Origin of the sequence: Variovorax sp. PBL-E5, assembly GCF_901827185.1 — a bacterium.
Taxonomy (GTDB): Bacteria; Pseudomonadota; Gammaproteobacteria; order Burkholderiales; family Burkholderiaceae_C; genus Variovorax.
The window spans coordinates 1-56,351 of sequence record NZ_LR594671.1 but is presented as its reverse complement, the minus strand read 5'-3'; the positions used below and the strand labels follow the sequence as shown (position 1 = coordinate 56,351).

Below are 56,351 nucleotides of genomic sequence, written 5' to 3'. Positions count from 1 at the left end.
TCGGCGGCCGCGCGCGCCATGCGCTCGCTCTTCCAGTAGACATCGTCGCCGCCGTCGACGCGATTGAGCACCCGCGCCAGCACGAACAGCAGATCGCTCAGGCGATTGAGGTACTGGCGCAGTGCATCGTTGAGCGCTTCATCCGCGCCCAGTGCCACGACGGCGCGCTCGGCCCGCCGCGCCACCGTGCGGCATACGTGCGCGAGCGATGCGGCACGCGTGCCGGCCGGCAGGATGAATTCGGCCAGGCGCGGCAGCGCGGCGTTGTGCTCGGCCAGTGCGTTGTCGAGCTGCAGCAGCGCCTCGGCCTTGAACAAGGTGAAGCCCGGCATCGAAAGTTCTCCGCCAAGATTGAAGAGCTGGTGCTGGACGTCGACCAGCAGTTCGCGAACGGTCGGCGGCATCGGCTCGCACAGCAGCACGCCGATGTTCGAGTTGAGTTCGTCCACGTCGCCCATGGCCTGCACGCGCAGGTGATTCTTCGGCACGCGGGTGTTGTCGCCGAGGCCAGTGGTGCCATCGTCGCCGGTGCGCGTGGCGATCTGCGTCAGGCGGTTGCCCATATCGATGTCTTTTGAAAGTGCGGTTCGTAGAATGGTAGCCCCTCCAGGAGACTCGCCGATGAACGCCCCCACCGCCTTGACCCATCTCACGCCCGAGATCGCATTGCGCGACGTGCCCGAAGCCTTCATCGACACGCTCAAGGCGCATTTCAAGGACCGCTGCTCGACCGCCATGGCAGTGCGCACGCAGCATGGGCGCGACGAATCGTCCTTCGATGCGCCGCCCCCCTCGGCGGTGGTTTTCGCCGAGAGCACGCAGGACGTGGCGGATGCAGTGAAGCTCGCGAGCGGGTGCGGCGTGCCAGTGATCGCGTTCGGCGTCGGCTCTTCGCTCGAAGGGCATCTGCTCGCGGTGCAAGGCGGGATCAGCATCGACGTGAGCCGCATGAACCGCGTACTCTCGGTCAATGCCGACGATCTCACGGTGACGGTGCAGCCCGGCGTCACGCGCAAGCAGCTGAACGAGGAGATCAAGAGCACCGGCCTCTTCTTCCCGATCGATCCCGGTGCTGACGCCTCGATCGGCGGCATGACCGCCACCCGCGCCAGCGGCACGAACGCAGTGCGCTACGGCACGATGCGCGAGAACGTGCTGGCGCTCGAGGTGGTGACGGCGAGTGGCGAAGTCATTCGCACCGGCACGCGGGCCAAGAAGTCATCGGCCGGCTACGACCTGACGCGGCTGTTCGTCGGCAGTGAAGGCACGCTCGGCGTGGTCACCGAAATCACCTTGCGCATCTATCCGCTGCCCGAGGCGGTGTCGGCGGCGATCTGTTCGTTCCCGAGCATCGAGGCGGCCGTGCGCACCACCATCGAGATCATCCAGCTCGGTGTGCCGATCGCGCGCGTAGAGCTGATCGACGTGAACACGGTGCGCATGGTGAACGCCTATGCCAAGCTCGGCTTGCGCGAGGAGCCGATGCTGCTGATGGAGTTTCACGGCTCGCCCGCGGGCGTCAAGGAGCAGGCCGAGACAGTGCAGGAGCTGGCGAGCGGTCACGGCGGCAAGGCCTTCGAATGGGCCAGCACGCCCGAAGAACGGACGCGTCTGTGGACCGCGCGCCACAACAGCTACTTCGCGGCCGTTCAGTCGCGCCCGGGCTGCCGCGTGATCTCGACGGACACCTGCGTGCCGATTTCGCGGCTGGCCGATTGCCTGCTCGAATCGGTGGCCGAAGCCGATGCGAGCGGAATCCCCTACTTCCTGGTCGGCCATGTGGGTGACGGCAATTTCCACTTCGGCTATCTGCTCGATCCGAACGCGCCCGAGGAGCGCGTGACCGCCGAGAAGCTGAATCACGCGCTGGTGTCGCGCGCGCTGGCACTCGAGGGCACGTGCACCGGCGAGCACGGCGTCGGCCTGCACAAGATGGATTTTCTGGTGACCGAGGCAGGTGCCGGTGCGGTCGACATGATGCGCACCATCAAGCGCGCGCTCGACCCCAAGAACATCATGAACCCGGGAAAAATATTCAGCCTGTAGCTCGCCCCAGGCTGCGGGCGACGCTCACTGCTTCTTGCGGCGTGCCGGTGCGGGTGCCGAAGTCTGCGAAGGCGCCGCGCCGCCATCGACACCCAAGCGACCGCCGCCGCCGAGGCCTTGGCCCTGGACCGTTTGCGCCTTGTAGTTGCGCAGCGAAACGACCATCTGGTTGAAGGCGTCCATGAAGGCGGCGCTGATCACCTTGCCCTGCGCCGTGTTGGTGTAGCCGCCAAGCCCGCCGGCTCCGCTGCCGCCGAAGATCGAGCCGAAGGCGCCGAAATCGGTCTTGGAAGCGCTGCCTTCGGAGGCGGCGACCTGTACGCCCGAGCGGTTGTCGATGAGCGTCAGGAGGGCACTGGCCTCCTTGGTCTGCATGTTGCCGCCGACCGCGGCAAGCACACCGCCGTAGCGGCCGCCTACCAAGCCACCGAGGGAGCCGCCCACGCCGCCCGCGTTCTGGTTGCTGAACACGATTTCAGGCGACAGGCCGTAGTCGGAGGCGACCATCTGGCCGGCGCCGAAATTGCTGCCCTGGCGCATTTCGCCCGACTGCGAGAGCTGGCGCTCGCGCGACATGGCGTTCATGCCCGCCGCGCTGCGTTCGACCACGACGAAGCAGTTCGATTGCTGCACCAGGAGGCGCAGCAGGTTGGCGGTCGGCGGCAGCTTGTATTCGTTGCGCAGGATGGTGTACCAGCCGGCGGACTGGTTCTCGATCAGAGACACCGTGCCCAGCGGGGAAGCGCATCGTTCGAGTGCGCCGCTGGCGTTGGTGGAAGCCGTGCCGGCCGCGCTGCCGGTGGCCACCGTCTTCGCGCTCTGGCTGCCCATCTGCATGTCGGTGGTTTCGCAGCCGGTCAAGAGTAGGGTCGCCGCCGCAATCGTTGCGAGCGGAAGTGTGGCGAGGCGCATGGTCAATCCCTCCTAAAACTTAAGGTTATCAAAGTTAAAAAATGTAGCCGCCGAGCATATGCGCAACGGTGCGGGCGAATCAATTGCCCGGAAGGGGGGAAATGCGCCGGAAGAAACTAGGCCGTTTGGCGGATGCGCTCGATCAGCCCATTGAGGGCATCGAGCGAGCCGAAATGAATCGCGAGCTCGCCGCTTTCCTCGACCTTGCCGCCGCGCTTGTGGCGCTTCTTGATTCGAACCTCGACTTCGGCTGCCAGCAGATCGGCCAGTTCTTCCTCGACCCGTTCGAGGTCGCGTGACTTCGCACCGGCACTGCGGCGCGGCGAGGGCTTGAGACTGAACTCGGCGGCCAGTTTCTTCACCAGCGCCTCGGCCTCGCGCACCGACAGTTTCTTGGCCGCAATCTGGTTGGCGGCAGTGATCTGGGTGCCCTTGTCCAGCGACAACAAGGCACGGGCATGCCCCATGTCGATGTCGCCAGCCATTAGCATGGCCTGCGCCGGTTCGGCGAGGTTCAACAGGCGCAGCAGATTGCTGGCCGCGCTGCGCGAGCGGCCCACGGCCTGGGCCGCGGTTTCATGAGTGAGCCCAAACTCAGCTACAAGACGTTGCAAGCCCTGAGCTTCTTCCAGCGGATTCAGATCCTCGCGCTGGATATTCTCGATCAGCGACATGGCCGCGGCCGCCTCGTTGGGCACATCGCGCACCAGCACAGGTACGCTGTCGAGGCCGGCCAGGCCAGCTGCGCGGAAGCGGCGTTCGCCGGCGATGATTTCGAATTCGGCGTTCTTGGTCCGCGCCATCTCGGGATCGAGACGCCGAACCAGAATGGGCTGCATGATCCCCTGCGCCTTGATGCTCTCCGCCAGTTCGTAGAGCGCACCCTCGTCCATGCGGGTTCGCGGCTGATACACGCCTGGCACCATCTGGTCGAGATTCAACGTGGTGGGATTCGGAGGCGCGGTATCGCCGGCGTCCGCGGCGTCCGGCCCGTTGAAGGTGGGCCCGAGCAGGGCTTCGAGTCCGCGGCCGAGGCCCTTGGGTTTTTTGGTGGCCATGGAAATCAATTTTCTTTCAGTAGGTCGTTCAGCAGCTTTCGCCCCTCGGGCCAGTCGCCGAGGCCGGATTCGCCGTTGAGGTGGCCGCGCAAACCCGCATCGATGTAGTCCGCACCCCAAGCGCGCGCCATCTCGCGAGAACGTTCGGCTTCGCAGTACGGGTCGTTGCGTGCTGCGACCAGCAACGAGGGAAATGGGAGGGCTTGCCACACGATCGGTGCCCAGCCGGGGATCATCTGTCGAATGTCCTCGCGTTCCAGATCGCCCGGCGCGACCAGCAGCGCGGCGCGCACCTTGTGCGTGTTGCGCGAATGAGCAGCCCAGGCGGCAACGAGGATGCACCCGAGGCTGTGCGCGACGAGCACCACAGGCGCGGGCGCGGCCAGCACTTCTTCCTCGAGGCGCGCCGACCAGTCGCCGCGCAAGGGCCGCATCCAATCGTGCTGATCGACGCGATGATCGCCATGGATCAACTCCCAGCGGCTTTGCCAGTGCGCAGGATTGCTGTTCTGCCAGCCGGGCAGGAGGAGGATTTTCGAGACAGCCATCAGCTTTGAAATCGATCGCCGTCGACGCTTTTTCCTTCGGGCACGTCAGATCCCGTCGGCATCTTGAACGGCCGCCGGCGGCACGTTGACAGGGCTGGCTGCCGCGACCGGAGGTGCAGCGGGCGGGATGGGTGCGAAGGCGCTGGCTGGTGGCATTTTCTTGACCAACTCCTCCGCGAAGGCGACGAATGCCAGGCTGCCCTTGGCGGCAGGGTCGAAGACCACGCCCGGAAGGCCGTAGCTCGGTGCCTCGGCCAACCGCACATTGCGCGGGATCACGGTATCGAAGACCTTGTCGCCGAAGTGCGCCTTGAGCTGCTCGCTGACCTGTTGTTGAAGCGTGACACGCGGATCGAACATGACGCGCAGCAGCCCGATGATCTGCAGATTCTTGTTGAGGTTGGCGTGCACCTGCTTGATGGTGTTGACCAGGTCTGTCAGGCCTTCGAGCGCGAAATACTCGCATTGCATCGGAACGATCACGCCATGCGCTGCGCACAACCCGTTGAGCGTGAGCAGGCTCAAGCTCGGCGGGCAGTCGATCAGAATGAAGTCGTACTCGGCTCCGACGGCTGCCAGCGCCGTGCGCAGCCGCTTTTCGCGCCTGTCCAGCGCCACCATTTCGACCTCGGCACCCGCAAGTTCGCGGTTCGCGCCCAACACGTCGTAGCCGCACCTGTCGGCCTTGACCCGCGCTTCGGCAACCGAAGCCGACTCCAGTAGCACGTCGTAGACCGTGGTTTCCAGTTTGCGCTTGTCGACGCCTGAGCCCATGGTCGCATTGCCTTGAGGATCGAGATCGATCATCAACACACGCTGATCCACCTTGGCCAAACCGGCGGCCAGATTGACCGTGGTGGTCGTCTTGCCGACGCCGCCCTTCTGATTGGCAATACAAAAGATCTTGGCCATGGATCAGGCGCCTCGCCGGGCGGGCAGGAACGGACTCAGGCCAGTCTTGATCATCGAGAGACGGCCAGCTTGACACCGAAGGCGATCAGAAAGACGCCTGCCAGTTTTTCGAAGGTGCGCGAAATGCGCGGATTGGCCCGCAAACGCTCGGCCAGAAAATGCGTGAGCAGCGTGGCCGAAAGACCGTAGACGAAGGTGAGCGCGGCGATGGTGAGGGCCATCACGGCGAAGGTGGTGAGCCCTTGATGGCGAACCGGATCCACGAACAGCGGGAAGAATGCCATATAGAAGACGATGGCCTTGGGATTCATCAGGGTGATCATCAGCGCCAGCCGCAGGTAGTGGCCTGGGCGAATATTGAGGATCGGAGCGGCACCCGGCTTGGCCGCCAGCATCTTGAACCCCAGCCATGCCAGATAGGCCGCGCCAAGCCACTGAACGGCCTTGAAGGCCGTCGGATAGGCGGCCAGCAAGGCCGCGACACCAGCCACGGCCGCCCACATCAAGACCTGGTCACCGGCAATCACGCCCATCGTAGCAGCCAGGCCCGCTCGAATTCCGCCTTTCCCCGTCGAAGTGATCAGCGCCAGATTCCCTGGGCCGGGGATCGCAAGAAAGAGAAGGATGGCCGCGACAAATGCGCCGTAGTCAGCGATACCGAACATGAAATTACCTGGGATGGGAGAGCGTCGAGTCTAAGCGAGGTCCATGCGCCGCACTCATCAAGAGAGGCGTTTTCGTGCCCAGACGATGCATCTCTCGGCGTCCAGCCTGGGAACATTCAGTTGTTCCACGTGAAACACATCGATATCGGGAGGCAACTGCGCAAGCTCGTCGCTCGGCACCCTCCCCTTCATGGCAAGCCAGACGCCTTCTTTGGCCAACAGCTGCCGGGACTGGCGAAAGAAGTCCGGCAGCGACGCGAAGGCGCGCGAACTGACTATGTCGTAATTACCACTCAATACCTCGACGCGCGCGTGCAATCCGCGGAGATTGGCGAGCTCCAACTCAGCGGCCACTTGCTGCACAAATGCCGCCTTCTTCGCCACAGCGTCCAGGCAGGTGACATGAATATCGCTCCTCAGGATGGCGATGACGACGCCTGGCAAGCCGGCCCCTGCACCAACATCCAGCAGTGTCGCGTCACTCGGCCGCTCACGACGAAGAGGCGCCACCACCGCCAAGCTGTCGAGCAAGTGATGGGTCAGCACGGTGGCCGGGTCTTTCAACGCAGTCAGGTTGTAGACCTTGTTCCATTTGAGAATCAGAATGCCGTAGGCCAGCAGTTGCTCGCATTGGCGATCCGTCAATTCGATGCCGAGCGCGGAAGCGCCTCCGCGCAGCAGGCGATCCTGGCTCATTCCGCAATCTGAGGCTCAGCCGCCTCCACTCCAGGCCGCAGCGTGAAGGCACGGTATCCGCCCTTCCGGAGATGGACCATGAGCAGGGAAATCGCCGCCGGCGTCACCCCCGAAATGCGAGAGGCCATGCCCAATGTGTCCGGGCGGTGCTTCGCAAGCTTCTGTCTCACTTCGAAACTCAGTGCCGCAACCTGGTGGTAGTCCAGATCCAAGGGCAGCCTGAGATTCTCGAAATGCGCTGCCCGCTCCACTTCATCGTGCTGACGATCGATGTAGCCCGAATACTTTGCCGCGATTTCGATCTGCTCGATCTCAGCCTCGCCCAGCATCTCGGCGCCCGCGTATTTGCCATCATCGAGCGACATCAAGGCGTCGTAACTCACACTGGGCCTGCGCAATAGATCACCCAGGCTGTATTCATGCTCGATGGCCTTGCCGAGCACGCGCTCGGACTCGCTCGCCGGCAGATTGCGAGGATTGACCCATATCGACGCCAGCCGCTGTGTTTCACGTGAAACAAGATCGCGTTTGCGCGAAAACGCATCCCAGCGCGCATCGTCGACCAAGCCCAGCTTGCGCCCCGCCTCTGTGAGACGCATGTCGGCATTGTCTTCGCGCAGCTGAAGCCGGAACTCGGCCCGGCTGGTGAACATGCGATATGGCTCAGTGACCCCTTTGGTAATCAGGTCATCCACCAGGACGCCGAGGTAGGCCTCGTCGCGACGAGGCAGCCACGGGGCTTCCGCTCGGCATTGCAATGCGGCATTGACGCCAGCAAAGAGCCCTTGGCCGGCCGCTTCTTCGTAGCCAGTCGTCCCGTTGATTTGGCCAGCAAAGAAAAGTCCTTGAATCGCCCGTGTCTCGAAGCTGCTCTTGAGTTCTCGCGGATCGAAGTAGTCGTATTCGATCGCATAGCCGGGCCGGAGAATGTGGGCGTTCTCCAGCCCCGCCATCGAACGGACCAGCCGATATTGAACGTCGAAAGGCAGGCTCGTCGAAATGCCGTTCGGGTAGTACTCGTTGGTCGACAGGCCCTCGGGCTCCAGAAAAATCTGATGGCTTTCCTTGTCCGCAAAGCGGTTGATCTTGTCTTCCACGCTCGGACAATAGCGTGGCCCGATCCCGTCGATCTTGCCGGTGAACATCGGGCTGCGATCGAAGCCGGAGCGAATGATTTCGTGGGTGCGGCTGTTCGTGTGGGTGATCCAGCACGCCATTTGCCGTGGATGCATCTCGGCGCGGCCCATGAAGCTGAAGACTGGCATCGCATCTGCACCGCCCGGCATGCCGTCGCCGGGTTGCTCGGTGCACTTCGAAAAATCGATGCTCCTGCCATCGAGTCGCGGCGGCGTTCCCGTCTTGAGCCGCCCTTGCGGCAGCTTCAGTTCCTTGAGGCGTGCCGACAAGCTGATGGCGGGCGGATCACCGGCGCGGCCAGCCCGATAGTTATCCAGACCCACATGGATGCGACCGTCGAGAAAGGTGCCGGCCGTCAACACCACGGTCCGCGCGCGAAAGCCAATACCCACTTGCGTGATGGCGCCCACCACACGGTCGCCCTCAATCATCAGGTCGTCGACCGCTTGCTGAAACAGCCATAGATTCGGTTGGTTTTCCAGCCGGTGGCGGATCGCTGCCTTGTAGAGCACGCGATCTGCCTGCGCACGCGTCGCCCGAACGGCCGGGCCCTTGCTCGAATTGAGAATTCGAAACTGGATCCCCGCCTCATCGGTCGCGAGGGCCATGGCGCCGCCCAGCGCATCGATTTCCCTGACCAGATGTCCCTTGCCGATGCCGCCGATCGACGGGTTGCAGCTCATCTGTCCCAGCGTCTCGATATTGTGGGTCAACAGCAAGGTGCGCACGCCCATGCGTGCGGCCGCCAACGCAGCCTCGGTGCCGGCATGGCCGCCGCCAACGACGATCACATCAAATTCTTCGGGATACAGCATGAAGTGGAGCGCATCTGCGCGCGGCGCGAAAGGGCGATGATTTTAATCGCCAAGCCCACTTTGTGCGAGTGCAAGGGACAAAGCCCGAGCCGCGTATTCCATTGCCTCGCCTGGATTTGATGCTATCTTTTTTATAGCACCATCGCCATCCTGCCTTCGGGCGGCGACGGACCGCAGCGAGGAATCTAGCGCTTCCCGGCTTTTTGCAGGCCACAGGCGCACGGGCGACGCTTGTTTCCGACCTGCCAGTTCGACTGCGTCACATGCAACACCCGCACGGCGCGATGAGCGGGACTTTGCAGCAGCGCCACCAAAGGCTGCACGCGTGGCCAACGCGGAACAAGCTGCGCCATCAGTCCAACGCCTTCTTCACGGCGCCAACGCCCAGCGCCGCAAGCACCAGGAACACGACGGCCAGGATCAGGAACAGCCCGAACAGAACCTTCGCGATGCCAGCCGCGCCTGCCGCCACACCGCCGAAGCCCAGCGCACCGGCCACCAGCGAGATGACGGCGAATACGATCGCGTACTTCAACATGAGCAATCTCCTTCGTGCGGACATCCGCCGCACCGCGAGGGAGCATAGGAAGCGCCCGGCCTTGTCCCGATAGTCACTCCTCGCAACGCGTCGTAGGACAAAACGCGATCGCCATAAACCGCTAGCATCGGCTCAGTTCGCAAGAACGTTTCCCATCCTTTGGAGTCATCGCATGAAGCTGTACTACTCGCCGGGCGCCTGCTCGCTGTCCCCTCACATCGCGCTGCGCGAAGCCGGACTTGCCTTCGAACCCGTGCTCGCCAGCACCAAGAGCCACAAGCTGCAAGACGGCACCGACTACTACGGCATCAACCCCCTCGGCTATGTGCCGATGCTCGAGCTCGACGACGGCACGCGGCTGCGCGAAGGGCCGGCCATCGTCCAGTACATCGCCGACCTCGCGCCCACCAAGAATCTGGCTCCCGCCAATGGCACGCTGTCGCGCTACCGGCTGCAGGAATGGCTGACCTTCATCGGCACCGAGATCCACAAGGGCTTCTCGCCGATGTTCAACCCCAACATGCCCGAAGAAGCCAAGACCATCGCGAAGAACAAGCTCAAGGCGCGCTACGGATGGTTGAACAGTGAGCTCGAGGGCAAGGACTACCTGATGGGCGAGCACTTCACCGTCGCCGACGGCTATCTCTTCACCGTCACCAACTGGGCCAAGCCCACCGGCTTCGACCTATCGCCCTATCCCAACGTGCAGTCCTGGCATGCGCGCGTCGGCGCGCGTCCTGCCGTGCAGGAAGCACTGAAGGCGGAAGCACCGAGCAAGTAGGAGCCATCGGGTCGCCTGGCGCTCATCGCGGCAGTGGCCGCTGTCGCGATGCAAGCGCGGCCCCCATCCACAGCGTGACCGCCGACGCCACGAGCCCGCGCGCGAGGCCGCCGGCGCCATCGGAGATCCAGCCGGTCACCGTCGGCCCGACGATCTGCCCGAAAGCGAAGACGATCGTAAAGGCGCTGATGCCGGTCGCCCATTGGGTCGGCGGCAGGTTGTGGCGCACGAGCGCCGTGGTCGAGGCGACCACCGACAGAAACACCGCACCGAACAAGAGCCCGGAAACCAGGGTCCAGGGCCACGCATGGCTCAGCACCGGCAGCAGCGTGGCGATGCCCAGAAGGGCGTTGAGTACGGCCTGCGGGCCGCCACCGCGATAGCGGTCCAGCAGGCCGGCCCATAGCCGTGACGACGCAATGCACGCGACGCCCAGCAAGGCATAGAACATCGTGATCTCGCCCGCGCGGGCGCCCTGCTCGCGCAGCAGGGCGATCACGAAAGTCATGTAGCCGATGTAGCCGGCGCCGAACAACGCATAGGCCGCCAACGCCCAACCGAGCCGCCCGACGCGCGCGTGCACCCCATGGGGCCCGGATGCAGCAGACGCTGCGAACGCCCCGCCGTGCATGGCCCGCGTGGCCGCCCACAGCACCGCCGTCGCAGCGCCGCTCGCGAGCGCGAGCGTCCACCAGGCCCAGGCCCAGCCGTGGTCATGCCGCACCGCCGCCTGCAGCACCGGTGGCACCAGCAGCGCCGACAACATGATGCCGAAGCCCGTGCCGCCGTAGTACAGCCCCAACAGAAGCCCCATGCGCCCAGGCTGCATCGCACCGAGCCGCGTCGCCAGCAGGCCGCCCGCGACAAAGACCCATGCGCTCGCCAGACCCGCCAGCAGCCGCTGCAGCAGCAATGCCGGCGCCGAAATGAAAAAGCCGCTCGCCGCCATGAAAAGACTGGCCCACACGGCGCCGCCGACCAGCAGACGGACCGGGCCGAAGCGCCGCAGCAGGGCCGGTGTCATCAGCGCGCCGAGCAGATAGCCGGCGGCGTTCGCCGTGTTCATGCCGCCCGCCAGCGTGTAGCTCCAGCCCAGGTCCGCACGCATCGGCGGCAGCAGCAACGCAAAGGAAAAGCGCGTGATGCCCAGCGACACGGCCGCGCCCAGCGACAACGCGAGTGCGAGCCGAAGCGCATGCGCAGGCGTGAGCGTGGCGGCAGTCGTCGTCATGGGGAGGCCGCCATTCTGCGGCAATTGCCTACCAGCAAACCGACAACCCCGCGGCAGCAGGGCCGCACGGGCTCGTTTACCGTCGGCCTTGTTTTCTTCCACCCTCATCCATCCGATCACGATGTCCTCCCTCTTCGAACCTCTCCAGGCCGGCGATCTGCAGCTCGCCAACCGCGTCGTCATGGCCCCGCTCACGCGCAACCGTTCGCCCGATGCCGTGCCGCGCGACATCGCCGCCACTTACTACGCGCAGCGCGCCAGCGCCGGCCTGCTGATCACCGAAGCCACCGCCATCAGCCACCAGGGACAAGGCTATGCCGACGTGCCGGGCCTCTACGGCACCGAGCAGCTCGATGCATGGAAACGTGTGACCGATGCGGTGCACGCGAAGGACGGCAAGATCGTCGTGCAGCTCTGGCACGTCGGCCGCGTCTCACACACGGAGCTGCAGCCGGAGGGCGGCCAGCCGGTCGCGCCCTCGGCCATCACGGCCAGGACCAAGACCGTGCTCATCAAGGACGGCGTGCCGACCTTCGTCGAAACCTCCGCGCCGCGCGCACTCGACGCCGGCGAGCTGCCCGGCATCGTCCACACCTATGCCGCGGCCGCGCGCAATGCCGTCGAGACGGCCGGCTTCGATGGCGTCGAGGTGCACGGTGCCAACGGCTACCTGCTCGACCAGTTCCTCAAGACCAGCAGCAACCAGCGCACCGACGACTACGGCGGCCGCATCGAGAACCGCGCCCGTCTGCTGCTCGAAGTGACGCGTGCTGTCGTCGACGCGGTCGGCGGCGGGAGAACCGGCATTCGACTGTCGCCGGTCACCCCCTCGAACGACGTGCATGACGATGACCCGCAGCCGCTGTTCGACTACGTCGTCCGGCAACTGGCCCCGCTTGGCCTCGCCTACATCCACATCATCGAAGGCGCCACCGGCGGTCCGCGCGACATCGAGGACCGGCCCTTCGACTACGAGGCGCTCAAGGCCGCATACCGCAAGGCCGGCGGCAAGGGCGCATGGATGGTCAACAACGGCTACGACAAGCCGCTCGCCGAAGAGGCGCTGAGAGAAGGCGACGACCTCGTGGCTTTCGGCAAGCCCTTCATCTCCAACCCGGACCTGGTGCGCCGCCTGCGCGAAGGCGCAGCGCTCAATCCGTGGGACAAGAACACCTTCTACGGCGGCGACGAAAAGGGCTACACCGACTATCCCGCACTGGCCTGAGCGGCCGGACGGCTGCTCAGTCCGGCCCGAAGGCCAGGCTCACGCGCAAGCCGCCCTCGTCCGTCGCCCTGGCGAAGCTGAGTTCGGCGCCGAGCAGCTTCGCGTAGCGCGCCACGATCGCGAGCCCCAGCCCGGCGCCCTGCCCCAGCATGTGGCCGGCCGGCCCCTGCGACCAGCGTTGCGTCAGGTCGCGCTGCAGCTCGGGCGGGATGCCGGGACCGTCGTCGACCACGCCGAGCGTACGGCCGGCCAGCTCGATGGTGATCGTGCGGCCGCCATAGCGCAGCGCGTTGTCGATCAGGTTGTCGAGCACGCCTTCGACCAGCGCAGCATTCGCCTGCACCGTCACCGCATCGTCGAGCCCGCGCGCCCCCAGGTCCACGCCGCGCGCATCGGCACGCGCCAGATGGCGCAGCACGGCCTGCTCCGCCAGCTGATCAAGCCGCAGCGGCTCGCGCGGCAGCCCCGCATGCCCTTCGTCGGCCAGCGCCAGGCCCAGCAGCTGGTCGACCAGGTGGCTGGCGCGCGCCTGGCTCGCGGCGATGCGTTCGAGCTGTTCGCGCCACACCGCGGGCGTCGACTGCGCCAGCCCGTACTCCGCGAGCGCGCGGATGCCGGCCAGCGGCGTGCGCAGTTCGTGCGCCACGTTGCCGGCGAACTCGCGCTGCGCGCGCACGCTGTGGCCGAGCCGTTCGAACAATGCGTTGACGGCATCGCCGAGCCGCTCGAGTTCGCGCGACGTGTGCGCCACCACCACCGGCGACAGGTCCTGCGCATCGCGCCGATCGAGCGCGCGCTGCAGTCCGCCGAGCGGACGCAGATCGCGCTCGATGCCCCGCCACAGCCAGGTCGCGAGCACCAGCAGCAGCACGCATTGCGGCGCCAGCGAATAGACCAGCAGGCGCTCCAGCATCGCGGTGCGTGCGCGCGTGGTCTGCGCGATCACCACGTGATAGGCATCCGGCGTCTTGTGCCTCAGCACCACGGCGCGCAGCTGCTTGCCCTGATAGCTCACGTCGGAGAAGCGATAGAGTTCGCCGCCGTCGGGCATCGGCGCCTGCAGGCCTGCATGGCCCGCGAGCAGCGAGCCGTCTGGCCGCAGCACCGCGAAGTACACCGCCTCGGTCTGATCGAACAGCACGGTCGTGACTTCGCGCGGCGACAGCAGCAGCTCGATGCCGCGCTCGCCCGCCTGCACGTTGGCCGACACCGAATAGGCATCGTCGAGCATGGCGCGGTCGAAGGCCTGTTCGGTGAAGTAGTTCGCGATGACCAGCGCCACGGCGGTGCCGACCAGCCAGGTCAATGCCAGCGGCAGCAACACATGCCGCAGCACGCGCGCGGTCAGCGACGGCGCGTTCGCCGCGGTGACGCGCGCCGCTTCGCTCACTCCTCCGCTTCCAGCAAATAGCCGATGCCGCGCAAGGTACGGATGCCAGCGCCGCTGCCGGCGAGCTTCTTGCGCAGCCGCGAGATGAAGGCCTCGAGCGCGTTGTCGCCGAGCGATTCGTCGAAGGTCGACAGCTTGTCCGACATGGCGCGCTTACTGACCGTGCGGCCCGGCGGGCTCATCAGTTCCCACAGCACCTCGAACTCCCGTGCCGGCAGGTCGAGCGGAACGCCCGCGACGGCGAAGCGCCGCGCCTTGCGATCCAGTTTCAGCCGGCCCAGCGTCGCGACGTCCTCCGTGCCCTGCGCGCGACGCACCAGTGCGCGCAGGCGCGCCTCGACCTCGGCCAGGTCGAAGGGCTTGCCGAGGTAATCGTCGGCGCCGGCATCCAGTCCCGCGATGCGTTCCTCGGTGCGATCGCGCGCGGTCAGCACCAGCACCGGCGTCCGGTCGCCGCGTGCGCGCGCGTGGCGCAGCGTGGTCAACCCGCTGGCCAGCCCGCTGGTTGGACTGGCCGTGGCCGGCAGGTTGAGATCGAGCAGCACCGCATCGAAGGGCTGCACGCGCCACAGGTGATCGGCGTCTTCCACATTCGCCGCCACATCGACGCGATGACCCGCGTCGCGCAGGCTTCGCAGCATCACGTCGCGCAGCACCGCATCGTCTTCGACCAACATGATTCGCATGGGATGGCTCGCAATCAAAAAGTACGTATTTCTACAGCACGCAAGGGTCAGTGGGAGGTCAGCGTTGCAACGCGATAAACGCAGCATGAGGATACGACAGCGGGCCGCATGTGCGGCCCTTTCCCTTTGTATGGGCGCAGCGCTCGCGGCATGCAGCGATCACGGTGCGTCCGTGGTCGATGCAGAGCCGCCGGCGCCCACCGTGCAGGGGCATCAGATCCGTTTCGCGCCGGACCATCCGCAGCTCAGGCTGCTGCCGCTCACCGCAGCCGCTCCCGGTACATCCACCCCGGGCGTCGTGGTGCCGGCCGCGGCAGTGATGCTGCATGGCGCGCGGCATTCGGTGCTGGTCGAGGTGCAGCCCGGCGTGTTCGAGTCGCGCAACGTGCGCGTCGCCCACCTCGGCGCCTCGGAGGTCGCCATCTCGCACGGTCTCGCAGCCGGCGAGCTGGTGGTCAGCGACAACGCACTCCTGCTGGCCCGCGAGCTGTGCGAAGCGCAGAGGTCGGCGGCCATCGTCACCGGGCCGGACGATCCGGAACACGTCGCGGCCAGCGCACTGGGCAGCGGCAAGCCATGAAGCGATCGATCCGGTATGTGCTCGACCGGCCTCTCCTCATCGTGCTCGGCACGCTGCTGTTCGTGATGGTCGGCCTCCTTGCCTTCAGGAAGCTCCCGTTCGAGGTCTTTCCCGACGCGAGCGACATCCAGGTGACCGTGATCGCGCTCTACCCGGGCCATGCCGCCGAAGAAGTCGAGCGACAGGTCACGCTGCCGATCGAGGTCGCGCTGTCGGGCCTGCCTCATGCAATCCGCGTGCTGTCGCACACGCAGTTCGGCCTCTCGTTCACCGTCGTCACTTACAACGACGCGGCCAGGGTGCAGGACGCGCGCCAGCAGATCGCAGAGAGACTGCGCAGTGTCGACCTGCCCTCCGAAGCGAAGGCCGACATCGCGCCCAACACCACGCCTGCGGGCGAGATCCTGCGCTACCGGCTGCGCGGCGATGCGCTCTCGACCACCGAGCTGCGCAGCATCCAGGACTGGGCCGTGGAACGTCAGCTGCGGCAGGTGTCCGGCGTGGCCGATGTGGTCGTGATGGGCGGTGCCATCAAGCAGTACGAGGTGCAACCCGACCTCGACAAGCTGCGGGCCTGCAAGCTCAGCCTGCAGCAACTGCTCGATGCGCTGGGCCGCGGCAATGCGAGTGCCAGCGGCAGCTATCTGGCGCAGGGCGCGCAGCAGTACGCGATCCGCGGCATCGGCCTCCTGCGCTCGGCCGACGACATCGGCCGCATCGTCGTCTCCGCGCGGGACACGACACCGATCCTCGTGCGCGACGTAGCGCATGTGGAGATCGGCGCGTTGCCGCGTCTCGGCACCGTGGGCCAGGATCTCGACGATGACGTGGTCACGGGCGTCGTCGTGATGCGACGGGGCGAGAATGCCAGCGTGGTGCTGAACAACATGAAGAACAAGATCGCCCAACTCAACGGGCGCGGGCTGCCGGCCGACGTGCAGATCGTGCCCTTCTACGACCGCACATCGTTGATGCGCGAAGCGCGCGCGACCCTGCTGCGCAACCTGGTCGAAGCCGCGCTGGGGGTCTCGCTGACGCTCTGCCTGTTCCTGTGGAACCTGCGCGCCAGCCTGGCCGCGGCGGTGGTGATGCCGCTGGCCTTGCTGGGCGCCTTCCTCGGTCTGGCCCTTGGCAGCGTACCGGCCAGCCTGTCGAGCCTGGGCGCGATGGACTTCGGCATGCTCGTGTGCGGCGCGGCGATCGTGGTCGAGAACATCCTGCATCGCCTGTCCGAAGGACCCGGACTGCAAGACCGCGACGAGCGGCGCCGCGCCCTCATCGAGGCCACGGCCGAAGTCGGCCGGCCGACGCTGTTCGCGATGCTGATCCTGATCGCGGCGCAGCTCCCGATTCTGGCGCTGCAGCGCCAGGAGGGCCGCCTGTTCCCGCCGATGGCACTGTCGAGCGGCAGTGCGCTGGCGGCTGCGCTGATCTTCTCGTTGACGCTGGTGCCGCTGCTGGCCGGCGGGCTGTTGCGGCGCAGGCCGCCGCGTGGCGACAACCGCATCGCCGCCGCCGGCCAGCGCCTCTATGCGCCGGTGCTCGACTGGGCGCTGGGCCATCGCAGGCAGGTGGCGGCCGTCGCGCTCGCGGCATGCGCGCTGGCGCTGCTGGCCGCATCGCGCCTCGGTTCGGAGTTCATGCCCGAACTCGACGAAGGCTCGGTCTGGATTCATCTGCAGCTGCCCTCCAGCGTATCGACCGCCGAGGCCGGCCGCATGCTGCACAACGTGCGCCAGGCGCTGCTGACGGTGCCGGAGGTTCGCACTACCGTGTCCAAGGCAGGCCGGCCCGAGGACGGCACCGACCCGCGCACCATCAGCATGGCCGAAGTCTTCGTCGACCTGAAGCCGCGCGACCAGTGGCGCGACGGCGTGACCAAGCCGCAGCTGATCGACCAGATGGACCGCGCCGTCTCGGCGCTGCCCGGCATGGCACCGACCTTCTCGCAGCCGGTGCGCGACAACCTGCTCGAGTCGATCTCGCAGACCGACGGCCAGATCGTGGTCCGGGTCGCGGGCGACGACGATGCGACGCTGCGCCGCATCGCCGAATCGATCGAGCACGAAGTCAAGCAGGTGCGCGGCGTGTCCCTCGCCGGCTTCGACCGGGAAGGCCATCTGCCGCAGCTCGCGATCGACATCGACCGCGAGCGCGCCGCGCACGCCGGGATCAACGTGAACGACGTGCAGGACATGATCGAGGTGGCGCTCGCCGGCAAGCCGGCCACCTTCCTGTGGGAAGGCGAGCGCAAGTTGCCGGTCGCCGTGCGTCTGCCCGAATCGCGCCGCACGGTCGCGACGCTGGGCAGCATGCCGATCGCCACGCCGGACGGCAGCGACACCCCGCTCGCCGCGGTCGCCGACATCCGCGAAACCAGCGGTGCCATGGACATCGCGCGTGAAGCGGGCCGCCGCACGATGGCCGTCGGCGTCTTCATCAAGGACCGCGACATGGGCTCGGTGGTGCGGGACATGCAGGCCCGCGTCGCGCGCCACATCCGGCTGCCGGCCGGCTACACGGTCGCATGGTCCGGCGAGTTCGAGAACCAGGCGCGTGCGATGGCACGGCTCGCAGTGGTGGCGCCGGTCTCGCTGCTGCTGATCTTCGTGCTGCTGCTCGAGGTCTTCAAGTCGCTGCCGATGGCGGCGCTGGCGCTGCTGAGCGTGCCGCTGGCCATGGCGGGTGGCTGCCTGGCGCTCTGGATCTCCGGCATGCCCCTGTCCGTCGCGGCCGTCGTCGGCTTCATCGTGCTCGCGGGCCCGTCGGCGCTGAGCGGCATGCTGATGCTGTCGGCATTCCAGCAGTTGCGCAATGACGGCCGCCCGGTGATCGATGCCATCCGCGAAGGCGCGATGGGCCGGCTGCGCGCCGTGGGGATGACGGCCAGCCTCGCGGCCGCGGGCCTGCTGCCGATGGCGCTGTCGCACGGCGCCGGCGCCGAGCTCCTGCGTCCGCTGGCGGTCGTGGTGATCGGCGGCCTCTTCACCGGCACGCTGCTCGCGCTGGTGGTCCTGCCCGCGTCCTGCCTCGCGTGGTTCGCGCCCAAAGCCGCGGCCGCAGCAAGCGCCGAGGCCCATGCAACCGAGGTGGTCCTGTGAGCGCGCGCGAGTCCTTCGACACTGCCGGCGTCGGCCACCCGGCCGCGCGCCGCACGGCCGTGGTCCTGCTGCACGGCCTGTGCAGCACGCCCGACGAACTGCGCCCCGTCGAGTCCTCCCTGCGCAGCCTCGGTTACGCCATCCACCCGCTGCCGATCGCGGGCTATTCCTTCGATGCCGAGCTCACGGTGCAGCGCGCCACGCCCTTCGCCGGCTGGATCGATGCCATCGAGCAGAAGGTCGACGCGCTGCGCGCCACCCATGACCGCGTGATGCTGATCGGCATCTCCGCCGGCGCCTCGCTCGCGCTGGGCGCGGCAATCCGCTGCGGCCGGCGCGTCGACGCGCTGGTGCTGATGTCCACCACGCTGCGCTTCGACGGCTGGTCGGTTCCGCGCCGCCAGTTCTTCTTGCCGCTCGCGTTCTACACCCCGCTCGGTCGCTTCTGGAAATACCGCGAGCGTCCGCCCTACGGCGTCAAGAACGAACGCGTGCGCGCCTGGATCGAGCGCGAGCTGCGCACCCGCCGCATCTCCAGCGCCGGCGCCTCGGTGATCGGCATCGCCCACCTGCGCGAGCACGACCGCCTGATCCGCCACGTGCGCGCGCGCCTCGCCCAGGTGGTGTGCGAAGACGTGCTGGCGCTGCACGCGCGCGAGGACGAAGTCGCCAGCATCGCCAACCTCGACATCCTCGCGCGCGGCCTGCGCTGCGCTTCGTTCCGCACCGTCATCCTGGGCAACAGCTTTCACATGATCACCATCGACAACGATCGCCAGCAGGTGATCCGCGAGACCCTCGAATTCGCCGCAGCCGTTGCGCACGGCACCGCCTGAAGGCGCGGCACGCCTTCGCTCTGACCAAGGAGAACGCACCCATGAGTTCCACCACCTTCAACAGCATCGCCAAGATCCTGGAAACCGAGTTCCATCTGGAGCCCGCCGTCATCCAGCCCGATGCGGCACTGGCCGATCTCGGCCTCGACTCGCTCGCGCTGATGGAGTTCGTCTTCGCCGTCGAGGACGCCTTTCGTCTTCGCATCCCGGAAGAACGCCTCGACCCGCGCGAAGCCGGCATCACGCTGCAGCGTCTGTGCGAAGTGATCGACCAGATGGAGCTCGAGCCGCGCAGCGCGCTCGCTCCCACCGCATGAGGGCCGGTGATGCCGCAGCCGGCGTGCGCGCGAGCCATCGCCGGGAGGGCGCCGCGCACGCGGGCCGCGTGGCGGTCACCGGCATCGGCCTGCTGACGCCGCTCGGGCGCACCGCCGAGGCCTTCGACGAAGCGCTGTTCGAAGGGCGCTCGGCGGTCGAGCGCGAAACGCTGCGGCTCGAAGGGCTCGATCCCATGCAGCTCGCGCTGGCGCGCTGCGACTTCGATGCGAGCGCCACGCGCAGCACCTCGCGCCTGCCGCTGGACCGCGGCACGGCGATGGCCCTCTGCGTCGCACAGGACGCCGCAGCGCAGGCCGGGCTGGCGCCTTCGAGTGTCGATCCCGAACGCCTGGGCGTGTTCTGGGGCAGCGGCATGGCCGGTGCCGCCACCTTCGACAGCACCGCCGCGGCGCTCTACGGCGAGCACCGGCGCATGCGTCCGACCACGGTGCTCACGGTAATGCCGAATGCGGCCGTCGCCGAGATCGCGCTGCACTTCGGCGCCCGCGGTTCGGCCATCGGCTATGCCTGCGCCTGTGCGTCGTCGGCCGTGGCCATCGGCGAGGCAATGCGGGCGATCCGCGGCGGCTGGCTCGATGTCGCGATCGTCGGCGGCCACGAGGCGATGCTGACACCGGGCCTGATGGCGGGCTGGCAGGCGATGCGCGTGCTGGCGACGCCGCCGGCGGATGCGCCGTCCACCGCGTGCCGGCCGTTCTCGGCCGACCGCACGGGTTTCGCGCTGGGCGAGGGCGCGGCGGCACTGGTGCTCGAGTCCGAATCGCATGCGCGCGCGCGCGGGGTGCCGGCGCATTCGATGCTGATCGGCTATGCGACCAATTGCGACGGCAGCCACATCACCAATCCGGATTCCGCGGGGCAGTCGCGCGTGATGCGCGCGGCCCTGCGCGACGCCGGGCTGGAGGCGGCGCAGATCGGCTACATCAATGCCCACGGCACGGCCACCTCGGCCGGCGATGCGGCAGAGGCAGCGTCGATCCTCGCGGTGTTCGGCAACCAGGTGCCGGTGAGCGCGACCAAGGCGATCCACGGCCATCTGCTGGGCGGCGGCGGCGCGGTGGAGCTGGTCGCGACCTTGCGTGCGCTGGCGCGCGAAGCCTTGCCCCCCACCGCGCATCTGCACACGCCCGATGCCGCCTTCGACCTCGACTTCGTGCGCGGCGCCGCGCGCGAGGCCGCGGGCCTGCGCCATGCGATGTCCAACTCCTTCGCCTTCGGCGGCACCAACGCGGTCATCGTCGCCGCGCGCACGACGGCGGACTGAAGAGGACGCGCGGCATCCATGCACCGGCTGGTGGTCTTCGCGGTGCCGGTGTTCGCGCTGCTGATGGCCTGCGAGTTCATCTACGGATGGCTGCGCAAGCGCAACACCTATCGCTTCGACGACACCGTCGCCAGCCTGAGCCAGGGCCTGCTGAGCCAGGCCGTCGCGGCGTGCACGCAGCTGTTCCAGATCGGCCTGTATGCGTGGGTCTATCCGGCACTCGCACTCTGGACACGGCCGGATTTCTGGGGCAGCGCCATCGGCTGGACGCTGGCGATCCTGCTGTTCGACTTCTGCGACTACTGGCTGCATCGCGCCGGTCACGAGTCGGCCGTGTTCTGGGCCGCGCATTCCGTGCACCACCAGAGCCGGCGCTTCAACCTCTCGACCGCGCTGCGGCAGGAAAGCCTGGTGGCGCTGCTGGGATGGGCGTTCTATCTGCCGATGGCCGTGGTCGGCGTGCCGCCCGAGCAGTTCGGCCTGGCCGGACTGGTGGTGCTGCTCTACCAGTTCTGGATCCACACCGAGCACATCGGCAAGCTCGGCTGGTTCGACCGCGTGTTCTCGTCGCCCTCCAACCACCGGGTTCATCACGCGGTCAATGACGAGTACATCGACCACAACTACGGCGGCATGCTGGTGATCTGGGACCGCCTGTTCGGCACCTTCGCCGAAGAGGCGGCGCCCTGTGTCTACGGCACGCGCGAACGGCTCGAGGGCAGCGATCCCCTGCATGCGGTCTTCGGGCCCTACGCGCCGCTGTGGCGCGACGCGCGGCGCACGCGGCACTGGCGCGACAAGCTGCGGGTGTGGTTCATGCCACCGGGCTGGCGGCCCGCGGACGTGGCGCTGCGCGATCCGAAGCCGGCCTTCTCGCTGGCCGCGGCACGCGCCGATACGCCGCCCGCGCACCCGCAGCAAGGCATCGCCGGCGCGCTGCAGTTCCTGCTCTGGACCGCGGTGGCGCTGCGCTTCCTCTGGTGCGCCGACGATCTGCGCTTCGGCGTCGATGCGGCGCTGTTGGCGCTCTGCGGCGCCGGCCTCTGGACGACCGGCGCGCTGCTCGATGCGCGGCTGCGGGCGCGTTCCGCGTGGGGGCTGCAGCTGCTGTGCCTCGGCATCGCCGTGGCGCTGCTCTGGCCGCACTGAGCCGGCGTCCGCGCGGAGACAGCGCAGGCGAAAACCTCACAATGCCGCAAGGTCAAACGGCCGCCGGCTGGACATTCACCTCGTGGGAAGGTTCAGACTTGCATTTCCATTCCATCGACCTCAAGGAGCAAGACGATGAGCCAGAAATTTCAGGTCTCGGGCATGAGCTGCAACCACTGCGTGAGCGCCGTGCAGAACGCGGTGCAGACGGTCGACCCTGAAGCCCAGGTCACGGTCGACCTCGAAAGCGGCCATGTCGACGTGCTGAGCAAGCAGCCACGCCAGGACATCATCGTCGCCATCGAGAACGCCGGGTACCAGGCGCAATAGTGCACACACCGGGCGGCCTACGCCGCCGGGCCGGGTTGCGAAAGCCCGGCGTTCTTTGTAATATCTTTGTATGCATTTGCAAACAGAGGCAGCCGACAGGACAACCGCCGCGCCGCTCGGCGGGCGCGTCCCGGCCGAGTGGCGACCGATCGAACGGGTGGACGGCACGCACCTGAGTTACGAAGACTTCCTGGCCCGCTACATGCACCCGTGCCGGCCGGTGGTGATCTCCAATGTGGCGCCGCAATGGGCTGCCATGCGCAGCTGGACACCGGCACATTTCAAGCAACGCTTCGGCAGCAAGCCGGTCGCCATCGGCTACGGCCGCGACATGCCCTTCGACCAGTTCATCGACGAGGTCGTGGCCTCCACGCCCGAAGCGCCCGGCCCGTACATGTACCGGTCCTTCCTGCACGAAGTGCTGCCGGAACTGCTGCCCGACGTGATCCCGCAGAACAAGTTCTGTTTTCCGCGCCGCTATGCCAGTCCGCTGATGCCCGAGAAATGGCGTCGGCCCGACGGCTACCTCAAGCTGCTCGTGGGCGGTGTCGGCAGCAAGTTCCCGGTGATGCACTTCGACGGCGAGAACGCGCACGCCGCCATCACGCAGATCTACGGCGACAAGGAATTCGTGATGTTCGCGCCCGAGGACGGGCAGTACCTCTATCCGAAGAAGTTCTTCCCGAACCACTCGATGGTCGACGATCCGACCCTGATGGACCTGGATCGCTACCCGCTGCTGGCCAAGGCCACGCAATACCGCACCGTGCTCAAGCCCGGCGACATGATCTTCGTGCCCGCCCAGTGGTGGCATGCGGCGCGCGCGCTGTCGACCTCGATCTCGGTGTGCACCAACATGCTCGACGCCTCGAACTGGGACGGCTTCATCGCCGACGTGGCGCAGGCCGAGCGCGAGAAGATGCCCGCGTTCCGGCTCCAGCTGCTGACCGGCTATCTGCGCGTGCTGGGCAAGGTTCTCACGGCCGTCGAATCGTTCCAGGCCCGATCACCGAAGCTGGCACGCACGCTGGTCCTGCCGCGCGTCATCACGCCGGCTTCCGCGGACGTCGCGCCCGAGCCTTCGCGCCGGCAGCTGAACATCCGGATCCCGACCGCCTGAGCGGGACGCGCCGCGAAGCCGGCGCCCGGACATGGCGCGGCCCGCTACCATGCGGACCATGCCGCCCCTTCCCCGCATCCTGATCGCCGAAGACGAGTCCGGCATCGCGGACACCCTGCAGTACGTGCTGCGCACCGACGGCTTCGAGCCCGTCTGGTGCGCGACCGCCGCGGAGGCCATCGCGCAGTTCATCGCCGAACCACCGGCGCTCGCGATCCTCGATGTCGGCCTGCCCGACATGAACGGCTTCGAACTCTTCAAGCGCCTGCAGATCCTCATGCGCGAGGCCGGCGGCGCGGACGTGCCGATGCTGTTCCTCACTGCGCGCAGCGACGAGATCGACCGCGTGGTGGGGCTCGAACTCGGCGCCGACGACTACGTCGCCAAGCCCTTTTCGCCACGCGAACTGGTAGCGCGGGTGCGCACCATCCTGCGGCGCAGCGGGCGCGCAGCAGCCGGCAACGGCCCCACGAGCGCGGCGGCCGCCGCACCGGCGCCGTCCATGGCGCCGGCAACGCCCTTCGCGGTCGACAACGAACGCATGCAGATCCGCTACTACGGCCGGCTGCTCGAGCTCTCGCGCTACGAATACGGCCTGCTGCGCCTGATGGTGCAACGGCCCGGCCGCGTCTTCACGCGCGACGAGCTGCTGCAGCGGGTCTGGGACGAGGCCAGCGACAGCTTCGACCGCACGGTGGACGCCCACATCAAGACGCTGCGCGCCAAGCTCAAGGCCATCGCGCCCGAGGTCGAGCCGATCCGCACGCTGCGCGGCACCGGCTATGCGCTCAATGAAGACCTCCCTCCCACGCCGTGAACACCGAAGTGCGCGGAGCTCGGGAGTGAGTCGAAGAACTCGAATCTTTATCGGCATCCTGCTGATCTACACCGCGGGCATCGCCTTCCTGCTGTACCGCGTCGTCGCCGACATCGATCCGCGCTACCGCGAGTCGGCCGAGGAATCACTGGTCGAGATCTCGCAGCTGATGGCCAGCCTGGTCGAGCAGGACGTGATCGCCGGCGCGATCAATCCGGCGCGCCTCGAGCCGCTGTTCCGCTCGGTCTACGCGCGCGAGTTCTCGGCCCAGATCTACAACCTGCACAAGCGCCGCGTCGAGCTGCGCATGTACGTCACCGACCGCAACGGCCGCGTGCTGTTCGACTCGCTCGGCCGCCACACCGGCGCCGACTACTCGCAGTGGAGCGACGTCAGCCGCTCGCTGGCCGGCGTCTACGGCGCGCGCACCACGCGCGACATCGAGGGCGACCCGCTGACCTCGGTGATGTACGTCGGCGCGCCGGTGCGCTGGAACAACGAGATCGTCGGCGAAGTCACCGTCGGCAAGCCAGTGCGCAGCTTCGGCCAGTTCGTCGAGGACGCGCGCGCGCGCACGCTGTGGGTCGGCGCCGGCTCGGGCCTCGCGCTGATGGTGCTGGCGATCATCGTTTCGGTCTGGCTGGTACGCCCCTTCGGCCTGATCTCCGACTACCTGGCCTGGATCCGCAGCCAGCATGCGCAGGGCAGCCTCAGCCTCTGGCGCATGGCGCGCCGCGCCGTCGACACGCTGCGCAGCGGCGCGCGCGAACTGCGCGACGCGCTGACCGGCCGCAACTACGTGGCCGACTACGTGCAGACCTTCACGCACGAGATCAAGAGCCCGCTGTCGGCGATCCGCGGCGCGGCCGAGCTGATCCAGGAACCCACGATGCCGCAGGCCGAGCGCGAGCGCTTCCTGGCCAACATCGCGCACGAGACGCTGCGCATCCAGGAGATCGTCGACCGCATGATGGAGCTCACCGCGCTCGAGACGCGGCGCGCGCTGGAGCGCACGCAGACCGTCGCGCTGGTGCCGTTGCTCGAGGAGGTGGCCGCCAGCGCGCAGGCCGCGGCCGCGGCGCGCGAGGTGCGCGTGCTGGTGTCGATCGATGCGCCCGCCTCCACCGAAGGCGATCCGTTCCTGTTGCGGCGCGCCGTCAGCAACCTGCTCGACAACGCGATCGACTTCTCGCCCTCGGGCAGCGAGGTCGTGCTCGCGCTGCGCAGCACCTCGCGCGTCGCGCGCATCACCGTGCGCGACCACGGCAAGGGCATTCCGGACTATGCGAAGGACAAGGTGTTCGAGAAGTTCTATTCGCTCGCGCGCCCGCACACGCAGAAGAAAAGCACCGGCCTCGGCCTGGCCTTCGTGAAGGAGATCGCCACGCTGCATCGCGGCCGCGTCGAGCTGGCGAACGCACCGCGCGGCGGCGCGCTCGCCACGCTCACGCTGCCGCTCACTTGAACAGGTCGAGGATGCGGCTGCGCTCCTCGGGCGCCGGCATCGGGCTCACGGGCGCGCCGGCCAGCTGCTCGGCGGGCGGCGTCGGTCCTTCGTCGACGCCCAGGCTGGCAACGTCGTGGCCCGGCGTGTAGTCGTCGTAGTACCACTCGCCGTCGACCTTCACCACATCGGCCGGCGGCGGTGCCGGCGCGGCCACCGGCACGTCCTTGAGCACCGCGCGCATGTAGTCGATCCAGATCGGCAGGCTCAGGCTGCCGCCGCTCTCGTGATCGCCGAGCTTGCGCGGTGCGTCGTAGCCCATCCATGCGATCGCGACCATGCTGGGTTGGAAGCCGGCGAACCAGGTATCGATCGAATCGTTGGTCGTGCCCGTCTTGCCGTACAGGTCATCGCGCTTGAGCGCCTGGTAGGCCTTGTAGCCGGTGCCGCCGCGCACCACGCTCTGCAGCAGGTTGTCCATGATGAAGGCATTGCGTGGCGAGATCGCGCGCCGGCTCTCGTCGAGCTTCGGCGGCTCGGTCTCGACCAGCACCTTGTCGTCGCGGTCGGTGATGCGCGTCACCAGGCGTGGTGCGATGCGATAGCCGCCATTGGCGAACACCGAATAGGCCGAGGCCATCTGCATCGGCGTGACCGAGCCGGCGCCGAGCGCCATCGGCAGGTAGGCCGGGTGCTTGTCGCGGTCGAAGCCGAAGTTCGTGATCCAGTCCTGCGCGTAGTGCGTGCCGATCGACTGCAGCACGCGGATGGTCACCAGGTTCTTCGACTTCTGCAGGCCCTGGCGCAGGGTCATCGGCCCTTCGAAGGTGCCTTCGTAGTCCTTCGGCTCCCACGGCTGGCCGCCGGTGGTGGCGGCATCGAAGAACAGCGGCGCATCGTTGACGATGGTGGTCGTCGCGAAGCCCTTCTCGAGCGCCGCCGAGTAGATGAAGGGCTTGAAGCTCGAGCCCGGCTGGCGCCACGCCTGCGTCACGTGGTTGAACTTGTTCTGGCCGTAGTCGAAGCCGCCCACCAGCGCCTTGACGTCGCCGCTCTTCGGATCCATTGCGACCAGCGCGCCTTCGACCTCGGGCAGCTGCGTGATCTCCCAGCTGTCCTTCGGCGTCTTCGCCACGCGGATCACCGCGCCGCGGCGGACCCTGACATCGGGCGCGGCCCGGTCCGACAGCGCGGCGCGCACCAGGCCGAGGCCTTCGCCGGTGATGCTCAGCGTGTCGCCGTTGCCACGCACGGCGCGCACTTCCTTCGGGCCAGCCGACAGCACCACGGCCGACAGCACGTCGCCGACATCCGGTTGATCGGCCAGCGCGTCGTCGACCGCGTCGTCGAGCGACGCGGGGTCGTCCGGCAGGTCGACGAAGCTGCGCGGGCCGCGCCAGGGCTGGCGACGTTCGTAGTTCATGATGCCGTTGCGCAGCGCCTTGTACGCCGCCGCCTGATCGGCCGCCACCAGCGAGGTCGTGACCTTGAAGCCGCGCGTGTAGATGCTGTCGCCATACTGCGCGTACATCAGCTGGCGCACCGTCTCGGCCACGTACTCGGCATGCAGTCGGGTCGGGTCGGCCGCCTGTCGCAGCTGCAGCGGTTCCTTGCGCGCCGCGTCCGCCTCGGCAGCCGTGATGAAGCCGGCCTCCTGCATGCGATCGATCACGTAGAGCTGCCGGTTGCGCGCGCGCTCGGGGTTGTTGATCGGATTGTTGGTGCCCGGCGCCTTCGGCAGGCCCGCCAGCATCGCCGCCTGCGCGAGCGTGATGTCCTGTAGCGGCTTGCCGAAATAGGTCTCGGACGCCGCCGCGAAACCATAGGCGCGGTTGCCGAGGTAGATCTGGTTCAGGTAGATCTCGAGGATCTGGTCCTTGCTCAGCTGGTGTTCCAGCCGGAAGGCGAGCAGCACCTCGTAGAACTTGCGGGTGTAGGTCTGCTCGGAACTCAGGTAGACATTGCGCGCCACCTGCATCGTGATGGTGGAGGCGCCCTGGCTCTTGCCACGCTTCATGTTCGCGAGCACCGCGCGCACCAGCCCCTTGTAGTCGATGCCGCCGTGGTCGTAGAAGCGCGCGTCCTCCACCGCGAGCACGGCTTCCTTCATCTGCTTGGGAATGCGCGCGATCGGCATCAGCTCGCGCCGCTCCTCGCCGAATTCGCCGATCAGGACGCCGTCGGACGAGAACACGCGCAGCGGCAGCTTGGGCTGGTAGTCCGACAGCGCCGAGACGTCGGGCAGATTCCGATAGACCAACGCCACCGCGACGCCACCGGCCAGCAGCACCGAGGCCAGGCCGGCCGCGCCCACCAGCGCGAGGCGCTGCAGCCAGGTGCGCCAACCCGGACGCGGGCGAGCGGTGTCGCGCGGTCGGCGCGGGTCGGAATCTCTCTCGATGTGGGGCACGGTTGTTCTCGCTCTCGTCGATCAGGAGCTGCGATGGTGGCTGCACCACCCGCAGCGCATGTGAAGTCCCTTGCCGCTTCACTTCACACAGACTTCACAGAAGACTCGGCTTGCGGCCGATTGGTTCAAACAGGCTTCCCATTGCCTTCTCCGCCGGCTCCGACATTGGTCCCCGTGCACCGTCGCACGACCATCCCCCGAGGGACAAGGACCATCGTCATGGAAGCCATCACACCCCGACCCGGCCGCTGGCTCTGGCTCGCCACGCTGAGCCTCGCGAGCGCCTGCTGCGCAGTGCTCATCGCGCGACCGGTGCAGGCCCAGGAGGCGCCCGGGCCGCGCCTGAAGACCGAGAGCCCGTACTTCTTCGTCCAGAGCGACGATCCGGCGGTCGACCGCCTGCCGCTCAAGGCCACGCAGGTCGACGTGAAGATCTCGGGCGTGATCGCCGACGTCACGGTCACGCAGACCTATCGCAACGAAGGGCAGCGACCGATCGAAGCGAGGTACGTGTTCCCGGGCTCCACGCGAGCCGCGGTCGGCGGCCTCAATGTGCGGCTCGGCGATCGCCTGATCACCGCGCAGATCCGCGAGAAGCAGCAGGCCCGCATCGACTACGACAGCGCGAAGAAGGAAGGCAAGACCGCCGCGCTGCTCGAGCAGCATCTGCCCAACGTGTTCCAGATGAACGTGGCCAACATCCTGCCGGGCGACGATGTGCGGGTCGAGCTGCACTACACCGAGCTGCTGGTGCCGCAGGCCGGCAACTACCAGTTCGTGTTCCCGACCGTGGTCGGGCCGCGCTACAACAGCCCGCAGTCGGAGAACCGCGATGCGAAGTGGGTCGCGCAGCCGACCCTGCACGCGGGCATCGCGCCGAACACCGCCTTCCAGCTGAAGGTCACGCTCGACACGCCGATCGGCATCCGCGAAGTGCGCTCGCTCACGCATGCGGTCGAGGTCGCGAAGCGCGACGAAGACCGGCATGCGGACATCACGCTTGCCGCCGCCAGCGAGCCTGCGAACAACCGCGACTTCGTGCTCGACTACCGCCTCGCGGGCGAGCAGATCGAATCGGGCCTGATGCTCTACAAGGGCCAGGGCGGCAGCGGCGGCGAGGACGCGGAAAACTTCTTCCTCGCGATGGTCGAGCCACCGAAGTCGGTGGCCGCCAGCGCCATCTCGCCGCGCGACTACATCTTCGTGGTCGACATCTCGGGCTCGATGCACGGCTTTCCGCTCGACACCGCCAAGGTGATGCTGGAGCGGCTGATCGGCGGCCTCCGGCCCAGCGACACCTTCAACGTGCTGCTGTTCTCGGGCAGCAACCGCATGCTCTCGCCGCACTCGGTGCCCGCGACGCGCGCCAACATCGCGCAGGCCCTCGCGACGATCCAGAACTACAGCGGCAGCGGCAGCACCGAGCTGATCCCGGCGCTCAGGCGCGCCTATGCGGAGCCCAAGGCCGAAGGCATCTCGCGCAGCATCGTGGTCGTGACCGACGGCTACGTGACGGTCGAGCGCGAAGCCTTCGCGCTGGTGCGGCAGAACCTCTCCAAGGCCAACCTGTTCGCCTTCGGCATCGGCTCCTCGGTCAACCGGATGCTGATGGAAGGATTGGCGCGCGCCGGCATGGGCGAGCCTTTCATCATCACCGACCCGCTGCAGGCGCCGGAGCAGGCCGCGCGCTTTCGGCGCATGGTCGAGTTGCCCGTGCTGACCGACGTGAAGGCGCGCTTCGTGGGCCTCGACGTCTACGACGTGGAACCCGAAACGCTGCCTGACGTGCTCGGCGAACGGCCGGTGATCGTGTTCGGCAAGTGGCGCGGTGAAGCCCGCGGCAGCGTCGTGATCGAAGGCCGCGGCGCCAGCGGGCCGTACCGCCAGGTGTTGAAGATCGACGGCCAGACGCGCCGCGATGCGGCCGCGCTGCGCAGCCTCTGGGCGCGCCATCGCATCGCGAGCCTGAGCGACCAGGAAGCGCTGGAAGGCGGCGACGCGTTCAAGCAGCGCATCACCGAGCTCGGCCTGCGCTATGGGCTGCTGACGCAGTACACCAGCTTCATCGCGGTCGACAAGGTGGTGCGCAATCCAGCGCCACGGAACAGCGTGGGCGTCGACCAGCCGCAGCCGCTGCCCAAGGGCGTCGAGGAATCCGCGCTCGGCCAGACCCTCGGCGCCGAAGTGCCGAGCACGCCCGAGCCCGAGACACTGGGCGCGATCGCCGTGGTGCTGTCGATGCTGGCCATGCTGCGCCGCAGAGCACGACGCCATGACCCGCGCCGTTTCACCGCTTGACGAAGGAACCGGCATGTCACTCGCTGCACTCGCAAGCACCCACCCCCGCGTCTTCGACCGCGGCATCCAGCTCGACCGTGCGCCGGCCTCGGCGTGGCTGGCACTGCAGGCCGCGGCGCTGATGCCGACCTGGCTCTGGATGGCCGCGCGCCTGCGCGACGGCTCGGACGATCCGCTCGGCCTGCTCGCGCTCGCGGCGCTGGTCGTGCTGACCTGGACCTTGCGGCGCGACCTGCGTCCGGCGCCGCGCCTCGGCTGGCTGGCGCTTGCCACCAGCGGCACGTTCGCAGCCACCGTGCTGCGAACCGGCGCGGGCATCGTGCCGGCGCTGCCGCCGCTCGCGGCCGGGCTGCTGGCCGTGCTCGCGCTCGCGTGCGGCCTCATCGCCTTCCTGCCGCGGCGCATTGCCGCGCTGCCGGTCGCGGGCCTGTCGGTGCTCGCGTTGCCGTTGTTGTCGTCGCTGCAGTTCTATGCGGGCTATCCGCTGCGCATCGTGACGGCGGAGGCCAGCCGCTGGTTGCTGGCGCCCTTGTTCGACGTCACGCGTGAAGGCAGCAGCCTGGTGGTTGATGGCCACCTGGTGATCGTCGATGCGCCCTGCTCCGGCGCGCAGATGGTCTGGCTCGGCTACTTCACGGCCTGCGTGGTCGCGCTCTGGGCGCGGCGCGACGACCGCGGCTTCCTGGCCCGGCTGCCGGCCGTGGGCCTCCTGGTGATGGCCGGCAACATCGTGCGCAACAGCCTGCTGATCGGCTTCGAGGGCGCGGGGCATGCGTTGGCGCCCGCGCTGCACGAAGCGCTCGGCCTCGCGCTGCTGGCGCTGCTATGCGGCGGCATCGCCTGGGTAATGGCGCGCGCGCCCAAGCCCCGCGAACACCATGTCGCCCGCACCATCCCGGGCCTGATCACCACCGACGGAGGCCGCCGTGTCGATACCGCTCTTTGACCGCTGGTTCGCGAACCGTTTCGTCAACCGCATTGCCCACAAGGCAGCGTTCGCCGTCGTCATGCTGGCCTGCCTCGCATGGTCGGCCGCCTGCGCATTGCGGCCGTCTCCGGCGCCCGTGGCGATCGCGCCCTTTCACGAGTGGCCGAGCGAATGGGGCGGCGTGCGGCTGCGCCCGCTGGCGCTCGGCGAGGTCGAGCAGCGCTTCGCCGACCGCTTTCCCGGCGCCATCGCACGCCTGACCGACGGCGAACGCATGTTCGTGCTGCGTCAGGTCAACACGCCGACGCGCATGCTGCATCCGGCGGCCGACTGTTACCGCGCGCTCGGCTTTCGGATTGCACAGGTGCGGCTGGAACGCGACGCCGAGGCCCGTCTGTGGCGCTGTTTCGACGCCGAGCGTCGCGGCACGTCGAAGTTGCGTGTCTGCGAGCGCATCGTCGACGCCGAAGGCCGCGCTTTCACCGACACTTCAGCCTGGTACTGGTCGGCCGTCGGCGGACAGTCCCAGGGGCCGTGGCAGGCCGTGACCCTCGCCCGGCGGATCGAGTGAGAGAGTGATTTTGAACAAAGCGCTGCGTTATCTGTTGTATGCCTTGCTGGCCCTGATCCTGACGGCCGCGGTCGCCGCCTTCCTGATCGTGAAGCTGGCGCTGGCGCCGGGCCAGGACGAATGGCCGACCCGCATCAAGGCCGGGCCGCTGACGCTCGAGGTCGGCGTGCCGACGGCGATCCGGCTGGCCACCTCGTCCTGGTTCGCGCCGTGGATCGCAGGCCGCACCCTCGACACCGGCTTCGGGCCGATGCGCTTCGCATGGGACGAACCCACCAACACGCTCGAGATGGACTGCGCGCCCTGCAGCGCCGTGGTGCCCGCGCTCGGGCCGGTGCCGATCCGGGTCGACAACCTGCGCATCACGGCCCGCCGCGATGCCGGCTCGCTGAGCGGCGCGCTGGAAGGCACGCCGGGCGCACTGCCGGCCGGCGCCGCATCCGGCACCACCGACAAAGTGCTTCACGCGCGCTGGAACGGCCGGCTCTCGCAGAAGAACCTGCAGCTCAACATCGATGCCGCCGACGCGCCGATCACGCAGTGGTACGCGGTGCTCGCGCCCGAACTGCCCGAGCTGCAGCGCGCGCGCATCGGCGGCACGCTGGCGCTGCGCGCGCAGGTCACGCTGCCGGCCGGCACCTTCGCGATGCAGCCGCGCATCTCGCAGTTCACCGTCGAGGGACTGGGCACCGAAGCGATGCTCGGTGCGCGCAGCAGCTGCGGCGCACCCAGCCGCCTGGCCAGCGACAGCTGGCTCGCGCGCGCCGTGATCGCGGCCGAGGACCAGCGCTTCTTCACCCACCCGGGCTACGACCTGACCGAACTCACGGCCTCGATGGAGGGCAACCAGAAAGCCGAGCAGGCCGAGCGCGGCGGCAGCACGCTCACGCAGCAACTCGCCAAGCTGCTGGTGACCGGCAGCGAGCGCAGCGCCGCGCGCAAGCTGCGCGAACTGCTCTATGCGGTCGAGATGGAACAGACGCTCGGCAAGGCGCGCATCCTGCAGCTCTACCTCGACAACGCGCCCTGGGGGCCGGCCCTGTGCGGCGCCGAGCCGGCCGCGCGCCGCTATTTCAAGCGCAGCGCACGCAACCTCGAACCGGCGCAGGCCGTGTGGCTGGCGGCGATGCTGCACAACCCGGGCGCCGCGCTCGAGAAGTGGCAGCAGAGCGGCCAGATCGATGCCGCACGCGCCAAGTGGGTGGCCGAGGGCATTCGCGGCATCACCCATGGCCAGCGCGAAGCGCTGCTGCGCGGCGTCGCCAATGCGCACTTCGCGCCGCCGCCCTGACGAGATCTTCGTGCAGGCGTGATCGATCAGCCGGCCTCGCCCGCCCGGCGCCGGTCCTTCGCCCCTTGTGCCGGTCGCCCCACGCACAACGCGGTCGTCCCGTCCGTGCCACCATGGCCGCATGACCACCGCACACCATCCCCACGCCGTCGAACCCGCCGCCCTGGCCGCGCCGCGCGGCATCGACCAGATCGTGGCCGGCGTCTCCACCAGCGACGGCGACGGCGTCAAGCTCACGCGCGTGCTGCACCAGACCCTGCAGCAGCGGCTCGACCCCTACCTCATGCTCGACGCCTTCGGCAGCGACAACCCGGGCGACTACATCGGCGGCTTTCCGAGCCATCCGCACCGCGGCTTCGAAACCGTGACCTACATGATCGCCGGCCGCATGCGCCATCGCGACAGCGCCGGCCACGAAGGCCTGCTGGAAAACGGCGGCGTGCAATGGATGACCGCCGGCCGCGGCCTGGTCCACAGCGAGCTGCCCGAGCAGGAAGAAGGCCTGATGGAAGGCTTCCAGCTCTGGCTCAACCTGCCGGCCAAGGACAAGATGCGCAAGCCCTGGTATCGCGACATCCAGAGCGCGGAGATCCCCGAATTCACCACGCCGGCCGGCGTGCACGTGCGCGTGATCGCCGGCGAGAGCCACGGCATCGCGGGTGCGGTGCAGCGCGATCACACCGAGCCGCTCTACCTGGACATCACGCTGCCGCCGGGCGCCGAGTTCGCGCAGCCGCTGGCGCCCGACCACAATGCGCTGATCTATGTATTCCGCGAGTCGCTCTACATCGCCGGCAGCGAGATCCCGACCAAGCGCATGGCCATCCTCGCCAACGCGGCCGACAGCGACGGCGTGCTGCTGCATGCGCCCGCTTCCAATCACAGCCCGGCGCGCGCGCTGCTGATCGCGGGCAAGCCCCTGCACGAACCGATCGCGCAATACGGTCCCTTCGTGATGAACACCCGCGAACAGGTGACGCAGGCGATGCACGACTTCCAGAACGGCAAGCTCGGCTAGAACCCACCGACGCCGTGCCGCGGCCCGCGCCGTCCACGGCCGAAGCGAGGGCAGCGATCAGGTACCGAACATCCGGTCGCGCGCGCGTTCGAGGTGAAGCTTCATCGCGTGCGAGGCGGCTCGCGCATCGCGCTTCTGCAGCGCACGCAACACCGCTTCGTGCTCCGCCTGCACCAGCTTCTGCCGCTCGGCGCTCTTGAAGAGCGACAGGCTGCGCATCAGGTTCATGCTGAACAGGACCTGCGGCTGCATCGAGGCGATCACCGAGGTGAAGAACTGGTTCTTGGTGGCTCTCGCAATGGCCAGGTGAAATTCGAAATCCTCGTCCACCCCCAGCGCCTGCTCGCTGATCACCGTATCGAGCAGGCGGAACCTGCGCTCGATCTCGGCCAGGTCGGCATCGTCGGCCACGCTCGCTGCGAGCGCCGCGGCGCCGGGCTCGGTGACGATGCGGAATTCGTAGCAGCGCTGGATGTCGGAAATCGTCTCCAGCGGCGCGAAGAGCGGCAGATCGGGGTCGGGTCGCTTGACCACCACCGTGCCCGACCCCTGGCGCGTCGCGATGATGCCGTCGGCACGCAGGCGCGACAGTGCCTCGCGAATGGTCGGACGCGAGGTGGAGAATTTTTCGGCCAGCGCCTGCTCGGTCGGCAGCTTCTGTCCTTCGGTGAATCCGGTCTCGCCGATGGAGCCGAGAATTTCCCGATAGACGCGATCCACCAGACCGGTGGTTTGGCGATTGCTCATGAAGATGCCTGGGTTGCGAAGGCCGGGTCGCGGTTGTAGGCGAGCAGGTCCTGGGCTGCCGCCCCGATCTCTTCGTGCCGGTCGGCCGGCGATGCACTCAGGAGCGGCAGGTGCGGGCCCATGTCGGCCAGTCCCGAAAGACTCACCGCGTCGTGCAGCACACGGATCAGCGAGATCGAATCGCGCAGCGTTTCCAGCGGCATGAAGCGGTCGTAGATCGGTTGGGCCGCGGCCAGATCGCCGGCCTTGAGCGCCTCGAACAACCGCCGGCATGGCGCCGGTGCAATGCAACCCGAACCGGTGGTGTACGAAGCGAGGCCGAGCCGCGCCAGATGCACCAGCGTCGGCCGTTCGCCCATGCCGCTCACGATGCGCCGCGGCGTGATGCGCGCGATCAACGCATCGAGGTAGGCATCGACCGCAGGGTCGGGGCGCACGACGGCGTACTTGACCACCAGCACGCGCTGGTCGTCGACCAGCTTGCCGAGCGCGTCGACGCCGATCGACTTGTCGTCCTTGAGGTAGACCGTCACCGGCATGCCGAGCAGATCGACCACGCGCGAGATGCCGTCGACGATGCCTTGCGGCGTCGCAAAGCCCTGCATCGGCAGCACCATCGCCGTGCGAAAGCCGCTGCCGCGCAGCACGCGGGCCTGGTCGCTCATCTTTCCGAAGTCCGGCCCGATGGCAGGGATCACCCGCGTGGTGTCGGCCGCGGCGTCGGCCAGCATGGACAGCAGTTCGCCGTATTCGTGAACCGACGCGTGATAGAGGTTGGCGTTGCCGCCGTACAGCAGCGTCCTCACGCCGCCCGCCTCGATGTGCCGGATGAGCTTGCGGTTCTGCGCGGCGTCGAGCGACAGGTCCGCACGGCGCGCGAGCGGCGGCACGGCGAGCACCGATTCGGCAAATTCTTCGACGGAGATGGGAGACGTTTTCATGGCGGTGCCGGGTGGGTCAAGGAACGGGTCGCCGAAAATTGTATGACAACTTGATTGACTTCGCGCAAAGTTGTCATACAAAATCGGGCACAGCAAAAACATCCCTATTCGGAGACAACCATGCAGTCCTCTTCTTTGCCGAGCCCGCGGCGCGCCCTCCTTGCGACACTGCTGGGCCTCGCGCTCGGCGGCGGCGCCCTCGTGCATGCGGCCGACCTGCCGCTGCCGAAATCGCCCGTCGTGATCAACATCGTCGACGCGGCCGGCAACCTCGCGCTGACGCAAGGCGCGATGGAGGCCTACCAGGCGCAGAACCCCAAGCTGGTGTCGAAGTTCACCTTCACCAAGGCGCCCGCGCCCGAGATCCCTGCCAAGGTCAAGGCGATGCAGGCCGCGGGGCGCAGCGACATCGACATGATCATCGTCGGCACCGACGCGCTCGCCGCCGGTCTGGAGATGGACCTGTGGGTCAAGCTCTTCCCCGACTTCGACAGCAAGTTCCCCAACCTGAAGGAGAACTACCTGCCCAACGCCGAGAAGATGAACCGGCTGGCCAGGGACCATGGCCTGGCAATCGTGTTCATGCCCTCGGGACCGCTGGTCGAATACAACCCCGACAAGGTCAAGGCGCCGCCGACCACGCCGCAGGAGCTGCTGAGCTGGTGCAAGGCGAACCCGAACAAGCTGATCTACGCGCGCCCGGCCAACTCGGGTCCTGGCCGCACCTTCCTGATGGGCCTGCCCTACCTGCTCGGCGACAAGGATCCGATGGATCCGGCGAAGGGCTGGGACAAGACCTGGGCCTTCCTCAAGGAACTCGATGCCTGCATCGAGTACTACCCCACCGGCACCGCCGCCGTGATGAAGGAACTGGGCGAGGGTTCGCGCGACATGACGCTGACGGTCACCGGCTGGGACATCAATCCGCGCGCGATCGGCATCGTGCCCAAGAATTACAAGGTGCTGCCCTTCAAGGGCATGACCTGGGTCAACGACGCGCACTACATCGTGATCCCGAAGGGCGTCCCGCCCGAGAAGGAAGCGGTGGTGCTCGACCTCGTCGCCTTCCTGCTCAAGCCGCAACAGCAGGCGATGACCTACGACACGGGCTATTTCTATCCGGGCCCGGCGGTGAAGAACGTGCCGCTCTCGCTTGCGCCCAAGGAGAGCCAGGGCGTGATCAGGGAATTCGGCCGCCCCGAATACGAAGGCTGGCTCGCGCAGTTCCCGCATGCACAGCCGCTGGAAGCCAAGGCCATGGTCGATGCCTTCCGTCGCTGGGACCAGGAAATCGGTGCGCGCAAGACCAAATGACGTCCAACTTCTCCGAATTGCGGCTTGACCGGGTCACGCGCCGCTTCGGTTCGTCCGGCTCCGGCAACGCGGGGCCGCACTTCACAGCGCTCGATGCGCTGAGCATCACGATCCGGCGCGGCGAGTTCATTGCGCTGCTCGGGCCGTCGGGCTGCGGCAAGTCGACGGCGCTGAATTGCATTGCGGGCCTGCTGCCGGTTTCGGACGGCGGCATCTGGCTCGACGACACGCGCATCGACATCCTGCCGCCGGAGAGGCGCGGCTTCGGCATGGTGTTCCAGAACTACGCGCTGTTTCCGCACATGAGCGTGGAGCGCAATGTCGGCTTCGGGCTGGCGATGCGCGGCGTCTCCGGCGTCGAAAGCGCACAGCGCGTCAAGCGCGCACTCGACCTGGTCCAGCTGAACGCGCATGCGAAGAAATTGCCGGGGCAGCTCTCGGGCGGCCAGCAGCAGCGCGTCGCCATCGCGCGCGCGATCGTGATCGAGCCGCCACTGGTGCTGATGGACGAACCGCTGTCGAACCTCGATGCCAAGCTCCGGCTGGAGATGCGCGCCGAGATCCGCCGCATCCACCGCGAGCTCGGACGATCGACCATCTACGTCACGCACGACCAGGACGAGGCGCTGTCGCTCGCCGACCGCGTGGTGGTGATGAAGGACGGCGTGGCCCAGCAGATCGCGCCGCCGCATGCGATCTACGGCGAGCCGGCCAACCTGCACGTCGCGCGCTTCATGGGCTATCGCAATCTGTTGCCGATGAATGTGCGCGGCATGGCCGGCACCGCAGCCACGCTCGAGGCCGACGGCTTCACGCTCGAGGCGCGGGCGATGCAGCCGCTCGACGGCGGCCGGGCGCTGGTGGCGATGCGGCCCGACGAGTTCGAGATCGTCGGCACGCCCGGCCCCAACACCTTTTCGGCCCAGGTCGGCAACGTGGAGTACTGCGGCCGCGACAACATCGTCGATGTCCGCACGGCCAGCGGCATCGCCCTCATCGTGCGCACCGAGGCGCCGCTTCGCACCGGCGAGTCCGTGCTGCTTGCGATCCCGCGCGACAAGGCGCTCGCATACCCCGACGACGCCGCAGCATGACGCAGGGCCATGCTTCCTCGTTCGACCGCGCATTGCTGCTGCTGGTGCCGGCGACGCTGTTCATGCTGGCGATCTTCGTCTATCCGTTCCTGTACGGCCTCAACCTGTCCTTCCATCCGACGGAAGGCGACTGGCTCGCCAATTACGCCAGGTTCTTCACCACCGACAACCTGTGGGGCACCATCGGCACCACGCTGCGGCTCTCGATTCCGGCGACCGTGATCAACCTCGGCCTGGCCCTGCCCATCGCCTACCAGATGCGCATGAAGAGCCGCTACCAGAAGTGGATCACGACGCTGCTGGTGATCCCGCTGACGCTCGGCACGGTGCTGATCGCCGAGGGCATGCTCGGCTACTTCGGTCCCAAGGGATGGCTGTCGCAGACGCTGCAGTTCCTGCATCTCTACGAAGGCCCGATCCGCCTCACGCACAACTACTGGGGGGTGCTGATCTCGCTGGTGATCTCGGGCTTTCCGTTCGCGTTTCTGCTCACGCTGTCGTACGTGACCGGCATCGACCCGAATCTTCCGCGCGCCGCCGCGACCCTGGGCGCTTCACCATGGAAGCAATTCCGGCACATCTACCTGCCGCTGCTCGTTCCAGGTCTGGCGATGGCGTTTGCGCTGTCCTTCGTGCAGGCTTTCTCGGTGTTCCCGTCGGCCGTGCTGCTCGGCTCGCCCGCCGGCGCGACGCGCGTGATCTCGATCGCGGCCTACGAAGCCGCGTTCGAGCAATACGACTATTCGATGGCCTCGGCCGTGGCGATGGTGATGGGCCTGGTGCAGCTGATCGTGGTGACGGCGGTGCTCGGCGCGCGCGGGATGTTCTACCGCGGCCCGGTTTCGGGCGGGAAGGGTTGAGCATGGACAGTCATCGTCTTCTGATGAAGCTGTGGAAGTCGCTGGTCGGGCTGGTGATGGCCTTCTTCCTCGTCAATGTCGCGCTCATGGTGGCGGCGGTGGCCACCAGCTCGGTCGCCCGCCGCTGGCTCGGCACCTGGCTGCCCAATGGCTACACGCTCAACTGGTACGCAGCCGCATGGAAGGAGTTCCAGCTCGGCAGCGTGCTGTGGGTCACCGTCGAAGTGGTGGCCGCGGTGGTGTTCCTGTCGATCCTGATCGGCGTGCCGGCGGCCTATGCGCTCGCGCGGCGCGACTTCGCGGGCAAGCGCCTGTTGATGGGACTCTTCCTGATCCCGCTGATGGTGCCGCCGATCACTTACGGCATTCCGCTCGCGACGGTGATGTACCAGGCGCACATCGCCGGCACCATCTTCGGCGTCATCCTGGCCAACATGATTCCCGCCGTGCCCTTCATGATCCTCGTGATGACGCCCTTCATCGAGCAGATCGACGGCAACCTCGAATCGGCGGCGCGGGTCTTCGGCGCCAGCACCTTCAAGCTGTTCCGCTACGTGCTGCTGCCGCTGCTGGCGCCGGGCATCCTGGCGGCCTCTCTGCTCGTGCTGGTTCGCACCATCGGCATGTTCGAGCTGACCTTCCTCACGGCCGGCCCCGATTCGCAGACGCTGGTGGTCGCGCTCTACTACGCCGTGTTTGCGGCCGGGGTGCGGGCACCGCAGTCGGTCGATGCGATGGCGATCATCTACATGGTCGTCACGCTGGTCTGGCTCCTGATCGCGCTGCAGTTCGTCAATCCGACGCAGTTGGTCAGCCGCGTCAAGGAACATCCGCAAACCGCCTAGCGGCGGTCACCACGCATGAAGATCACACAGGTCGACACCATCCAGTCGGGCGCCTATCCCAACATCCTCTGGGTGCAGATCCACACCGACAGCGGGCTCGTCGGTCTCGGCGAAACCTTTCGCGGCGCACAGGCCGTGCAGGCGCAGATCCACGAACTGACCGCGCCCTACCTGCTGGGCAAGGATGCGCTGGCCATCGAGGCGCACAGTGCACACCTGCTGCGCGGCTATCTCGGCTTCGCCAGCAGCGGCGTCGAGACCCGTGCCGCATCGGCGGTCGACATCGCACTCTGGGACCTGCTCGGGCAGGTGACGCAGCAGCCGCTCTACCAGCTGCTCGGCGGCGCGGTGCGCGAGCGGGTGCCGGTCTACAACACCTGCGCGGGCTACACGTACAACAAGGCGGGCCAGCGTCGGGCGATCACCGACGGCAGCGCCGAGGTCGCGGCCGAAGGTCCTTATGAAGACCAGGTCGCCTTCGTCAAGCGCCCGGCCGCGCTCGCGGAAAGCCTTCTCTCCGAAGGCTACAAGGCGATGAAGATCTGGCCCTTCGATCCCTTCGCGCAGGCCAGCCGCGGGCAGTCGATCTCAGCGCGCGATCTCGACACCGCGCTCTGGCCCTTTCGCGAGATCCGGCGCGCCGTCGGCGACGAAATGGACATCATGGTGGAGTTCCATTCGATGTGGAACCTGCCGACGGCCGTGCGCATCGCCCAGGCGCTGGAAGAGTTCAAGCCGTATTGGGCCGAAGACCCGGTGCAGATGACCAACCTCGACACCATCGCCGAATACCGCTCGCGCACGCGGATACCGGTGTGCGCGAGCGAGACGCTGGCCACGCGCCAGCCCTTCCTGCATCTGCTCAACCACAACGCCGTCGACTACGTGATGCTCGACCTGAGCTGGGTCGGCGGCATTTCGGAAGCCAAGAAGATCGCCGCCATGGCCGAGGCCTTCCACAAGCCCGTGGCACCGCACGACTGCACCGGTCCGGTGGTGCTGGCAGCGTCGCTGCATCTGGCGATGAGCACGCCCAACGTGGTGCTGCAGGAAGTGGTGCGCGCCTACCTCACGGGCTGGTACCGCGAGCTGGTCACGCAACTGCCCGAGGTGCGCGATGGTTTCGCCAAGGTGACGCCCGGCGCCGGGCTCGGCCTCGCGCTCGCGCCCGGGCTGCTGCAGCGGCCGGAGGTGGTCGTGCGCAGCAGCCGGCTCTAGCGGCGCACGTGGCACGCCTGCATGTCTCGCCCGAGATCGTCCTGCGCTGCGACAGGCTGCGGGCGCTGCTGGCGCCCGCGGCCGGCGGCCGCATCACGGCGTTGAGGTCGACCGGGCTGCGTGGCGGGAGTGACATCGACTGGCTGGTGCCGCTGGCCGACGCGGTGCGCGCGGACGGTTTCGAATCGACCGCCTGGCCCAAGGCAGGGTGCTATCCGCTGGTGCCGTTTTCCAACCGCATCCGTGCGGGACGCTTCAGCTGGAACGGGCGCCAGGTCCGGTTGCCGATCCATCCGGGAGAAGCGCATGCGCTGCATGGCGGCAGCCAGCAGATGCCCTGGCAGCTGATCCAGCATGAGGCGAGCAGCGCGACGATGGAATACCGCCACGCGGCAGGCGCTGCGGGATGGCCGTGGGCATTCCGCGCGAGGCAGCACATCGCGCTCGACGAGAACGGCATGACGCTCGGCCTGCGGATCACCAATGACAGCGGCGAGACCATGCCTTGCGGCTGCGGCTTCCATCCCTATGTCCCGGACCGCTTCGGCCATCGCCTGCGTTTCGATGCGCGGACGGTGTGGCCGCCCGATGCCGAATTCCTGGCGACCGCGCCGCGGCCACCGGAAGCCCACGATGACTACGCGATACCGCGTGCCCTGCACAATGGCTCGCTCACGCAGTACTACAGCGGCTGCTCGGGCCCCGTCGAACTGGAAGCCGCGGACGGACACCGCATTCGCATCGAGACCGACGAGGTGCTGTCTCATCGGGTGCTGCATCGTCCCTCGCCCGAGGCCGGGAGCTACTTCTGCGTCGAGCCGGTCTCGCACGTCGCGGACGCGGCCAACCTGATGCAGCAAGGCCGCACCGACACGGGTTGGCATCTTCTGGCGGCCGGCGAAATCTGGGAATGCAGGCTGAGGCTGCGCATCGAGCCTGCCTGAAGCCCGACGCCACGCTGCCGGGTTCATCTATCTTTACGCGCGCTAACGCTGTCCTCACGGCCGCGTTACAGAGCGCCGCCACACTTCGTCTCACCTGCTGCCCCTCGGTGGCAGGCTTCTTCGAAAGGAAGCACTGCCATGATCTCTTCTCGCAAAAACCTCCTCCTCGCCGGCTTGCTGGCGTCCGCCACCTTCTGCTCGGCCGGTGCGTTCGCGCAGGCGCCCTCGGCGCCCGGCGTGCCCGCAGCCGAAACGCAGTCTCATGCCCGGCCTGCGGCGCAGCACGGGCACATGGACCCGGCCCAGCGCATGGAACGCATGCAGGCGCATCGCGCCAAGCGGATGGCCGATCTCAAGCTGGTGCTCCAGATCACGCCCGCCCAGGAAAGCGCCTGGCAAAGCTTCACGGCCGCGCAGCAGCAGCCTGCCCGTCCGGCCGGCGCGGCCCGTTTCGATCGCGCCGAGTTCGCCAAGCTGACGACGCCGCAGCGCCTCGACCGCATCCAGGCGCGCCAGGCCGAACGCAGCGCGATGTTCGCCAAGCGTGCCGAAGCCACGCGCAACTTCTATGCCGCCCTCTCGCCGGTGCAGCAGAAGATCTTCGACGTCGAGGCGATGCACTTCGCCGGCCACGGCCGCGGCGGCCATATGGGCCACATGGGCCATGCCGGCAACGAAGCGCCGGCCCACGACAAGGGTTGAGTCCATGACGCCTGCCGGCGTCACGGAAAAGAAAGGCCCGCAGCGATCAGGCGCTGCGGGCCTTTGACTTTGGAAGTATGAAGAAGGTGGCGCGTTCCTACAGCCGGGCGGCGAGCGGCGGCTTACAACCGAACACCTGATGTCTCTCTCCCCTGCGGCCGTTGCGACAGCCACGCCCACTTCCCTGAAGGTCATGACCGTGAACACCCACAAGGGCTTCACGGCGCTGAACCGCAGGTTCATCCTGCCCGAGCTGCGGGATGCGGTGCGCACCGTGGGCGCCGACGTGGTGTTCCTGCAGGAAGTGCTCGGCACGCATTCGCGCCATTCGCGCAAGGTCGACAACTGGCCCGAGGCGCCGCACTACGAATTCCTGGCCGATACCATGTGGCCGCAGTTCGCCTATGGGCGCAACGCGGTCTATCCGAAGGGTCACCACGGCAATGCAGTGCTGTCGAAATTCCCCATCGTCCATTTCCGCAACCACGACGTGTCGATCACCGGTCCGGAAAAGCGCGGCCTGCTGCATTGCGTGCTGCGCCTGCCCGGGCGGCCGGTCGACGTGCATGTAGTCTGCGTGCACCTGGGGCTGGCCGAAACGCACCGCCAGCAGCAGCTGGAGCTGCTGTGCCACATCGTGCGCGACGAGGTGCCCGACGATGCGCCGCTGGTGGTCGCCGGCGACTTCAACGACTGGCGCGCCCGGGCCCACGAGATCCTTGCCGAGGGCGCCTCGCTGCGCGAGGTGTTCGTGCATGCCAACGGCAGTGCGGCCAAGACCTTTCCGGCGCGCTTTCCGCTGCTCGCGCTGGACCGCATCTATGTGCGCAACGCCGGCGTGCATGCGCCCATCGTGCTGCCGCGCAAGCCCTGGTCGCACCTGTCGGACCACGCGCCGCTGGTGGCGGAGATCGAACTGTGAACGGGCGCCTCCCATGAGCAACAACTGGGTCGCCGGCAACCACCTCGAGTTGCTGGAGAACGGCGAAGCCTTCTATCCGCGCGTGTTCGAGATGATCCGCGCGGCGGAGCGCGAGGTGATCGTCGAGACCTTCATCCTGCTGGAAGACAAGGTCGGCGAACAGTTGCACGCCGCGCTGCGCTCGGCCGCGCTGCGCGGCGTCAAGGTCGACCTCATGATCGACGGCTTCGGTTCGCCCGATCTGTCGCCGGCCTTCATCGAGGGCCTGACCTCGGCCGGCGTCAAAGTGCGCGTCTTCGATCCCGGCTCGCGCCTGTTCGGCCAGCGCCTCAATCTCTTTCGGCGCATGCACCGCAAGCTGGTGGTGATCGATGGCCTGCGCGGCTTCGTGGGCGGCATCAACTTCTCGGCCGATCATCTGATGGATTTCGGGCCCAAGGCCAAGCAGGACTATGCGGTCGAGCTCACCGGCCCGATCGTGTCGGAGATCCATCGCTTCGTGCTGCATGCGATCGCGGTCGGCGGCAAGGGCCCGGGCTGGTTCCGCCGCCGCCTCAAGGCGGCGCGCCACGAAGAGAGCGCGCCCACCGGCACCGCCGACGTGCAGTTCGTGACGCGCGACAACCGCCGCCACACGAACGACATCGAACGCCACTACCGCGCCGCGATCCGCACGGCGCGTCACCGCATCATCATTGCCAACGCCTACTTCTTTCCGGGCTATCGGCTCATCAAGGAGATGCGGCGCGCGGCACGGCGCGGCGTCGACGTGCGGCTGATCCTGCAGGGCGAGCCGGACATGCCGATCGTCAAGGTCGCGGCCAGCATGCTCTATCACCACCTGCTGCATGCCGGCGTGCGCATCTACGAATACTGCGAGCGCCCGCTGCACGGCAAGGTCGCCGTGGTCGACGATCAATGGAGCACCGTCGGTTCGAGCAATCTCGACCCGCTGAGCCTGTCGCTCAATCTCGAATCGAACGTCATTGTGCGGGACAAGGATTTCAACCACGTGCTCGCGGGGCGGCTGAACGAGCTCATGCGCCACAACTGCAAGCAGGTGCAGACATCGGACCTGACGGAATGGAGCGGCTGGCGCCTGGTGCGCAGCTTCTTCATCTTCCACCTGCTGCGCTGGTATCCGCGCTGGGCCAGCTGGCTGCCGCGCCATGCGCCGCGGCTGAAGCCGCTCGAGGCGCCGCCCGAGCCCGGCAGCGGCGCCACGCAGACGGACGCAGCATGAAGAACACCGCGGAACCGGCTCCGCCGGGCCGCCGGTGTTGCCCCCTGCAAGGGGGTTGGCGGCCACACGAAGTGGGCAAGCCTGGGGGTGAGCCCAAAGCTTGGTGGCCCTGGGCCAGGCGCGTTGTCGTGAGCGGCTTCCTGCTCTTCGTCGCCGCGCTGCTCATCTTCCAGGCGCGAGCCATCGAGTGGCGCGAGGTGTTCGATGCGATCGGCGCCTATCCGTCCGCCGTACTGCTGACCGCTGCCACGCTGAGCGCCGCGAGCCACCTGATCTACAGCAGCTTCGATCTGGTCGGGCGCCGCTACACCGGCCACGCGCTGCGCGCGCCGACGGTGATGGGCATCACCTTCGTGAGCTATGCCTTCAATCTCAACCTGGGCACCCTGGTCGGCGCGGTCGGGATGCGGGCGCGGCTGTATTCGCGGCTGGGGCTTGAAGCGGCCACCATCACGCGCGTCGTCGGCACCAGCATGCTGACCAACTGGCTCGGCTACTTCCTGCTGGCGGGCCTGGCTTTCCTCTGCTGGCCGCTCGCGCTGCCCGCGGACTGGCACATCGGCGTCGGCGCGCTGCAGGTGCTCGGCGGGGCACTGGTCGCGGTGGCACTGGGCTATCTCGCGCTGTGCGCCTTCTCGCGCCGGCGCGAGTGGACCGTGGCCGGCCACGAGATCGGCCTGCCCGGCCTGCGCCTCGCGGGCATCCAGCTGGTGATCTCGATCGCCAACTGGGCGGTCATGGGTGCGATCATGGATGTGCTGCTGCAGGACAAGGTCGGCTACCCGACGGCGCTGAGCGTGCTGCTGACCGGCGCCGTCGCCGGCCTGCTGTCGCGCGTGCCGGCCGGACTCGGCGTGCTGGAGGGCGTCTTCGTCGCGCTGCTGGCACCGCCGCTGTCGAACACCACGCTGATCGCCGCCGTGCTGATGTACCGCGCGGTCTACTACTGGGCGCCGCTCGCGGTGGCCACGCTGCTCTACCTCGCGATGGAAGCCAACGCGAGGAAGCTCGCCGCCGCCGCGGCGGCGTAGCGCCATCACCTGCCCGCTGACATGCGACGGCCGCGCACGCCGGTCGAGGCCTCTCTGTTTTCCACCTGACCGCCTACAACATGCGATCGCGCCGCGTCCTAACTTGGCGGCATGTTGCAGCACACCGTCATGCTCGCGAGCGAGACCGACTGGCCCGGCTTTCGCCAGGAAGTTCGCGGGCTGCTCGCCCGTCTGGTGCCGCCTGAAGCGGTGAGCTGGCACACGCCATCGGTGATCGCATCCGATCTATGCACCCGGCCGGCTGCACGCGGCCACGCTGCCGAATCCGCGCGCGGCAGCATGAACCTGGTGGTGCCGCGTTCCTTCGTATCGCTGTGCGAGACCGTCGTCCTTCATGAGGATCCTGCGCGCTTCGCGCTGCTGTACCGACTGCTCTGGCGTCTGGTGCACGAACCCGCCCTCGGCCATGCGCCGCTCGACGCGGAACGGCTGCACGCGCAGCACATGGCGCAGGCCGTGCGGCGCGACATGCACCGGATGAAGGCCTTCGTTCGCTTCTGCACCATCGAGGAGGATGACGACGAGGGCCCCTTGAACGCCGCATGGTTCGAGCCCGTCCACCATGTCGTCGAGGCGGTGTCGCCCTTCTTCGCGCGCCGTTTCATGCACCGACGCTGGGCTCTCTTCACGCCCGAACGCAGCGTACGAGGCCGCGGCGAGGAGATCGAGTTCGGACCCGGCGTCCAGCGCGACCAGGCACCAGCGTCGGATGCCGGCGAGGCCCTGTGGCTCATGCACTACCACAGCGTCTTCGATCCGACCCGGCCGGGGCTCGCCACGCACGCGCGGAGTCCATGACGGAGACGGGCGCCGCTGCGTCTGCCGGTCGATCCTCGCAAGTAGGACGCCACCACCAAATTCATGCTGCAGTGCAGCAATTCGCCGTGCAAAGGCCTATAGTGAGGTCATGTCGCCCAGCCTGTCATCCTCCCCTCGCTTCTTCAACCCGCTCATGCTGTGGGCCGACGTCGGTCTCAAGACCCACGAGATGCTGCTGTCCTCCGGCTCGGTGATCCGGATGCGGACCGAGCGCATCGCACAGGCCGGCCTCACGCCGAGCGCGGCCGATCTGGCGGAGTTCCAGCTGATGGGGCAGGAAAAGCTGGCGGCCGCCACCGAATCCGGCGCGGCGATGGCGAACCAGCTGCACACCACCCAGTTCGCGCTGGTGCAGCGCGCCTTGCAGCAATGGCTGATCGGCGCGGCCGCGCTCCTCGCGCTCATCACCAGTACCGATACCGAGCAGGCCGTCACACATGCCAGGACACTCGGCAGCGCCGCGGCCCGCTCGGCCGCCACGGCCAGTCAGCTGTCCAGCGCCAGCGCACGCATCGTCCAGCGCGGGCTGAAACCCATCCATGCGAAGGCGACATCCAACGCGCGCAGGCTGAGCGCGCAAGCCTGAGACAGCTCGCGCGAGGCCGCGGCCCGCCTCAGACGGCCTGCACCAGGCGCAGCAAGGTGATCTCGGACGGCGCGCCGAAACGCTTGGGCGGTCCCCAGTAGCCGGTGCCGCGGCTGGTGTAGACCCACATCTCGCGCAGCTTGTGCAGACCCGCCGTGAAGGGCTGCTGCAGTGGCACGAACAGGTTCCATGGAAAGAACTGGCCGCCGTGCGTATGGCCCGACAGCTGCAGGTGGAAACCCGCATCGGCCGCGGCCGGGGCGCTGCGCGGCTGGTGCGCCAGCAGCAGCCGCGTGTGCACCAGCGGCGGTGCACCGTACAGCGCGCCCTGCGGGTCGCTCGCATGTGCGGCATCGAAATGCACCGCGGTGTAGTCGGTGACGCCCGCCACCACGAGCGCACTCTCGAGTTCTTCTTCCTCGGTCTGCGCGCCGGTGGTGTTGCGCGTCTGCAGGACCACGTGCTCGTTCATCAGCACGCGCATGCCGAGCCGGCGCAATTCGTCGACCCAGGCATGCGCACCGGCGTAGTACTCATGGTTGCCGGTGACCACGAAGGTGCCGTGCCGGGCGCGCAGGCTCGCGAGCGGCGCCACATGGTCGCGCAGTTCGTGCACCGTGCCGTCGACCAGGTCACCCGTGATCGCGACCATGTCGGCACCCAGGCCGTTGACCGCCTCGACGATGCGCTGGATGTAGCCGCGCTTGATCGTCGGACCGACATGGATGTCGCTCAGCTGCGCGATCGTGAAGCCGCTCAGCGCCCGTGGCAGGTCGCGGATCGGCACGTCGACCCGCACCACGCCGGCCGTGCGCCGGGCGTTGAGAAGGCCGATCAGCGAGATCACGGTCGCCGCAAGCGGCACGGCGACAGCGCTCCATGAGCGCCATGGCTGCCCATCGATCTCCCATCCGCCGATGAGCGTGGCCAGCCAGCCCAGCAGCAGCCCAGCGTCGCGCACGATCGTGAGCACGAACATCGAGGAGAACCAGCCCATGCTCAGGAGCCCGATCCACTTCCAGACATCCGGCATCGGCCGGCGCGCAGAACGCCGGCCGATGAAGGGCAGCGGCATGGTCGCCGCGGACACCACCAGCGCCGCCAGCAGCAGCGGCCAGGCGAGCGTCCACGCCTGCAGCGCGGGCAGCAGCCGCAGTCCGACGTAGACATGCAGCAGAGCGATGAGAAGGGTCAGCGGACGGAGCGGCATCGAGGCCTTGAAAGACGGGCAGAACCCAGACAGCCCATGTGAGAGCGTTCGCCACTCTATTCAAGGTCCGTGCCACGGCGCGGGCGGCATTTTCTTTCCCGCACGCGGCGCAAGGCCAAGGGCCATCCGCTCGGGGTGGACCAAGCATCCGGAAGGATCCTGGTCCGATGGCGGCGTCAGCCGACGCCGCCGGCTGTCACGAATGCGCGCTGGTGGTGTCCGTGCCCGCGGGCCAGACGAAGAGGGTCTTGGCCGGCATCCCTGCTTGGACCTCGACCTCCTGCTTCAGCGTCTGGCCGGCCAGCGTGGCCTCGACCTCGTAGCGGCCCGGATCGAGCCGCGCGACCATGAAGGGGCCGTCCGCGGAGACATGGCTGAGTACCTCGTGGCCGGACGCGTCGCGCACCGTCACCGAGATGCCGGCCGCGAAGTCGCCGCCGTTCTTGTCGTTCCTGTCCTTGACGGCGAATTCGAAAGTCGCCGGCCAGCGCGGCGACACCGTCTTCATCAGCGCGGCCTCGTCGCTGCCGATGCCGCCGCTCATGTATTCGATGCCGTTCGCCATGTGGATCGGCGGGTTGTAGATCGCATGGGCGGCCAACGCACCGAAAAGTGACGCACCGCCAATTGCAAGCGCGGCTGCGGGCCGCCAAAACCGGATCGTGTTCATCGCTGTGTCCTTGCTCGAGTTGGCGTGAAGCGAACTTCACGGCGCCACTATCCCCAGCAAGGCTTAGGCGAACCTGAATTCTGCGGCGCGCTCGTGGGTACCTCGGCGCCGAAACCGCCGCCGAGCCAGCTCAGTCGCCGGTGCGCGCAGCGGCTTGCTGCTCCGTCCGCGGCAACCCCGTCGCGGCAGCGAAGTCGATGTTCGACGGCCAGACGAAGACTGCCTTGGACGACTGGCCATTGAACACCGTCAGCGGCTGCTCCAGCGTCACGCCGGCCAACGTCGCCTCGACTTCGTAGGCACCGGGCTCGAGCCGGGCGAGCATGAAGGGCGCATCGGCCGACGCTTCCATCACCTGCCGGTTCGAATAGCGCTCGCGCACCACCACTTTCACGCCGGCCGGGACATGGCCCGGTTTGGCGCGGCTCACCGAAAACTCGAGGGCTGCCGCCCAGCGCGGCTCGACCGTCTGCATGAACGCTGCCTCGGCGCTGCCGTTTCCGCCGCACATGTATTCGACGCCTTGCGCCACGCGGATCGGCGGATTGGTCAGCGCATGCACCGACGCCATCGCACCGAAGAACGCCAAGGCGGCGACGGGTTGCCAAAACCGGATCGGGTTCATTTCGGTGCTGTCCTTGTCAAGAAAACGGCGTGGGAATCGCCGGGAATTTTCCTTAGCAAGACTCGGGCTCGACATAGCGTTTACGCGGAGGGAGCGTGGACGCGGCGATCGGAGATCGATCGGGCCGGCACTATTTCATGAATACCGAGGTCGTAAGCGCCAACCCGCACCGCGCGCAATCACGATCGAAGACACTCGGCACCGCGATGGGTACCGACGACAACGATCACATGGACGAGCGCCGCACGGTGCTCGCAGAATGGGAACGCGCGTTGCGGCCGAAGCAGGGCCGGCCATGGCTGCTTTCGCTTCTGATCTGGCTTGGTGTACTCGTCGCCGTCTGTCTGGGCGGGCAACGATGGATGGAATCGCGCGAGGCGCAGCGTCTTTTCCCCTCGCAGCAAAACCGCACCGACGCAGGCACATCGCTGAGTTCTCCCACCATCACACCGGCGATGCGCTCATCGGCGCCCTCGCCGATCACGAGCGATGGACCTGGGGCTCGTGTCACGCCGATCACGAAATGCGTCTCGCGCAGCGGCGGTGCAGCCTACTCCGACGGGCCGTGCCCGCAGGGCGCGCAGTCCATCATCATGGCCGTTCGACCGGATCTCAATCTCGCCGACGGCATGAGTCCGCAGGTACGCGAAGCTTCTCTTCGAGACAACCGTTCGGCAGCACTCGCCCAGACACAGCACGAGGAACGCGTGGCGCGCAACGTGGACCGCACTGCATCGGAATGCAGCGAAATCGAAACCAGGATCGGCTGGCTCGATGCACTGGCACGACAACCGCAGCCGGCCTCGGAGCAGGATCGGATCAGGAACGAAAAGAAGCAGGCACGCGATCGGCAGTTCGCGTTGCGGTGTCGCTAGCTTTCGAGATGGCGGCCAGAGGGCCGGCGCTCACACGTCGATATTCGCCGCCCGCAGCGCGTTCTGCTCGATGAACTCCCGCCGCGGCTCGACCTCGTCGCCCATCAGCATCGTGAACACGCGGTCGGCTTCGATCGCGTCGTCGATCTGGACGCGCAGCAGGCGCCGCACCGTGGGGTCCATCGTGGTCTCCCACAATTGCTCGGGGTTCATCTCGCCCAGGCCCTTGTAGCGCTGGCGCGAGGTGGCGTTTTCGGCCTGTCCGATGAGCCAGCGCATCGCCTCGCGGAAGTCGTTGACCTTCTCTTCCTTGGCGCGTTCGCCTTCGCCGCGCTTGACCACGGCACCATCGCCCAGCAAATCGCGGAAGGTCTTGGCCGCCTCGGCCAGCGCCGCATAGTCGGCGCCGTGCACGAAGTCCTGCGTCAGCACGCTGCTCTTGATGTTGCCGTGGTGACGGCGGCTGATGCGCAGCAGCGGCTTGTCGCTGCGGGCGTCGAACTCGCTGGCGACCTCGGCCGGCGCGCCTGTGGTGTTGAGTTCGCGCAGCTTGTTCTGCAGGGCCACCGCGGAGGCTTCGGCACTTGCCGTCGTCTCGAGGTCCAGCGACACGCCGTCGGCGATCGCGCGCAAGGCCGCCGCATCGAGGAACACGCCCAGGCGCGCGATGACGGCCTCGGCCAGCTGATGCTTGCGCGCGAGCTCGGCGAGGGCGTCGCCTTTGAGCGTGGTCGGCTGCGCGCCACCGGTCTCGACGCTGGCATCCTTGAGCGCGACTTTGAGCAGGAAGGCATCGAGCGCCGGGCCGTCCTTGAGGTATTGCTCCTCCTTGCCGACCTTCACCTTGTAGAGCGGCGGCTGTGCGATGTAGATGTGGCCGCGCTCGACCAGTTCGGGCATCTGCCGATAGAAGAAGGTCAGCAGCAGCGTGCGGATGTGCGCGCCGTCGACGTCGGCGTCGGTCATGATGATGATGCGGTGGTAGCGCAGCTTGGCGACATTGAAGTCGTCGGCGCCGCCGCCCGCGCTGGTCGCGCCCGCGCGGCCGATGCCGGTGCCAAGCGCGGTGATCATGGTCAGGATTTCGTTGCTGGTCAGCAGCTTCTCGTAGCGCGCCTTCTCGACGTTGAGGATCTTGCCGCGCAACGGCAGGATGGCCTGGAACTTCCGGTCGCGGCCCTGCTTGGCCGAGCCGCCGGCGGAGTCACCCTCCACCAGGTAGACCTCGCAGAGCGCCGGATCCTTCTCCTGGCAATCGGCCAGCTTGCCGGGCAGGCCCATGCCGTCGAGCACGCCCTTGCGGCGCGTCATCTCGCGCGCCTTGCGGGCGGCTTCGCGCGCGCGCGCCGCATCGACGATCTTGCCGCAGATGATCTTGGCGTCGTTCGGGCGTTCCTGCAGGTAGTCGGAGAGCAGTCGGCCGACGATGTCCTCGACCGGCGCGCGCACCTCGCTTGACACCAGCTTGTCCTTGGTCTGGCTCGAGAACTTGGGCTCCGGCACCTTCACGCTCAGCACGCAGCACAGGCCTTCGCGCATGTCGTCGCCGGTGACCTCGACCTTGGCCTTCTTGGCGAACTCATTCTCTTCGATGTACTTGTTGATGATGCGCGTCATCGCGGCACGCAGGCCGGTCAGGTGGGTGCCGCCATCGCGTTGCGGGATGTTGTTGGTGAAGCACAGCACCTGCTCGTTGTAGCCACTGTTCCACTGCATCGCGACCTCGACGCCGATGTGCGTGCCTGGAATGCCGCCGTAGGTGTCGGCCGGCTTCTCGCCCATCGCGTAGAACACGTTGGGGTGCAGGACGGTCTTGCCCTTGTTGATGAATTCGACGAAGCCCTTGACGCCGCCAGCACCGGAAAAATCATCTTCCTTGCCGGTGCGCTCATCAAGCAGGCGGATGCGCACGCCATTGTTGAGGAAGCTCAACTCGCGCAGGCGTTTGCTGAGGATCTCGTAATGGAAATCTGCGTTTTCCTTGAAGATCTCATCATCGGGCAGGAAGTGCACTTCGGTGCCGCGTTTTTCGGTTTCGCCCGTGATCTTCATTGGCGAGACTTCGACGCCGTTGACGGTCTCGACGATGCGGTTCTGCACGAAGCCCTTACTGAACTCCAGCGTATGCACCTTGCCGTCGCGACGCACGGTGAGCCGCAGCATCTTGCTGAGCGCGTTGACGCAGCTCACACCGACGCCGTGCAGACCGCCCGAGACTTTGTAGCTGTTCTGGTTGAACTTGCCACCTGCATGCAACTCGGTCAGCGCGATCTCGGACGCCGAGCGCTTGGGCTCGTGCTTGTCGTCCATCTTGACGCCGGTCGGAATGCCGCGGCCGTTGTCGGTGACGGACACCGAGTTATCGGTGTGGATGGTAACCACGATGTCGTCGCAATAACCTGCGAGCGCCTCGTCGATCGAGTTGTCGACCACTTCGAACACGAGGTGATGCAGGCCGGTGCCGTCGGAGGTGTCGCCGATGTACATGCCCGGGCGCTTGCGCACCGCCTCCAGGCCCTCGAGGATCGTGATGGCACCTTCACCATAGGAATTGTCCGCGGCCGGTGTCACTTCGATCGGAATCGCGTTGTCGATTTCAGGCGTGTAGACCGGCTCGGTGTGCGGCACTTCCGGCTTGTTTTCTTCACTCATCAGGATCTTTCTCTCAGGGACTCGGCTCACCGGCGTTCTCTCTTCATTTCCAGAAATACCGCGGATCCGGCTCAGCCGGTCCGCCGGTATTACCCCTGCAAGGGGGTGGGCGGCCCCACGAAGTGAGGCAAGCCGGGGTGTGCTAAATCCTCATTGGCATCACAACGTACTTGAACGACGCGTTCTCGGGCACTGTCATCAGCACCGAGCTGTTGGAATCGGCCAGCTCCAGCTTCACCATTTCCTGGCCCATGTTGGCGAGCGCATCGATCAGATAGGTCACGTTGAAGCCGATCTCGATCGCATCGCCGCCGTAGTCGATGTCGAGTTCGTCCTGCGCTTCTTCCTGCTCGGCGTTGTTGGACGCGATGCGCAAGGTACCGGGCTCGATGTTGAGCCGCACGCCCTTGAACTTCTCGCTGGTCAGGATTGCCGTGCGCTGAAGGCTCGCCAGCAACGGCGCGCGGCCCAGCGTCACGCTGTTCTTGTGGTTCTTGGGAATCACGCGGTTGTAGTCGGGGAACTTGCCTTCGACCAGCTTGGTGACGAACTCCATGCCACCGAAGCTGAACTTGGCCTGGTTGTTCGCGAACTGCATTTCGATCGCGCCTTCGGCGTCCGACAGCAGGCGCTGCATCTCGAGCACGGTCTTGCGCGGCAGGATGACTTCCTGGCGCGGCACTTCGACGTCGAGCGTTGCAGAAGCAAAAGCCAGACGATGGCCATCGGTGGCCACGAGGCTCAGCTGCTTGCCTTCGGCGACGAACAGGATGCCGTTGAGGTAGTAACGGATGTCGTGCACTGCCATCGCGAACGAGACCTGGCTGAGCAGGTCCTTGAGCGTCTTCTGCGGCACGCTGAAAACCGGGCCGAAATTGGCCGACTCCTGCACCAGCGGAAAGTCCTCGGCCGGCAGCGACTGCAGCGTGAAGCGGCTCTTGCCGCCCTTGAGCACCAGCTTGTTCGCGCTCGACTCGAGGCTCACGGTCTGGTCGGACGGCATCGTGCGCAGAATGTCGATGAGCTTGCGAGCACCCACGGTGGTCGTGAAGCTGCCTTCATCGCCGCCGAGCTCGGCCTGGGTACGGATCTGGATTTCGAGGTCGCTCGTGGTGAGCTGCAGCTGGCCGCCGGTCTTGCGAATGAGCACGTTGGCCAGGATCGGCAGCGTATGGCGCCGTTCCACGATCCCTGCCACCGACTGCAGCGCTGCGAGGACTTTGTCTTGAGTTGCCTTCAATACGATCATGTCTTACCTCTTCCTTATTTCTTTAATTCAACTTAGTAGTAGTAGATAAGGGACGCTCCCTGCTGTGGACAGGGCGATTTTCCGCTTTCGTGACAGGGAGTTGCTGCAGTCGGCCGGCTGTGCGCAGCCGTGCTTCGGTGCTGTCGTGCCGAGGCGCACAACTTCGGCCTTCACGCCGCGGCTGTGGACAAGGTCCTTCTTGTGCCGGAACTGTCCCCAGAGTTGTCCTTTGACAGGCCGATGCGAATCTGCGATGACAGTCATTCGTCAGCCCTTGAGCGTCTGTTCGAGCACGTGCAACTGCTGGTTGAGTTCGGTGAGCTGCTGGCGCTCGCCCGAGATCTTGCGCACGGCGTGCAGCACGGTGGTGTGGTCGCGGCCGCCGAAGAGCTCGCCGATCTCGGGCAGGCTTTTCTGGGTCAGCTCCTTGGCCAGGTACATGGCGATCTGGCGCGGTCGTGCAATCGAAGCAGGACGCTTCTTCGAGTACATGTCGGCGACCTTGATCTTGTAGTAGTCGGCCACCGTTTTCTGGATGTTCTCGACCGAGATCTGCCGGTTCTGGATCGAGAGCAGGTCGCGCAGCGCTTCGCGCGCGAGCGCGATCGAGATGTCCTTCTGGTTGAAGCGCGAGTACGCAAGGATCTTGCGCAGCGCGCCTTCGAGCTCGCGCACGTTGGAGCGCACGTTCTTCGCCACGAAGAAGGCCACTTCCTCGGGCATCTCGACGCTTTCGACGCGTGCCTTGTTGATCAGGATCGCGACGCGCATCTCGAGCTCGGGGGGTTCGATCGCGACCGTCAGGCCGGAATCGAAGCGCGACACCAGCCGCTCGTGGATGTCGGCCAGGCCCTTGGGATAGGTGTCGCTCGTCATGACGATGTGCGACTTCTTGGCGAGCAGGGCTTCGAACGCATTGAAGAACTCTTCCTGCGTACGGTCCTTGTTGGCGAAGAACTGGACATCGTCGATCAGCAGCAGATCGAGCGAGTGATAGCGTTCCTTGAATTCGTCGAAAGTCTTGCGCTGATAAGCTTTGACCACATCCGAAACGAATTGCTCGGCATGGATGTAGAGAACTTTGGCTTCGGACCGCTCCGACAGCAGGCGGTTGCCCACCGCATGCATCAGGTGGGTCTTGCCCAGACCGACGCCGCCATAGATGAACAACGGGTTGTAGAGATGGCCGGGCATGCCTGCCACATGCATGGCGGCAGCGCGCGCCATGCGGTTGGCGGTGCCTTCGACCAGGGTGTCGAAAGTCAGGCCCGAATTCAGCCGGTTCTTGAAGCTGGCGGCGGCCGGATCCTCACCCGGGCCTGCCATGTCGCGCGGCACGTCGGTTTCCGACACCACGGCCAGTGAGGTAGGCCTGGTAATCACTTCACGAGGAGCGAGCGCTAACTCGATGATTACCGGCTGGCCATAGAGCTTCTCGGCCATCGATGCGATCTTGCCGGCGTACTGGGCCCGGATCCAGTCGAGCTTGAAGCGGTTGGCGACGAACACCGTGACGCGGGACAGGTCGTCTGCGACCCGCGCCGTCAGGGGTTTGATCCAGGTATTGAACTGCTGTTCGGACAGTTCCTGCGCGAGCTGATCGACGCAAGCCTGCCAGAGGCTGTCACCGATGCTGTCACTCGGCAT

The 56,351-nt window shown here is 67.1% G+C and carries 52 protein-coding genes (1 of these 52 running past the window's edge); 31 read left to right on the top strand and 21 right to left on the bottom strand.

Annotated elements, in window-relative coordinates; genetic code table 11:
• Nucleotides 1–563, bottom strand: partial view of a cob(I)yrinic acid a,c-diamide adenosyltransferase gene (locus WDLP6_RS00260; protein WP_162590737.1) — the 5' portion only. The gene continues 43 nt to the left of window position 1, outside the view; the window shows 563 of its 606 coding nt (coding positions 1–563); its start codon is at nt 561–563; its stop codon lies off the left edge, out of view.
• Between the two features lie 58 nt (nt 564–621).
• Here WDLP6_RS00260 and WDLP6_RS00255 point away from each other — a divergent pair, with 58 nt between their 5' ends.
• Entirely contained in the window at nt 622–2,046 is a 1,425-nt protein-coding gene (locus WDLP6_RS00255; RefSeq protein WP_162590736.1) for an FAD-binding oxidoreductase, read from the top strand.
• 24 nt (nt 2,047–2,070) lie between these two features.
• Here the strand turns inward: WDLP6_RS00255 and WDLP6_RS00250 are convergent, their stop codons facing one another.
• The 8 genes from WDLP6_RS00250 to WDLP6_RS00215 all read right to left on the bottom strand — a co-directional run bounded on the left by WDLP6_RS00250 (nt 2,071) and on the right by WDLP6_RS00215 (nt 9,327).
• Nucleotides 2,071–2,958 carry a CsgG/HfaB family protein gene (locus WDLP6_RS00250; protein WP_162590735.1) on the bottom strand — a complete coding sequence of 296 codons (888 nt, stop codon included), beginning with the start codon at nt 2,956–2,958 and terminating at the stop codon, nt 2,071–2,073.
• Nucleotides 2,959–3,074: 116 nt separating this feature from the next.
• On the bottom strand, nt 3,075–4,016 hold the full coding sequence (locus WDLP6_RS00245) for a ParB/RepB/Spo0J family partition protein (RefSeq protein WP_162590734.1): 942 nt from the start codon (nt 4,014–4,016) through the stop codon (nt 3,075–3,077).
• Between the two features lie 5 nt (nt 4,017–4,021).
• Nucleotides 4,022–4,564, bottom strand: coding sequence for an RBBP9/YdeN family alpha/beta hydrolase (locus WDLP6_RS00240; RefSeq protein WP_162590733.1), 543 nt, complete (start codon nt 4,562–4,564; stop codon nt 4,022–4,024).
• 45 nt (nt 4,565–4,609) lie between these two features.
• Complete coding sequence (locus WDLP6_RS00235) at nt 4,610–5,476, bottom strand: ParA family protein (protein WP_232076915.1); 867 nt, start codon at nt 5,474–5,476, stop codon at nt 4,610–4,612.
• 50 nt (nt 5,477–5,526) lie between these two features.
• On the bottom strand, nt 5,527–6,141 hold the full coding sequence (locus tag WDLP6_RS00230; protein ID WP_162590732.1) for a LysE family transporter: 615 nt from the start codon (nt 6,139–6,141) through the stop codon (nt 5,527–5,529).
• Between the two features lie 57 nt (nt 6,142–6,198).
• Complete coding sequence (gene rsmG, locus WDLP6_RS00225; protein ID WP_162590731.1) at nt 6,199–6,837, bottom strand: 16S rRNA (guanine(527)-N(7))-methyltransferase RsmG; 639 nt, start codon at nt 6,835–6,837, stop codon at nt 6,199–6,201.
• The gene (gene mnmG, locus WDLP6_RS00220; RefSeq protein ID WP_162590730.1) at nt 6,834–8,789 is read right to left on the bottom strand and encodes a tRNA uridine-5-carboxymethylaminomethyl(34) synthesis enzyme MnmG; all 1,956 of its coding nucleotides are present in this window, start codon (nt 8,787–8,789) and stop codon (nt 6,834–6,836) included. Before mnmG ends, rsmG begins: the two co-directional genes overlap by 4 nt.
• 352 nt (nt 8,790–9,141) lie before the next feature.
• Complete coding sequence (locus tag WDLP6_RS00215; protein ID WP_162565167.1) at nt 9,142–9,327, bottom strand: DUF1328 family protein; 186 nt, start codon at nt 9,325–9,327, stop codon at nt 9,142–9,144.
• A gap of 172 nt (nt 9,328–9,499) precedes the next feature.
• On the opposite strand from WDLP6_RS00215, the gene gstA reads away from it, so the two are divergent.
• Nucleotides 9,500–10,108, top strand: coding sequence for a glutathione transferase GstA (gene gstA, locus WDLP6_RS00210; RefSeq protein WP_162590729.1), 609 nt, complete (start codon nt 9,500–9,502; stop codon nt 10,106–10,108).
• A gap of 22 nt (nt 10,109–10,130) precedes the next feature.
• Here the strand turns inward: gstA and WDLP6_RS00205 are convergent, their stop codons facing one another.
• Nucleotides 10,131–11,339, bottom strand: coding sequence for a YbfB/YjiJ family MFS transporter (locus tag WDLP6_RS00205; RefSeq protein ID WP_162590728.1), 1,209 nt, complete (start codon nt 11,337–11,339; stop codon nt 10,131–10,133).
• Between the two features lie 121 nt (nt 11,340–11,460).
• Between WDLP6_RS00205 and WDLP6_RS00200 the strand changes: the two genes are divergently transcribed.
• The gene (locus WDLP6_RS00200) at nt 11,461–12,564 is read left to right on the top strand and encodes an alkene reductase (RefSeq protein WP_162590727.1); all 1,104 of its coding nucleotides are present in this window, start codon (nt 11,461–11,463) and stop codon (nt 12,562–12,564) included.
• Between the two features lie 16 nt (nt 12,565–12,580).
• Here WDLP6_RS00200 and WDLP6_RS00195 read toward each other — a convergent pair whose 3' ends face one another.
• Entirely contained in the window at nt 12,581–13,954 is a 1,374-nt protein-coding gene (locus tag WDLP6_RS00195; RefSeq protein ID WP_162590726.1) for a sensor histidine kinase, read from the bottom strand.
• Nucleotides 13,951–14,640, bottom strand: a complete 690-nt coding sequence (locus WDLP6_RS00190) for a response regulator transcription factor (protein WP_162565162.1) — start codon at nt 14,638–14,640, stop codon at nt 13,951–13,953. The genes WDLP6_RS00195 and WDLP6_RS00190 overlap by 4 nt, the downstream gene beginning before the upstream one ends.
• Nucleotides 14,641–14,812: 172 nt before the next feature.
• Between WDLP6_RS00190 and WDLP6_RS00185 the strand changes: the two genes are divergently transcribed.
• The 10 genes from WDLP6_RS00185 to creC all read left to right on the top strand — a co-directional run bounded on the left by WDLP6_RS00185 (nt 14,813) and on the right by creC (nt 25,641).
• A complete protein-coding gene (locus WDLP6_RS00185) occupies nt 14,813–15,220 on the top strand; it encodes a hypothetical protein (RefSeq protein WP_162590725.1) in 408 nt (135 codons plus the stop codon).
• On the top strand, nt 15,217–18,321 hold the full coding sequence (locus tag WDLP6_RS00180; RefSeq protein ID WP_162590724.1) for an efflux RND transporter permease subunit: 3,105 nt from the start codon (nt 15,217–15,219) through the stop codon (nt 18,319–18,321). Before WDLP6_RS00185 ends, WDLP6_RS00180 begins: the two co-directional genes overlap by 4 nt.
• Entirely contained in the window at nt 18,318–19,157 is an 840-nt protein-coding gene (locus WDLP6_RS00175; protein ID WP_162590723.1) for an alpha/beta hydrolase, read from the top strand. The genes WDLP6_RS00180 and WDLP6_RS00175 overlap by 4 nt, the downstream gene beginning before the upstream one ends.
• Nucleotides 19,158–19,198: 41 nt before the next feature.
• Nucleotides 19,199–19,474, top strand: a complete 276-nt coding sequence (locus tag WDLP6_RS00170; RefSeq protein WP_162565158.1) for an acyl carrier protein — start codon at nt 19,199–19,201, stop codon at nt 19,472–19,474.
• On the top strand, nt 19,471–20,760 hold the full coding sequence (locus WDLP6_RS00165; protein ID WP_162590722.1) for a beta-ketoacyl-[acyl-carrier-protein] synthase family protein: 1,290 nt from the start codon (nt 19,471–19,473) through the stop codon (nt 20,758–20,760). Before WDLP6_RS00170 ends, WDLP6_RS00165 begins: the two co-directional genes overlap by 4 nt.
• 18 nt (nt 20,761–20,778) lie before the next feature.
• Complete coding sequence (locus tag WDLP6_RS00160) at nt 20,779–21,909, top strand: sterol desaturase family protein (protein WP_162590721.1); 1,131 nt, start codon at nt 20,779–20,781, stop codon at nt 21,907–21,909.
• A gap of 135 nt (nt 21,910–22,044) precedes the next feature.
• Entirely contained in the window at nt 22,045–22,239 is a 195-nt protein-coding gene (locus WDLP6_RS00155; RefSeq protein ID WP_162590720.1) for a heavy-metal-associated domain-containing protein, read from the top strand.
• A 70-nt stretch (nt 22,240–22,309) separates the two neighbouring features.
• Nucleotides 22,310–23,359: a cupin-like domain-containing protein gene (locus WDLP6_RS00150; RefSeq protein WP_162590719.1), complete on the top strand. Its 1,050-nt coding sequence runs from the start codon at nt 22,310–22,312 to the stop codon at nt 23,357–23,359.
• 58 nt (nt 23,360–23,417) lie between these two features.
• A complete protein-coding gene (gene creB / locus WDLP6_RS00145; RefSeq protein WP_162590718.1) occupies nt 23,418–24,176 on the top strand; it encodes a two-component system response regulator CreB in 759 nt (252 codons plus the stop codon).
• A 25-nt stretch (nt 24,177–24,201) separates the two neighbouring features.
• Complete coding sequence (creC, locus tag WDLP6_RS00140; RefSeq protein WP_162590717.1) at nt 24,202–25,641, top strand: two-component system sensor histidine kinase CreC; 1,440 nt, start codon at nt 24,202–24,204, stop codon at nt 25,639–25,641.
• Here creC and WDLP6_RS00135 read toward each other — a convergent pair.
• Nucleotides 25,634–28,030: a penicillin-binding protein 1A gene (locus tag WDLP6_RS00135; RefSeq protein WP_443083385.1), complete on the bottom strand. Its 2,397-nt coding sequence runs from the start codon at nt 28,028–28,030 to the stop codon at nt 25,634–25,636. The two genes, creC and WDLP6_RS00135, sit on opposite strands and share 8 nt — an antisense overlap.
• A 219-nt stretch (nt 28,031–28,249) precedes the next feature.
• Here WDLP6_RS00135 and WDLP6_RS00130 point away from each other — a divergent pair, with 219 nt between their 5' ends.
• The 5 genes from WDLP6_RS00130 (at nt 28,250) to WDLP6_RS00110 (ending at nt 34,136) form a co-directional block, all read left to right on the top strand.
• Nucleotides 28,250–30,328 (top strand): VIT and vWA domain-containing protein, encoded by a 2,079-nt coding sequence (locus WDLP6_RS00130; RefSeq protein WP_162590716.1) that lies wholly within the window; start codon nt 28,250–28,252, stop codon nt 30,326–30,328.
• A 13-nt stretch (nt 30,329–30,341) separates the two neighbouring features.
• Nucleotides 30,342–31,274, top strand: coding sequence for an exosortase Q (xrtQ, locus tag WDLP6_RS00125; RefSeq protein WP_162590715.1), 933 nt, complete (start codon nt 30,342–30,344; stop codon nt 31,272–31,274).
• A complete protein-coding gene (locus WDLP6_RS00120) occupies nt 31,255–31,827 on the top strand; it encodes a hypothetical protein (protein WP_162590714.1) in 573 nt (190 codons plus the stop codon). Before xrtQ ends, WDLP6_RS00120 begins: the two co-directional genes overlap by 20 nt.
• A gap of 4 nt (nt 31,828–31,831) precedes the next feature.
• Nucleotides 31,832–33,118, top strand: coding sequence for a biosynthetic peptidoglycan transglycosylase (locus WDLP6_RS00115; protein ID WP_232076914.1), 1,287 nt, complete (start codon nt 31,832–31,834; stop codon nt 33,116–33,118).
• A 121-nt stretch (nt 33,119–33,239) separates the two neighbouring features.
• Nucleotides 33,240–34,136, top strand: a complete 897-nt coding sequence (locus WDLP6_RS00110) for a pirin family protein (protein ID WP_162590713.1) — start codon at nt 33,240–33,242, stop codon at nt 34,134–34,136.
• A gap of 57 nt (nt 34,137–34,193) precedes the next feature.
• Here WDLP6_RS00110 and WDLP6_RS00105 read toward each other — a convergent pair whose 3' ends face one another.
• Entirely contained in the window at nt 34,194–34,883 is a 690-nt protein-coding gene (locus WDLP6_RS00105; RefSeq protein ID WP_162590712.1) for a FadR/GntR family transcriptional regulator, read from the bottom strand.
• Nucleotides 34,880–35,824 carry a dihydrodipicolinate synthase family protein gene (locus tag WDLP6_RS00100; RefSeq protein WP_162590711.1) on the bottom strand — a complete coding sequence of 315 codons (945 nt, stop codon included), beginning with the start codon at nt 35,822–35,824 and terminating at the stop codon, nt 34,880–34,882. The genes WDLP6_RS00105 and WDLP6_RS00100 overlap by 4 nt, the downstream gene beginning before the upstream one ends.
• Before the next feature lie 120 nt (nt 35,825–35,944).
• Between WDLP6_RS00100 and WDLP6_RS00095 the strand changes: the two genes are divergently transcribed.
• From WDLP6_RS00095 to WDLP6_RS00040, 12 genes are all read left to right on the top strand, one after another.
• Nucleotides 35,945–37,138, top strand: coding sequence for an ABC transporter substrate-binding protein (locus WDLP6_RS00095; RefSeq protein WP_162590710.1), 1,194 nt, complete (start codon nt 35,945–35,947; stop codon nt 37,136–37,138).
• Entirely contained in the window at nt 37,135–38,232 is a 1,098-nt protein-coding gene (locus tag WDLP6_RS00090) for an ABC transporter ATP-binding protein (RefSeq protein WP_162590709.1), read from the top strand. The genes WDLP6_RS00095 and WDLP6_RS00090 overlap by 4 nt, the downstream gene beginning before the upstream one ends.
• A complete protein-coding gene (locus WDLP6_RS00085) occupies nt 38,229–39,092 on the top strand; it encodes an ABC transporter permease (protein ID WP_162590708.1) in 864 nt (287 codons plus the stop codon). The genes WDLP6_RS00090 and WDLP6_RS00085 overlap by 4 nt, the downstream gene beginning before the upstream one ends.
• 2 nt (nt 39,093–39,094) lie before the next feature.
• The gene (locus WDLP6_RS00080) at nt 39,095–39,937 is read left to right on the top strand and encodes an ABC transporter permease (RefSeq protein WP_162590707.1); all 843 of its coding nucleotides are present in this window, start codon (nt 39,095–39,097) and stop codon (nt 39,935–39,937) included.
• Between the two features lie 15 nt (nt 39,938–39,952).
• A complete protein-coding gene (locus tag WDLP6_RS00075) occupies nt 39,953–41,155 on the top strand; it encodes a mandelate racemase/muconate lactonizing enzyme family protein (RefSeq protein WP_162590706.1) in 1,203 nt (400 codons plus the stop codon).
• An 8-nt stretch (nt 41,156–41,163) separates the two neighbouring features.
• Nucleotides 41,164–42,099: an aldose epimerase family protein gene (locus tag WDLP6_RS00070; RefSeq protein WP_162590705.1), complete on the top strand. Its 936-nt coding sequence runs from the start codon at nt 41,164–41,166 to the stop codon at nt 42,097–42,099.
• A 138-nt stretch (nt 42,100–42,237) separates the two neighbouring features.
• Entirely contained in the window at nt 42,238–42,801 is a 564-nt protein-coding gene (locus tag WDLP6_RS00065; protein WP_162590704.1) for a Spy/CpxP family protein refolding chaperone, read from the top strand.
• Between the two features lie 139 nt (nt 42,802–42,940).
• Entirely contained in the window at nt 42,941–43,723 is a 783-nt protein-coding gene (locus WDLP6_RS00060; RefSeq protein WP_162590703.1) for an endonuclease/exonuclease/phosphatase family protein, read from the top strand.
• A gap of 13 nt (nt 43,724–43,736) precedes the next feature.
• Nucleotides 43,737–44,966: a cardiolipin synthase ClsB gene (gene clsB / locus WDLP6_RS00055; RefSeq protein ID WP_162590702.1), complete on the top strand. Its 1,230-nt coding sequence runs from the start codon at nt 43,737–43,739 to the stop codon at nt 44,964–44,966.
• Nucleotides 44,967–45,094: 128 nt separating this feature from the next.
• Nucleotides 45,095–45,997: a lysylphosphatidylglycerol synthase transmembrane domain-containing protein gene (locus tag WDLP6_RS00050; protein WP_232076913.1), complete on the top strand. Its 903-nt coding sequence runs from the start codon at nt 45,095–45,097 to the stop codon at nt 45,995–45,997.
• 111 nt (nt 45,998–46,108) lie between these two features.
• The gene (locus WDLP6_RS00045) at nt 46,109–46,816 is read left to right on the top strand and encodes a TIGR03915 family putative DNA repair protein (RefSeq protein WP_162590700.1); all 708 of its coding nucleotides are present in this window, start codon (nt 46,109–46,111) and stop codon (nt 46,814–46,816) included.
• 109 nt (nt 46,817–46,925) lie between these two features.
• Complete coding sequence (locus WDLP6_RS00040) at nt 46,926–47,423, top strand: polyhydroxyalkanoate granule-associated phasin (RefSeq protein ID WP_162590699.1); 498 nt, start codon at nt 46,926–46,928, stop codon at nt 47,421–47,423.
• Between the two features lie 28 nt (nt 47,424–47,451).
• Here WDLP6_RS00040 and WDLP6_RS00035 read toward each other — a convergent pair whose 3' ends face one another.
• From WDLP6_RS00035 to WDLP6_RS00025, 3 genes are all read right to left on the bottom strand, one after another.
• The gene (locus WDLP6_RS00035; RefSeq protein ID WP_162590698.1) at nt 47,452–48,633 is read right to left on the bottom strand and encodes a metallophosphoesterase; all 1,182 of its coding nucleotides are present in this window, start codon (nt 48,631–48,633) and stop codon (nt 47,452–47,454) included.
• 196 nt (nt 48,634–48,829) lie between these two features.
• A complete protein-coding gene (locus WDLP6_RS00030; RefSeq protein WP_162590697.1) occupies nt 48,830–49,303 on the bottom strand; it encodes a carboxypeptidase-like regulatory domain-containing protein in 474 nt (157 codons plus the stop codon).
• Nucleotides 49,304–49,433: 130 nt separating this feature from the next.
• The gene (locus WDLP6_RS00025; RefSeq protein ID WP_162590696.1) at nt 49,434–49,928 is read right to left on the bottom strand and encodes a hypothetical protein; all 495 of its coding nucleotides are present in this window, start codon (nt 49,926–49,928) and stop codon (nt 49,434–49,436) included.
• A gap of 95 nt (nt 49,929–50,023) precedes the next feature.
• Here WDLP6_RS00025 and WDLP6_RS00020 point away from each other — a divergent pair, with 95 nt between their 5' ends.
• Entirely contained in the window at nt 50,024–50,803 is a 780-nt protein-coding gene (locus WDLP6_RS00020) for a hypothetical protein (RefSeq protein WP_162590695.1), read from the top strand.
• A 30-nt stretch (nt 50,804–50,833) separates the two neighbouring features.
• On the opposite strand, the gene gyrB is transcribed toward WDLP6_RS00020, so the two are convergent.
• From gyrB to dnaA, 3 genes are all read right to left on the bottom strand, one after another.
• Nucleotides 50,834–53,458, bottom strand: coding sequence for a DNA topoisomerase (ATP-hydrolyzing) subunit B (gene gyrB / locus WDLP6_RS00015; protein ID WP_162594911.1), 2,625 nt, complete (start codon nt 53,456–53,458; stop codon nt 50,834–50,836).
• A gap of 139 nt (nt 53,459–53,597) precedes the next feature.
• Nucleotides 53,598–54,704, bottom strand: coding sequence for a DNA polymerase III subunit beta (gene dnaN, locus WDLP6_RS00010; protein WP_162590694.1), 1,107 nt, complete (start codon nt 54,702–54,704; stop codon nt 53,598–53,600).
• 267 nt (nt 54,705–54,971) lie between these two features.
• Nucleotides 54,972–56,351 (bottom strand): chromosomal replication initiator protein DnaA (dnaA, locus tag WDLP6_RS00005; RefSeq protein WP_162590693.1); only part of this gene is annotated, 1,380 nt, incomplete at its 5' end.

Coding starts and splice junctions, on each gene's coding strand:
- WDLP6_RS00255 (WP_162590736.1), top strand. CDS start 622: ATGAACGCCCCCACCGCCTTGACCCATCTCACGCCCGAGATCGCATTG.
- WDLP6_RS00250 (WP_162590735.1), bottom strand. CDS start 2,958: ATGCGCCTCGCCACACTTCCGCTCGCAACGATTGCGGCGGCGACCCTA.
- WDLP6_RS00245 (WP_162590734.1), bottom strand. CDS start 4,016: ATGGCCACCAAAAAACCCAAGGGCCTCGGCCGCGGACTCGAAGCCCTG.
- WDLP6_RS00240 (WP_162590733.1), bottom strand. CDS start 4,564: ATGGCTGTCTCGAAAATCCTCCTCCTGCCCGGCTGGCAGAACAGCAAT.
- WDLP6_RS00235 (WP_232076915.1), bottom strand. CDS start 5,476: ATGGCCAAGATCTTTTGTATTGCCAATCAGAAGGGCGGCGTCGGCAAG.
- WDLP6_RS00230 (WP_162590732.1), bottom strand. CDS start 6,141: ATGTTCGGTATCGCTGACTACGGCGCATTTGTCGCGGCCATCCTTCTC.
- rsmG (WP_162590731.1), bottom strand. CDS start 6,837: ATGAGCCAGGATCGCCTGCTGCGCGGAGGCGCTTCCGCGCTCGGCATC.
- mnmG (WP_162590730.1), bottom strand. CDS start 8,789: ATGCTGTATCCCGAAGAATTTGATGTGATCGTCGTTGGCGGCGGCCAT.
- WDLP6_RS00215 (WP_162565167.1), bottom strand. CDS start 9,327: ATGTTGAAGTACGCGATCGTATTCGCCGTCATCTCGCTGGTGGCCGGT.
- gstA (WP_162590729.1), top strand. CDS start 9,500: ATGAAGCTGTACTACTCGCCGGGCGCCTGCTCGCTGTCCCCTCACATC.
- WDLP6_RS00205 (WP_162590728.1), bottom strand. CDS start 11,339: ATGACGACGACTGCCGCCACGCTCACGCCTGCGCATGCGCTTCGGCTC.
- WDLP6_RS00200 (WP_162590727.1), top strand. CDS start 11,461: ATGTCCTCCCTCTTCGAACCTCTCCAGGCCGGCGATCTGCAGCTCGCC.
- WDLP6_RS00190 (WP_162565162.1), bottom strand. CDS start 14,640: ATGCGAATCATGTTGGTCGAAGACGATGCGGTGCTGCGCGACGTGATG.
- WDLP6_RS00180 (WP_162590724.1), top strand. CDS start 15,217: ATGAAGCGATCGATCCGGTATGTGCTCGACCGGCCTCTCCTCATCGTG.
- WDLP6_RS00170 (WP_162565158.1), top strand. CDS start 19,199: ATGAGTTCCACCACCTTCAACAGCATCGCCAAGATCCTGGAAACCGAG.
- WDLP6_RS00165 (WP_162590722.1), top strand. CDS start 19,471: ATGAGGGCCGGTGATGCCGCAGCCGGCGTGCGCGCGAGCCATCGCCGG.
- WDLP6_RS00160 (WP_162590721.1), top strand. CDS start 20,779: ATGCACCGGCTGGTGGTCTTCGCGGTGCCGGTGTTCGCGCTGCTGATG.
- WDLP6_RS00155 (WP_162590720.1), top strand. CDS start 22,045: ATGAGCCAGAAATTTCAGGTCTCGGGCATGAGCTGCAACCACTGCGTG.
- WDLP6_RS00150 (WP_162590719.1), top strand. CDS start 22,310: ATGCATTTGCAAACAGAGGCAGCCGACAGGACAACCGCCGCGCCGCTC.
- creB (WP_162590718.1), top strand. CDS start 23,418: ATGCCGCCCCTTCCCCGCATCCTGATCGCCGAAGACGAGTCCGGCATC.
- WDLP6_RS00130 (WP_162590716.1), top strand. CDS start 28,250: ATGGAAGCCATCACACCCCGACCCGGCCGCTGGCTCTGGCTCGCCACG.
- xrtQ (WP_162590715.1), top strand. CDS start 30,342: ATGTCACTCGCTGCACTCGCAAGCACCCACCCCCGCGTCTTCGACCGC.
- WDLP6_RS00110 (WP_162590713.1), top strand. CDS start 33,240: ATGACCACCGCACACCATCCCCACGCCGTCGAACCCGCCGCCCTGGCC.
- WDLP6_RS00105 (WP_162590712.1), bottom strand. CDS start 34,883: ATGAGCAATCGCCAAACCACCGGTCTGGTGGATCGCGTCTATCGGGAA.
- WDLP6_RS00100 (WP_162590711.1), bottom strand. CDS start 35,824: ATGAAAACGTCTCCCATCTCCGTCGAAGAATTTGCCGAATCGGTGCTC.
- WDLP6_RS00095 (WP_162590710.1), top strand. CDS start 35,945: ATGCAGTCCTCTTCTTTGCCGAGCCCGCGGCGCGCCCTCCTTGCGACA.
- WDLP6_RS00090 (WP_162590709.1), top strand. CDS start 37,135: ATGACGTCCAACTTCTCCGAATTGCGGCTTGACCGGGTCACGCGCCGC.
- WDLP6_RS00085 (WP_162590708.1), top strand. CDS start 38,229: ATGACGCAGGGCCATGCTTCCTCGTTCGACCGCGCATTGCTGCTGCTG.
- WDLP6_RS00080 (WP_162590707.1), top strand. CDS start 39,095: ATGGACAGTCATCGTCTTCTGATGAAGCTGTGGAAGTCGCTGGTCGGG.
- WDLP6_RS00075 (WP_162590706.1), top strand. CDS start 39,953: ATGAAGATCACACAGGTCGACACCATCCAGTCGGGCGCCTATCCCAAC.
- WDLP6_RS00065 (WP_162590704.1), top strand. CDS start 42,238: ATGATCTCTTCTCGCAAAAACCTCCTCCTCGCCGGCTTGCTGGCGTCC.
- WDLP6_RS00060 (WP_162590703.1), top strand. CDS start 42,941: ATGTCTCTCTCCCCTGCGGCCGTTGCGACAGCCACGCCCACTTCCCTG.
- clsB (WP_162590702.1), top strand. CDS start 43,737: ATGAGCAACAACTGGGTCGCCGGCAACCACCTCGAGTTGCTGGAGAAC.
- WDLP6_RS00045 (WP_162590700.1), top strand. CDS start 46,109: ATGTTGCAGCACACCGTCATGCTCGCGAGCGAGACCGACTGGCCCGGC.
- WDLP6_RS00040 (WP_162590699.1), top strand. CDS start 46,926: ATGTCGCCCAGCCTGTCATCCTCCCCTCGCTTCTTCAACCCGCTCATG.
- WDLP6_RS00035 (WP_162590698.1), bottom strand. CDS start 48,633: ATGCCGCTCCGTCCGCTGACCCTTCTCATCGCTCTGCTGCATGTCTAC.
- WDLP6_RS00030 (WP_162590697.1), bottom strand. CDS start 49,303: ATGAACACGATCCGGTTTTGGCGGCCCGCAGCCGCGCTTGCAATTGGC.
- WDLP6_RS00025 (WP_162590696.1), bottom strand. CDS start 49,928: ATGAACCCGATCCGGTTTTGGCAACCCGTCGCCGCCTTGGCGTTCTTC.
- dnaN (WP_162590694.1), bottom strand. CDS start 54,704: ATGATCGTATTGAAGGCAACTCAAGACAAAGTCCTCGCAGCGCTGCAG.